The organism is Amycolatopsis sp. PSD-21 (assembly GCF_055561455.1).
Genome location: NZ_CM145712.1, coordinates 4,303,377 through 4,359,348, shown reverse-complemented (window position 1 = coordinate 4,359,348; position 55,972 = coordinate 4,303,377). Strand labels below are relative to the sequence as shown.

Here is a 55,972-nt window from a genome sequence, read left to right as displayed (position 1 = left end):
CCGCGTCCGGCAGCCGCTGGTTCGCCCCGACGAAGCCGATATGCGTCCGCACGTCACGCAGGTCGACCGCGCCCATCCGGTGGCCGAGCACGACGGCCGTCCCCGCGCTGGGGAACCGCTGGGTCGAGGCCACCGAAAGGATCGTGGACTTCCCGGCCCCGTTGCGGCCGAGGACCACCCAGCGCTGGCCGTAGTCCACCCGCCAGCCGACGTCCGACACCAGTGGCACGCGGCCGACATGGACCTCGACCCCGGACAGTTCCACCGCCGGTCCGTCGAGGTTCGGCTGCACGAAGACGGGTTTGGTCACGCGGTTCATGATCGCAGGGCGCGGGCCCGGGGCCCGGCCGGGGTCCGATCATCGGATGACGTCGTAGACCAGCTTCTGGATCCCGTTGCCGTAGGCCTCGCTCTCGACGAGCTTGAGGTTCTGCTTGTCCTTGTCGGTGTCGCTGAACAGCTTCTTGCCCGCACCGAGCAGGACCGGGAACAGCAGCAGGTGGTAGCGGTCGATCAGCCCGGCGTCGGCGAGGTTCCGGTTCAGTTCCGCGCTGCCGTGGATGATGATCGGCCCGCCCTCGGTCTCCTTCAGCTTCGCGACGTCGTCGAGCGAACGCAGGATCGTGGTCTCGCCCCAGTTGCCGACGAGGTCCTCCTCCCGCAGCGTGGTCGAGACGACGTACTTCGGCATCGCGTTGTACTCGGCGAACTCCTCGGTCATACCGGGCCACACCGGCGAGAACGCCTGGTAGCTGACCCGGCCCATCATCATCGCGGTGGCCTCGCCCTGCTCACGCCCCTTGAGCTCGTAGGCCGCTTCGTCGAACTCGATACCGTCGAAGGTCCAGCCGGAGTTGCGGTAGCCCGGCTCCCCGCCGGGGCCTTCGACGACGCCGTCGAGCGAGACGAACGCGGTGGCGATCAGGGTGCGCATCTGGTTTCTCCTTGGTCTTTTCGAACTGCTTTCGACACTGCGTCGTCCGGGGAACGACGGATTCGACACCGCGCCGGAAAAAAGTTTCAGCCTTCGGCGTCGCGGACGAGCAGGGCGATCTGTACCCGGTTCTCGACGCCGAGTTTCGCGAGCATGCTGCTGGTGTGCGCCTTCACCGTCGCGACGGTGATGTCCAGCCTCCGCGCGACGTCGGTGTTGGACAAGCCCTCCGCGATGGCGTTCGCGGTCTCGCGTTCACGGTCGGTCAGGGTGGCCAGCAGGTCGCGGGCGGTCTCCCGGGACGCCCGGCGCGCGTCGGACGAGTGCGGCCCGGTGGCCGCGGCGATCAGCCGGGACGTCGCGGCGGGCGAAAGCGCGGGTTCGCCGGTCGCGACCGTCCGGATCGCCGCGAGGATGCGGGGCGGCGGCGTGTCCTTCAGGAGGAATCCGAGCGCCCCGACACGCAGCGCGCCCAGCACCATCTCGTCCGAGTCGAACGTCGTGAGCACCAGGATCCGGGGCGGTTCCCGCAGCCGGAGGATCTCCTCGGTCGCGCTCAGCCCGTCGCGCCCGGGCATCCGTACGTCCATCAGGACGACGTCGGGCCGCTGCTCCCCCACCACGGTCACCGCCGCGTCGCCGTCGGCGGCCTCGCCGACCACGACGAGGTCGGGCTCGCCGTCGACGATGAGCCGCAGCGCCATCCGCACCAGGTGCTCGTCGTCGACGAGGACGACCCGCACCCGCTCGTTGTCCATTCACTCGCTCCCTTCGCGGACCGGCCACGGCAACCGCGCGATGAGGACGAATCCGCCACCTGGTTCCGCGTGGTGGTCCAGTTCGCCGCCTGCCAGCCCGACCCGCTCGGAGAGGCCCAGCAGTCCGAAACCCGAGGTGGGCGGCCCCGCGACCGCCCGCGCCGCACCGGAATCCCGGATCGTCGCCCGCACGCCGTCCCCGGCTTCGCCCTCGACGGTGACGGCCACTCTCGCCCCCGGCGCGTGTTTGCCCGCGTTCGTCAGGCCTTCCTGAACGACCCGGTAGACGGTTCTCGCGATCGCGTCGGGTGGCTCACCCGGGATCGAGGCCGTCAAAGTGACGTCCAGCCCCAGTGCACGCGCGTCCGCGACCAGTGCCGGCAGGTCCGCGAGCGAAGGCTGCGGTGGCTCCAGCTCTTCGGGGCTCGCTCTCAGCACGCCGAGGACGTCCCGCAGCTCCTCCAGCGCCTGATGGGAGCCGTCGGCGATCCCGCGGGCCAGCTCCGCGACCTGGTCGGCGGGCAGATCCGGACGGTGCCCCAGCACTCCCGCCTGCATCGCGACCAGCGAGACCCGGTGCGCGAGGACGTCGTGCATCTCGCGGGCGATCCGGTGCCGCTCCATGATCCGTGCCTCGGCCGCCCGCGCGGCCTGCTCCCGTTCCGCGCTTTCGACCTGTTGCCGCAGGGAACGCACCTCTTCCCGGCGCGCCCCGATCGCGGCGCCGACCGCCACCACGATGCCCACCAGCAAGGTGGGAAGGCTGATCACCAGCCACAACGGCCCCGGCGCCTCGCGCTGCGGGTAGAGGCCGGCGGTCAGCACCGCCGTGACCACCGACAACACCGCGACGAACGCCGTTTCGGCGGGCCGCCGACGGGTGGCGAGCGAACAGAGCGACAGCAACGCCGCGCCGGCCGCCAGCACCGAAGCCATCGAGGCGAGGGCGACCGCGGTCGTGACCACGACCGGGAAGCGACGGCGCCACAGCAGCGCGACCAGGCAGGCGAGGGCGATCAGCGGATCGCCGGTGATCAGCCAGTCGACCCTCGGTCCCGACGCGCCCACCGGCAGCTGCGACGCCGTGACGAGCCAGAGCAGCACGCCGAGGCCGGCCGCGGCGAGCAGGCGCCAGGCCTCTCCCCACAGCCGGAGGGGCGGCCGCGCGACGGCGTCGGTGATCACCGGCCCATCATGGTCGACCCGCTCGCGGCGGCGCAGCCGGACACAGGACGATCCGGGGCTCGACTTTGGTCGGAGGCCACGCGCGACGCGCTGCCGATGTGCTCCCCGATCGCGCGGGCGAAGCTGGGAGCCGACCGAGGACCAGGAGGTAGGAAGCATGACCAAGGGCGGCTATCTGGGGCTGCAGATCGTCGGGATGGTGGCCATCGCCGTCTTCGCGCAGGCCGCCATCCGCAGCCTTTTCGATCATTCCGCGACCCAGTTGTGGGGCGCGTTCGACTGGGTACCCGGTGACTGGGGCGGCAGGTTGCTCGTGTTCCTGCTGCTCGTGGCCGCGGGAACGGTACTGGCGGGCTGGGCGCATGATCGCGGCAAGCAAGCACCCCGCTAGGAGGACGCCGGTCCGCTAGTATCCGCAGCCGGGCGCTTTCCGTCTACATCGGACGGAACGCGGGGTGTGGTCGACGGCGGGAGAACGCATGGCGGACGGAGTTGGCTCGCTTGCGGGGTGGTCCGCCGATCCCACCGAAGTGACCAGCTACGTGGGCCGCGACGCCGAGACCGGTGAAGCGCGGCGCCTGCTGAACGCGTCGTCGCTGGTCACCCTGACCGGGCCGGGTGGCGTGGGCAAGACGCGGCTGGCGTGGCGCGTCGCCGCGGCCCACCACGAGGCGACCGGCGACGAGGTCGCGTTCGTGTCGCTGGCCGAGCTGCGGGAACCGGCGTTGCTCGTGCCGACCGTGGCGAACGTCCTCGGCTTCGGTGACCGCTCGGCGAAACCGGCCATCGAGGTGGTCGTCGAGGTGCTACAGGCGAGCCGGTTGCTGCTGGTGCTGGACAACTGTGAGCATCTGGTCGACAGCTGCGCCTGGTTCGCCGACACCGTCGTCAGGGCCTGCCCTCAGGTGACCGTGCTGGCCACGAGCAGGCAGTCGCTCGGGGTGGCGGGTGAACGCGTCCTGCCGGTGCCGCCGCTGGCGATCCCGGATCAGGGCGACTCGTTCGAACGCGTGACGAACGACGAGTCCGTGCGGCTGTTCGTGGACCGCGCGACCGCGGTCGCGCCGTCGTTCCGGCTCACCGAGTCCGACACCGAACCGCTGATCCGGCTGTGCCGCAGGCTGGACGGCCTGCCGCTGGCCATCGAGCTGGCGGCCGTCCGAGCGCGGGCGTTGTCCCTGCGCCAGCTGGCCGACCGCCTCGACCGGCAGTTCTCCGTGCTCACGAAGGACCGGCGGGGACGGCCGGAGCGGCACGAGACCATGCGGGCCCTCATCGACTGGAGCCACGACCTGTGCACGGGGCCCGAACGGCTGCTGTGGGCACGCGCGTCCGTGTTCTCCGGCAGCTTCGACCTCGACGCCGCCGAACAGGTCTGTTCCGGCGGCGAACTGCCGCGCGAACGGGTACTCGAAGTCGTCGACGGGCTGCTCGACAAGTCCATCCTGCTGCGCGAGGAATACCCCGGCGGCGTGCGGTACCGCATGCTGGAATCGGTGCGCGAGTACGGCGTCGACCGGCTCAGCGAGACGGGCGGGACGGCGGAGTTCCGGAAACGGCACCGGGACTGGTTCGCCGAACTCGCCTGCCGGTACGCCACCGAATGGCTGGAGACCGATCAGCTCGGCTGGATCGGACGGCTGCGCCGCGAACACGCGAACCTCCGGGTCGCCCTCGACTACTGCACCGGCGATCCCGAGGACGCGATCATCGGGCTGCGGATGCTGCGCGACGTCAAGGAGTTCTGGATCTTCCGCGGGCTGAACACCGAGGGCCGGATGTGGGTCCGCCGTCTCGACGAGGCCGCGCCGCCGGGTGTTCCCGAGCGGGCACACGTGCTGTGGCTCTCCGGTTTCCTGGCCCTGGTGCAAGGAGACCTGCCCGCCCACCGGTGCATGCTGGAGAAGGCGACAGCCGAAGCCGAGACCAGCGGCGACGAACTCGCCGCCGCCTACGTGCTCCACGTCCGCGCCTACGCCGCGCTGATCGGCAACGACATGGCCGAGGCGTCGCGCCTGTTCGGCACGGCCATCGACCTGTTCCGCACCCACGGCGACGAAGGCGCGGACCTCTGGGCGAGCTACAACCACGGGCTGGCCATCTGGCTGAACGGCGACATCGACCGCGGCCGGGCGGTACTGGCGGAAGCCGTCGAGCGCTGTGAGCGGCGGGGTGAGGTCTTCTGGCGGGGCTGGGCACTGTGGTCGCGCGCGGCCGCCGAGTACCTCCAAGGTGATCTCGCGGTGGCGAGCCGCTGTTGTGAGCAGGTCCTCCGCCTGCACGCCCGGGTGGACGACCGGGTCGTCGTCGGGTTCACGCTCACTGTGCTGGCAGGCTGCGCCGCCCGCACCGGACGGCCCAACCGGGCCGCGATCCTGCAGGGCGCCTCGATGAACGTCTGGCGCACGGTGGGCGCCTGGCCGACGCGTTACGAGGCGTTCACCGAACCGCTGCTCGCCGACACCGAGACCGTGACCGCCGCGCTGGGCTGGGAGGTCGCGGTCAAGGAGTTCACCGACGGCGCCGCGATGCCCACCCGGGACGCCATCGCGTACGCCCTCGAAGAACGGTCGCCCGAACCGCGGAACCCGGCCGCGCAGGTGCTCACCAAACGCGAGACCGAGATCGCGCACGTGGTCGCCGAGGGGCTGACGAACCAGGAGATCGCCGACCGGCTCGGCATCGCCCGGCGGACGGTGGACACCCATATCGACCACATCCTCACCAAACTCGGCTACTCCAACCGCGTCCAGGTCGCCACGTGGGTGACCCGGGCCGCGGAATCCGCCTGACGCCTCACGCCACCTTCATCGGGGTCGCCTGCCGTCCCGGTTCGGGCGCGAGCAGCTCCGCGCGCAAGGCGATCCTCAGGTCCAGCCGCGCCTGCGGGTCGTCGAGCCGGGAACCGAACAGGACCCGGAGACGGCGCAGGCGGTTGCGCACCGTCTGCGGGTGGACGCCGAGGTTGTCCGCGATCTCGGGTGCCCCGCCGCGGGCGGAGAGCATGGCGTCGAGGGTTTCGGCGAGTTTGGCGCGCTCGTTCGCGGGCAGGCCGTCGATCGGGGCGAGGCTGCGCTCGACGAGCGCGGTCGTCAGCACCTCGTCGGCGAAGAGCCAGTGCGTGGTCAGGTGGTCCGACCAGCGCACGAGCGGGCCGTCCTCGATCACCTCACGCCGGACCAGCTCCAGGGTCCGGCGTGCCCACCGCAGCGACACGGCGGCCTCGGCGGGCGCCACCGCCGGCCCGACCGCCGCCCGCGCCCCCGCCAGCACACCGCCGATCTCGATGTCGTCCGGCACGAGCAGATGCGGGTACTCGCCGGTCAGGTCGGCCAGCACCTCCGGGCCGAACGAGGCGCGGACCGCACCGGGCTCCGCGGCGACGGCCACCACCCGGGCGGGCGGCACCCAGCCCGCCTCCGCCGCGAGCCCCGCCCACTTCGACGGCGGGCGGCCGCTCAAGATCTCCCTCAGCAGGTCTTGCCGCACTTCGGCGACCGACGGCGTGTGCGCCGCGCGGTAGGCGGCGGTGGACAGCCGGATGAGGACGTCCGCGCAGCGGAGCAGGGCCTCCACCCCGGTGTCCATCAGCGCCGACCCGGCCCCTGGCTGCCGGGACAGCGAGGCCAGCGCGGGCAGGGCGGCCCGGCCCGCCGAGTGGTAGGCGCGAGTGAGCCGTTCCAGTTCCTTGCCCGCCGCGTATTCGGCGACGCCGACCCGGCGGAAGGCGTCCGCACCCGCGGCGATGCCCAGGTTCGTCCCGTCGTGCTCCAGTACCGAGGCGACGAACTCCGTGGCCCGCGCGTCGAACAGTGGCGCGTGCTCCGGCAGCGAGTGCCGGATCCCGTCGACGACCACGCGGGCGATCACGAGGGCGGCGGTACGGGCTGGGGCGTGGGACGCGGTCAGGGTCATCATCGACCTCCGGAGCAGCGGGAATCGTCGGGCCGCCGAGTCTGCTACTCCGGAGTAGCGGGGCACATCGGGTGAATTACGTACTCGCGTCTCTCCGCCGTACGCATCACCCGTTCGTGGTGACTCGCGAGACCGTGTCGCATCACGTCCGTCCCAGAACGTCGGCTGTGTGGATTTCGGGGCGCGACTGGTCCGGTCACGACGGGGTGTGTGGGAATAGGGACGTTCAACGTCCCTATTCCCACACACCCCTCACCCGCAGTAATCCTCATGAGCCCATCGAACAAGCCGAGTGGCACACGGCCGCTCTACTCACAAACGGCTCCGTGCGCGGCGCTGCGGACGACCTTGGCGTACTTGCCGAGCACTCCGCGCGTGTACGCCGGGGGCTTGGGGGTCCAGCCCTCCTTGCGTGCCTCGATGTCGTCGATCTCGACCTCCAGTGTCCGGTTCGCGACGTCGAGGGTGATCGGGTCGCCGTCCCGCACGAACGCGATCGGCCCGGCGTCGACGGCCTCCGGGGCGATGTGGCCGACGCAGAGCCCGGTCGTGCCGCCGCTGAACCGGCCGTCGGTGATGAGCAGGACGTCCTTCCCGAGTCCCGCGCCCTTGATCGCGCCGGTGATGGCGAGCATCTCCCGCATCCCTGGCCCGCCCTTGGGGCCTTCGTAGCGGATGACCACGACGTCCCCGGCGACGATCCGGCCCTCGGCGAGCGCGTCGAGAGCGGCCCTCTCGCCGTCGAACACCCGCGCGGTGCCGGTGAACGTCGATTCGTCGAAGCCCGCCGACTTCACCACCGCGCCTTCGGGCGCCAGCGATCCCTTGAGGATGGTCAGCCCGCCGGTCCTGTGGATCGGGCGGTCGAGCGGGCGGATGATCTCGCCGTCGACCCCGGCCGGGGCGATGCCTTCGAGGTTCTCCGCCATGGTCTTGCCGGTCACGGTGAGCACGTCGCCGTGCATGAGCCCCGCGTCGAGCAGCGCCTTCATCACCACGGGGATGCCGCCGACCTTGTCGACGTCGTTCATCACGTACTTCCCGAACGGCTTGAGGTCGCCGAGGTGCGGGACCTTGTCCCCGATCCGGTTGAAGTCGTCGATGCGCAGATCGACCTCCGCCTCGCGCGCGATCGCGAGCAGGTGGAGGACGGCGTTGGTCGAGCCGCCCAGCGCCATCACGACTGCGATGGCGTTCTCGAATGCCTCCATGGTCATGATCTGCCGCGCGGTGATGCCCTGGCGGAGCATCCCGACGACGGCCTCCCCCGACCGGTGGGCGAACCCGTCACGGCGCCTGTCGACGGCGGGCGGAGCGGCCGACCCGGGCAGCGACATACCGAGCGCCTCGGCGACCGACGCCATCGTGTTGGCGGTGTACATCCCGCCGCAGGCGCCTTCGCCGGGACAGATCGCGCGCTCGATCTTGTCCACCTCGGCGCGGGTGATCTTGCCGGCCAGGCAGGCGCCGACAGCCTCGAACGCGTCGATGATCGTGACGTCCTGGCCGTCCACCTGACCGGGCATGATCGAGCCCGCGTAAAGGAAGACCGACGCGAGATCGAGCCGCGCCGCCGCCATCAGCATGCCCGGCAGGGATTTGTCGCAGCCCGCCAGCAGCACGGAGCCGTCCAGCCGCTCGGCCATCATCACCGTCTCGACCGAATCGGCGATCACCTCGCGGGACACCAGCGAGAAGTGCATTCCCTCGTGGCCCATGGAAATGCCGTCGGACACCGAGATCGTGCCGAACTCCAGCGGGTAGCCGCCGCCGGCGTGCACGCCGTTCTTGACCGCCTTGGCCAGCCGGTCGAGCGACAGGTTGCACGGCGTGATCTCGTTCCACGAGGACGCCACCCCGATCTGCGGTTTGGCGAAGTCGTCGTCGCCCATCCCGACCGCGCGGAGCATGCCGCGGGCCGCCGCACGCTCCAGGCCGTCGGTCACGTCGCGCGAACGAGGTTTCAAATCCGGCTGGTCTTGCGGCATCGGAACACCTTTCTTCGTGGCGGGACACCGCGCACGCTGCCAACCCGGCGCGCCCTGCGCAACTCACCGCTCCGCGGAGCTCGGAGCCGCTGGCTACTGACACGTCGTTCCGATACCTTCGACGGGGAACCCGCACGGACGGAGTCCTGATGTTCGCACTCAAGACCGCTCCCTTCCGGCACAAGGCGGAGGCGATCGCCAAACCGGTCACCCGCTGGAGCATCGGCCACGCCATCCCCCGCGTCGCCCTGCGGGCCGCGGCGCGCCGGGGCGATCTCCAGGGCAGGCTCTCGGTCGAGGCGAGCGGCGGAGCGGATCTGAGCGGACTGTTCGACGAGATCCGCGCGCACGGCGCCATCGCCACCACCCGGGTCGGCCACGTCAGCACCCGGCACTCGGCGTGCAAAGAGGTGCTGACCAGCGACGCGTTCAAGACCGTGCGGTTCGTCCCGGACAACCCGCTGCTCAACCGGCTGATCGCGTGGTCGTCGTCGGGGCTGATCCACCCGATCGAGCCGCCGTCGCTGCTCGCCAGCGAACCGCCCGACCACACGCGCTACCGGAAGCTGGTGACCCGCGTCTTCACCGCCCGCGCCGTCGAGCAACTGCGGGAGCGCACGCAGGCGATCGCCGACGAACTGCTCGACGGCCTCGACCCGGCGGACCCCGTCGACCTCATCGAGCGGTACTGCGGGCTCTTGCCGGTCACCGTGATCAGCCAGATCCTCGGCGTCCCGCCGGAAGAACGCGACAAGGTGCTCGCGTTGGGCGGCGCCGCGGCCCCGAGCCTCGACCTCGGCCTGCCGTGGCGGACCTTCCGGACGGTGGAGGCGACGCTGGCCGAGTTCGACTCGTGGCTCACGCTGCATCTGGAGAAACTGCGGAAGAACCCGGGCGACAACCTGCTCAGCAAGCTGATCGCCGCCCGCGAGGACGGCGTCGGCCTGACCGAGCGGGAACTCAAGGCCACGGCAGGACTGGTGCTGGCGGCCGGCTTCGAGACGACCGTCAACCTCCTCGGCAACGGCATCGCCCTGCTCACCCGGCACCCGGGTGAACTCGCGAAACTGCGGGCGAATCCGGACCTGTGGAGCAACGCCGTCGACGAGATCCTCCGCTACGACCCGCCGGTGCTGCTCACCGGCAGGCTTTCCGCGCGGGACACCGAGATCGGCGGGACCCGGATCGAGCGCGGCGCGATCGTCACCACCGTGCTCGCGGGCGCCAACCGGGACCCGGAGATCTTCGACGACCCCGCCACCTTCGACGTCGAGCGGGCGAACGCGCGGGATCACGTCTCGTTCGGCGCGGGTCGGCACTATTGTCTCGGCGCTTCACTGGCGAGGATGGAAGGCGAGATCGGGCTGCGGTCGATCTTCGAACGCTTCCCCGGCCTGCGGCTGCTCGACGGGGCACGCCGGCGCGAGACCCGGATCCTGCGCGGCTTCGAAACACTCCCCGCCGCGCTCGCGTAAGGGGATCGTTTCGAGTTCACCCTCTCCCCCGCCCCACCACCGGAAGCGCCAGCAGCACCAGTGCTCCGCCGATCCACAGCACACTGACGGTGGTGACGGCGTCGACGGCCAAGCCACCGAAGAGCGCGCCGAGGGCGATGGACAGATTGAACGCCGACACGTACAGCGAGGAAGCCGCCTCGGTCGCTTCCGGTGCGGCGGCGAGGATCCAGGTCTGGAAGGTGACGGGAACGGCGCCGTAGCCCAGCCCCCAGAGGACGAGGATCGCGGCGGCCGAGAAAGTGCTGTTGTCGGTCACGGCGAACACGGCCATGGCCGTCGCGAGGACCACGCCGATCCCCCACACGGTCTGCCGCAGGTACCGGTCGATCAGTGCGCCCGCGAGGAAGTTCCCGCAGATGCCGGCGGCCCCGAAGATCAGCAGCACCACACCGATCATGCCGTCGGCGACGCCGTCTTCCTGAAGGATCGGCCGAACGAAGGTGTAGGCGACGAAGTGACCGGTGACGACCAGGAAGGTCATCGCGATACCCACGCGGACTGCGGCGTGCGAACGGAACACGCGCGGCAGATCCGCGAAGGTGATCGTCTGGTCCGGCTCCACCTTCGGCATCAGGAAGACCATGCAGGCCAAGGAAATCAGGCCGAGGACGCCCACGGCCGCGAAGGCCGTGCGCCAGCCGCCGAGGTCGCCGAGCAGCGTACCGGCGGGCACGCCCAGCACCGAGGCCGTCTCGACCCCGCCGAAGATGACGGCGGTGGCGCGGGCGACGTGGTGTTTCGGTACCAGGCGCAGCGCGATACCGCCTGCGAGCGCCCAGAAACCGCCGACACTGATCCCGATCAGGAAGCGGGCGACGAGAACGAGCGCGAAGCCGGTGGCGAACGCGGAAGCCAGGTTGGCCGCGCCCACGAGACCGACCAGCACCGCCAGCACCAGCCGCCGGTCGGTCTTGCCGATGGCCACGGTCACCAGTGGTGCCGATATCGCGGCGACCAGCCCGGGCACGGTGACCATCAGACCCGCCGTTCCCGGGGAGATGTCGAAGGCCGAGCCGATCGGTGTGAGCAGGCCGACGGGCAACAGTTCGGAGGTCATCAGGGCGAAGATGCCCAGTGTCACGGCCAGGACGGCGAACCAGCCCTTGACCGGTGAGTGGCTCCTGGGCAGGGTTTCGGCGGCGGTCACGAGGTGAGCCTTTCGAGAGCAGGGGCGATGGCCGCGCGCGAGCGGCCATCGCCGTTGGTGTGCGGGGAGCGGCTATTCGGTGCCTGGGGTCTTGCGAGTGGTCACGTTCATCCGGTTCCAGGCGTTGACCGTGAAGATCAGCGCGATGAGCTGGGCGAGCTCCGTGTCCTCGAAGTGCAGAGCCGCCTGGTCGTACACCTCGTCCGAAACCCCTTGTGGCAGCAAGGTCACGGCTTCGGTGAGGGCGAGCGCCGCGCGCTCCTTCGCGGTGTAGAGGCTGGACTCTTCCCAAGCGATCAGCTGATTGACGCGCTCTTCGGTTTCGCCCGCCTTGCGCGCGTCGTTGGTGTGGTAGTCGATGCAGTACGCGCACCTGTTGAGCTGGGACGCGCGAATCTGCACGAGTTCGAGAAGGACCGGATCCAGACCGGCACGGGCCGCGGCGTCCAGGGCCAGCACGGCCTTGAAGACCCGCGGGGCGACGCGGGAGAAATCCATCCGCTCGGGAATGTGAACTTTGGTCATGGCAAGGACATTAGGAGCGCAAGTGGCCCACGGTATGGTGCATTCCCGTGGAGATTTCATGGGTCAATCACCGTCAGTCTGAGGGGTCGTGATGGACCGGGGCAGCGATCTGCATCTGGAGCTCGCCGGCAGCGGGAGCCTGCGGTTCCGGCTGATGCGGGCCTTGCGTGAAGCGATCCGGTCCGAACGGCTCGCGCCCGGCACCCGGCTGCCGCCCTATCGCGCCCTCGCCGCCGACCTGGGCATCGCTCGCAACACCGTCGCCGACGCGTACGCGGAGCTGGCCGAAGAAGGCTGGCTCATCACCCGCCAAGGGTCGGGAACGCGCGTCGCGCATCGCGCCACCCCGCTGGAACCCGGTCGTTCACGAGGTCCGGCGCGCCCGGCTTCACTCCGCGTGCTCCACGACCTGATGCCCAGTTCTCCGGACGCCTCCGCCTTTCCGCGCTCGGCCTGGGCGGCTTCGGCCCGGCGGGCGCTCTCGATCGCTCCCAACGAGGCCTTCGGCGCCGGCGATCCGCGCGGCAGGCCGGAGTTGCGGGCGGCTCTGGTGGAGTATCTGGCGCGGACCCGGGGCGTACGCACGGAACCGGACCGGATCGTGGTCTGCTCCGGATTCGCGCATGGGCTGAGCCTGGTACGCCGGGTCCTGCGCGGCCCGGTCGCCGTGGAGTCGTACGGACTCGAGTTCCACCGCTCGCTGCTCGAAGAGGCCGGGCTGAAAACGGTGCCGTTGACGGTGGACGCCCACGGAGCACGCGTCGAGGAGCTCGACGGCACCGGCGCGGACGCCGTCCTGTTGACCCCCGCCCACCAGTTCCCGATGGGAGGCGCCCTGCTTCCGGAGCGGCGGGCCGCGGTCATCGACTGGGCACGCGCGACCGGCGGCCTGCTCCTCGAGGACGACTACGACGGCGAGTTCCGCTACGACCGCGAGCCGGTCGGCGCCGTACAAGGTCTCGACCCCGATCACGTCGTCTATTTCGGTTCGGCCAGCAAGAGCCTCTCCCCCGCACTCCGGCTGGGCTGGCTGGCCGTGCCCGGCTGGCTGGCGGACGAGATCGTCGCCGCCAAGGGACCGCGGGAGATCTGGTCGGGCGTCGTCGATCAGCTCACCCTCGCCGACTTCCTCACCTGCGGCGCCTACGACCGGCATCTGCGCCGGATGCGGAAGGTCTACCGGCACCGACGCGACCTGCTCACAACCACACTCGCCGAACGCGCCCCGCACATCACGGTCAGCGGAATCGCCGCGGGGCTGCACGCCGTGCTCGAACTGCCCGCCGGTACCGAAGAAGCCGCGCTGCGCGCCGCACGGCGCCAGGGGCTCGCTCTCGACGGCCTCGCCGCGTATCCGCATCCGGACAGTGCGATGCCTCGACGCGAGGGCTTGGTCATCGGGTACGGCACCCCCTCCGAACACGCCTTCGGTGCCGCACTGGACGCTCTTTGCCTCGCCTTGCCCGACCGGTGACGGCCGCGCGTCCACAAAGGACGGCAACGTCAGCTCGCGAGTGATCGACCGACCACGGGCCCGTCTCGACGCGGCCGCAAGCGGGCATTTTTACCGGACCAGCGACGGAAACCGGCCAGTAACCTCACGGCCGTGACGACGGATCGCGAAGGCAAGGAAGCCCCGGAGCTGCCCGCCTTCACCGTCATCGGATGCCTTCTGGGCTTCTTCATGACCGTCCTGGTCCTGATCGGCCCGGCCCTGCTCTGGATCAGCACCCGCTTCGCGCCCGGCGACGACGACCGCCTGGTCGTCATCGCCATGGGCGTCGTGTTCACGCTCGGCGGGCTGGGCACCGTCGGATCGCATCTGCGGCAGAACGCCAAGGCCCGCGAGGCCCACCGCGGGCTCGACCGGTCGGGGGTCCGCGCCAACGCCGAAGTCGTGTCCAGCAAACGGATCTGGGTCGGCGAAGTGAGCACTCCCGCGGACGACGTCGACCTCGTCGTCACCGGTCCTGGGGTTACGCCGTTCAGCGCGCGCGTGCTCACCGAAGACGTCGGCCGCTACGAAACGGGCACGGTGGTACCCGTCGACGTGGACCCGAGGACCCTCCTGTTCCGCCTCGCCGACTGACCTCGTCACGATCATTGCCCGGCAGCATCGTATCGCTTATCGTATATGAAATTCACCCCCCGATGCTGCGAGGTGACCCCCGTGACCACCGCCACCGCCGACCCGACCACCACCACGGTCGCGCGAGATTTCACCGATTTCCGCACGGTGGTGTCGCAATCCTTCGTGCCGCTGCACGTGACGAGCGAGCACCGGGACCACTTCCGCGGCCGTATCCGCTCCTGCGGCGCGGACGACGTCCAGCTGACCGAGGTGACCGCGTCGGCGCACGTGGTCGAGCGGACGCCCGAGCTCATCGCCAGGGCGGACCGGCACTACTACAAGCTGAGCCTGATCCTGTCCGGGACCGGGCTCTTGGTGCAGGACAACCGCGAGGCGATGCTGCGCCCCGGAGACGTGGCGTTGTACGACACGCACCGGCCGTACACCCTGGCGTTCGAAGAGGATTTCCGCACGCTCGTGGTGATGTTCCCGCAGCGGCTCATCGACCTCCCCCGCGACCTGGTCGGCCAGCTGACCGCGGTGCCCATGTCGGGCAAGCGGGGCATGGGCAACGTGGTGGTGCCCTTCCTCGCGCAGCTCGGCAGCAACCTCGACCAGCTCGGCGGGCCGGCGGGTGTCCGGCTCGCGCATACGGCGGTCGATCTGCTCGCCACGCTGTTCGCCAGTGAACTGGACCTCGCCCGCGCGACCGCCGGGCCGCACCACGAGCTGATGCGCCGCGTGCTCGCCTACATCGACGCGAACCTCTCCTCCACCGACCTCGGCCCGGCGCAGATCGCCGCCGAGCACTACATCTCCACCCGGCATCTGCACGGTCTCTTCCACGAACAGGGCACGACGGTCTCGGGCTGGATCCGCACCCGGCGGCTCGAACACTGCCGCCGCGAACTGCTCGACCCCGTGCACAGTTCCCGGCCCGTCGCGGCCATCGCGGCGAAGTGGGGTTTCGTCGACGCGCCGCATTTCAGCCGGGTGTTCAAGACGGAATTCGGCTGCTCGCCGAGCGAACTGCGCCGCGGCTTGACCGTGAGCGACCGGTTGTTGCCGCCCAGCGCGTGACGGCTTCCCCTTCGCGGGCGGCCGCCCCGACGATGACCGCATGCCCGAAGCACCCGAGGAACAGTGGCGCACCTATGACGAGTTCGCCGCCGGAATAGCCACCTACCGCCTGCCGAACGCGGACCTGTCGGGACGCGAGCTCACCGTCACCCTCGACGACGGGAAGACGCTCGCGCTGCGGTTCGAAGACGCTGAAACCGTCACCTGCAACGGCATCAAGGATCCCTACGACGCGGTCGCCGTCCGGGAAGACGTCTTCTTCGTCAATCTCCCACACACCAGCGTCGAAGGGGAAGCCCTCACCGTCGTCTTCTCCACGACGACGCATCGCGCGCTCGCCGTGCGTTCGGTGATCGGCGCCGAAGACGTCGAAGGCGTTCCCCGTGTCTCCCAGACGTTCTGGTCCGGCACGACCGACGCGGGCACGCCGGCCGGCGAGGTGCCAGGTCCCTCGCGCGACCTGATCGGCAAGCGCAACATCTACCGCTACAGCCCCGAACACCTCTACGAGCACGTGTATGTGTCCTCGCAACGTTATGCCTGGCAATGCCTCGAAGGCGTGCAGCGCGGCCACGGGGACATGGACCTGTCGACGGTGTGGAAGTTCCAGGACGGGCTCTACCTGTTCTGTTTCCGCGAATTCCGCATCGCCGTGGCCAGTGTGTGGCTGCACGACCTCGGCTACGCGCTGAAGACCACCGGCGTCTTCCTCGGCCTGACCGGCGACGGCCGGTCGGAACATTCCCGCGCGGGCGGGCACATCTACCCACTCGGCGCCGTCGCCTATCCCGACGCGCAACCGGTCTAAGGAGCCCCAGTGTCCAATCTAGACATCATCGCCGCGCACTACGCCGCGAGCGACCGGGGAGATCTGGCGGGCATGCTGGCCCCGCTCGGTCCCACGACGACGTGGACGGAGGCGGCCGGTTTCCCATACGCCGGAACGTACACCGGCCCGGAAGAGGTGCGCGACAACGTCTTCGGCGCGATCGCGAAGGACTGGGACGGCTACACCTTCACCCTCGACGGCCTTCACGACGCCGGTGACACGGTGATCGGCATCGGGACTTACCACGGCAAGCACCGCGAGACCGGCCGCTCGTTCACCGCCCGCGTCGCGCATGTGTGGAAGTTCGACGGCGGCGAGGTCACGTCGTTCGAGCAGATCGTCGACTCCGTTCCCGTCGCCGAAGCCATGGGGAACCGGTGAAACCCGCGCGGCGCCTCGTCGCCCTCGCCTCGGCCGTCCTGCTCGCCACTGCGGGCTGCGCCGGCTCCGATAGCGGTTCAAGCGGGCCGATCGTGGTCGGATCGGTCAACGCGCTGAGCGGCGCGGCGACGTTCCCCGAGGCCTCCCAGGCGGCCAAGGCGGTCTTCGACGCGGCCAACGCGAGCGGCGGCGTGAACGGCAGGCAGATCCAGTACAAGGCCCTCGACGACAAGGGTGACCCGGCGGCCGCGGCCGCCGCGGCCCGCGAGGTCGTCGGCCGTGACGAGGCGGTGGCGCTCGTCGGCTCGTCCAGCCTCATCGAGTGCGAGATCAACAACAAGTACTACGAGCAGCAGAAGATCCTGTCCATGCAGGGTATCGGCGTCGACCCGGCCTGTTTCTCCAGCCCGAACATCGCCCCGGTCAACGTCGGGCCGTACCACGACATGACGCTGACCCTGCTCTACGGCTCGGAAACGTTGAAGCTGAACGACATCTGCGCGCTGCTGGAGATCGCGGGCAACACGCTGCCGTCGTACCAGGCGGCGATCGACGAATGGTCGGCCATCACCGGCAAGAAGCTCAAGTACCTCGACGCGACCGTGCCCTACGGCGGTTCCGACTACACCTCCTACATCGTCAAGGCGCGCAACGCGGGCTGCAAGGCGATCACGGTCAACCCGGTCGAGCCGGATTCCATCGGACAGCTCAAGGCCGCCGCGGCGCAGGGCTGGAACGACGTCACGTGGCTGCTGCTCACCAGCGTCTACAGCGAGAACTACGCCAAGGCCATCACCAACGCGGGCGCCGGGGTGTACGTGCCCGCCGAGTTCTACCCGTTCACCGACGCGACCAGCCCACAGAACAAGGACTGGCGCGAGCTGATGACCAAGAACAACATCCCGCTGACCTCGTTCAGCCAGGGCGGTTATCTGGCGGCGAAGTACTTCCTCGACGTCATCCGCGGGATCCAGGGTGACATCACCCGCGAGTCGGTGACCAAGGCACTGCGCGAGATGAAGCCGATCACCGATCCGATGGTCGGGACGCCGTACGTCTTCGGCCCCGGCCAGACGCACCACGACAACACCGCGGGCTGGCCCATCAAGCTCGCCTCCGGCACCAACAAATGGGAGCTCGTCGCGAACGACTGGCTGCGGATCCCGAAGAAGTAACGGGAGCCGGGTGCGTGCTGGGTCACGTGGGTCGTGAGTGGCGTTTCGGGTTCTAACCCGAAACGCCACTCACGACCACCGCGCCCCACCACGCACCGCTCCCTCCCTTCACACAGGAGGAAACATGCTGCAGGGAGGGCTGGCAGGCCTGGCCGCCGGCGGACTGTACGCGGTGTTGGCGGTGTGCCTGACGCTGATGTCGCGCCTGGTGCGGGTGGTGAACTTCGCCCAGTCGGCCACCGGGATGTTCGGCTGCTACGTGGCGGTGTTCCTGTCCGTCCACGCGGGACTGCCGACGTGGCTGGCCACGGTGGCGGGAATCCTGCTCGGCGGGCTGCTCAGCGCGCTGCTCGGCTGGATCGTGTCCACCTGGCTCGCCGAGGCGGACACCGGCACCCGCTCGGCGGTGACCGTGGCGGTGCTGCTCCTGCTGATCTCGTTGTCGTTCATCCTGTTCGGCAACAAGCCGCAGCCGTTCCACCCGATCCTGGACGGTCCGGCGGCCACCGTCGGCGGCGTGGTGATCAGCCAGGTCACCGTGGTCACGGTCGCGCTGGCCGTCCTCGTGGCGGTGGCCAGCCGGATCGTGCTGAGCCGGACCCCAGCGGGCGTCCAGCTCAGGGCGCTGTCGGAACGCCCGACGACGGCGGAGCTGCTGGGCATCCCGGCGAAACGGCTCAGCGTCGCGGTCTGGGCGGTCACCGGGGTGGTCAGCACACTGGTGATCTCGATCGTGGCACCGTCGCAGTCCAACGACGCGACGTCCCTGGCGATGCTGGTGGTCCCCGCGGCCGCGGCCGCCCTGCTCGGCGGGTTCCGCCGTCTCGACCTCGCGGTCGCGGGCGGGCTGGGCCTCGGCCTGATCCAGGGCGCGGCCGCACAGGTCGACGGCCTTTCGGTGGTGCGGTACTTCCTGCCGTTCGCAGTGATCGTCGCGCTGCTGCTCTGGTCGCAGCGCAAGGAGGTGTGGGATGCGGCTCGCTGAACGCGGGATACCGTTCGCGGTCGCCATCGTGGCGATCGCCGCGGGCTACGGCCTGAGCGTCGGACTCGACGGGTACTTCGTCTACCTCGGCATGAGCGCCGTCGTCGCCGGGATCTCCCTGCTCGGGCTCGGCGTGGTCACCGGCAGCGCGGGCATGATCTCCCTGTGCCAGCTGACTTTCGGCGCCGTCGGCGCCTGGACCGTGTCGGCGCTGAACGAGGCACAGGCACCCGGCGGGTTCCTCACCTGGCTGGTGCTCGGCGGGCTCGTCGCCGGGGTGGTCGGGGTGCTCGTCGGGCTGCCGGCGCTGCGGCTGCGCGGGATCAATCTCGCCGTCGTCACGCTGGGGCTCGCCGCGGCGGCCGACCTCGCGCTGGTCCAGCTCCAGTTCCCCGGGGTCTCGAGCGGGATCTCGGTCGAGCGGCCGGACGCCTTCTCCGACGACCGGTCCTATTTCCAGCTCGCCGTCGTGGTGCTGGTGCTGTGCTGCCTCGCCGTGTACTTCCTGCGCCGCGGCCGCTGGGGCAGCGCCTGGCAGGCGGTGGCGTTCTCCGAACGCGGCACGGCGGCCGCGGGCACGAGCGTGCGGATGTCGAAGCTGACCGCGTTCGCGGTGAGCGCCACGCTCGGCGGGATCAGCGGCGGCCTGCTCACCGGGCAGGTGGGGCTCGCCTTCCCGGCGAGTTTCACCGCGATCCAGTCGCTGGCGCTGTACGTGCTGGCGATCATGTCGGGCGCGCACCTGATCGACATGGCCGTGTTCGGGGCGGTGCTGTGGGTCGGCGTTCCGGAGCTGCTCAAACGCTGGGGAATCCCGCAGGACTGGGGTTTCGTGGTGTTCGGCGTGCTCGGCGTCCAGGCGCTGGCCGGCGGCGGGAACCTGGGCACCACGGTGCGCCAGGTGTGGTACCGCCGGGCCAAGAAGGAACCGGCGAAACTCGATCTCGCGGCCGGTACCGCGGTCATCGAGCCCAAGGCGCCCGGTCCACCGGTGCTCACCGTCCGCGGGCTGAGCGTGAACTTCGGCCACGTGGCCGCACTGTCCTCAGTGGACATATCGGTCCCGGAACACGGGGTGCTCGGGGTCATCGGGCCGAACGGCGCGGGCAAGTCGACGCTGGTCGACGCGATCAGCGGCTTCCTGCCGAACGCCGAGGGCACCGTCGAACTCGGGGGCGCCCCGCTCACCGGGTCACCGTCGAACCGGGCCCGCGCCGGGTTGCGCCGGACGTTCCAGCAGGACCGCGTCCCGCCGGGGCTGACGGTCGGGGCATACCTCAAGTTCCTCGCCAGGCGGCGGCTCACCGCCGACGAGATCGCCGACGCCCTGGACTTCTTCGGCTGCCCCGCCGCCCGCACGCCACTGTCGCAAGTGGACGTCGGCGCGCGCAGGCTGGTCGAGGTCGTCGGACATCTGCTGGCGCGGCCGCGGGTCCTGCTGCTCGACGAGCCTGCCGCGGGACTTCCGCACGAAGAACACGTCGCGTTCGGGGAACGGCTGCGGCAGGTTCCCGCCCGGTTCGGGGTGTCGGTGCTGCTCATCGAGCACGACCTCGACCTGGTGCGCTCGGTCTGCGACACGATCACCGTCCTCGACTTCGGCCGCGTGCTGGCGTCCGGCCCCCAGGCCGAAGTGCTCGCCGACCCCGCCGTGCTCAAGGCGTACATGGGTGAAACGGAGATGCTGTGAACGCGTTGCGGATAGCGGGGCTAACGGTCACCCGCGGGGCCGGGCCGGTGATCCGGGACGTGGACCTGACGCTGGAGCCGGGCCGGATCACCGCGCTCGTCGGCCCGAACGGCGCCGGGAAGACCAGCCTGCTGGAGGCCGTCTCGGGCGTGGTGCCCGCGTCGGCCGGCACCGTCCACATCGGATCCGACGAGATCACGAAGCACTCGCGGGTCGCCCGCGCGCGACGGGGTCTGGCGCATATCGAGCAGGGACGCGCGGTGTTCGGCGGCCTGACCGTGCTGGAGAACCTGATGCTGACCGCGCGCACCCGCGCGCGGGCCGACGAGCTGTTCGAGCTGTTCCCGGAACTGGAGAAGCGCCGCGATTCACCGGCCGCGCTACTCAGCGGGGGCGAACAGCAGATGGTGGTGCTGGCCCGCGCGTTCGCCGCGCGGCCGTCGTTCCTGCTGATCGACGAGATGTCGCTCGGCCTCGCGCCCGTGGTGTTCACGCGGCTGCTGCCGATGGTGACGCGGTTCGCCGAGGAGGGCGCGGCCATCCTGCTGGTCGAGCAGTTCACGCAGCTCGCGCTCGGCGTGGCGAGCGACGCGCTGGTGGTCTCTTCGGGGCGGGTCACCTATGCGGGTTCCGCACAGGGACTGCTGGACTCCCCCGGCACCCTGCACTCGGCCTACCTGGGCGAATCCTGAAGCGCGTGAAGGCCCCCTTCCCTCGGCTGAGCCGAGGGAAGGGGGCCTTCACGCGCACCTACTAAGAACCCATCCCCGCCCGTTCGAACGCCAAAGTCGGGAGATCAACCGCGTGCGCGCCGCCGTCCGCCACGATCACCGCACCTGTGATGTACGAAGACTCCGAAGATCCCAGGAACCGCACGATCGACGCGATCTCCTCCGGTTCGGCGGGACGGCGCAGCGGGACCTCGGCGGTGACGCGCCGGTAGCCCTCGTCGTGGCCGCCGTCGAAGCCCGCCGCCTCGGCGAACTGGTCCATCTCGCCGTCCGCCATCGGCGTGCGCACCCAGCCGGGGCAGACCGCGTTCGCGCGCACACCCTTCGGCCCGTAGTCGCGCGCGATCGAGCGCGTCAACCCGATCAGCGCGTGCTTCGCGACGGTGTAGCCGGCGACGTTCGGCCCGGCGAACAGTCCCGCCAGCGACGACACGATGACCACCTGGCCGCCGGTCTCGACCAGCGAGGGCAGCGTGGCCCGGCAGAACACGAAGGCGCTGGACAGGTTCGAGCGCAGGGCCAGTTCCCATTCCTCGTCACCGGTGTCGACCACCGAAGACAACCCGTGCCCGCCGGCGTTGGCCACCACGACGTCCAGCCTGCCGAACTTGCCGACGATCTCCGCCGTGGCGTTCTCGGCGGCTTCGCGGTCGCTGGCGTCGCAGGCGACGACGTGCGCGCCGGTTTCGGCGGCCACCTTCTCCAGCGGTTCGAGCCGCCGTCCGAGCACCACCACCTGGGCGCCCTCATCGGCGTACCGGCGGGCGACCGCGGCGCCGATACCGGTACCGCCTCCCGTGATCGCGACAACCTTCTTCACTTGCGGAGTCCTTTCTAAGCGGGAAAACCGGAGCGGGCCGAGACGCCGAAGTCGGCGAGCACGGCCTGGCCGTTGACCGCCCGCGAACGCGCGGACGCGAGGTGGAGCACCTGCCAGGCGACCTCTTCGGGAGCCTGCACCGGGAAGGCCGGATCGTCGAGCACGTCGCCGAGATCGCCGCGCGCCATCGGGGTGTCGACCACCGACGGGCAGACGCAGTTCACCCGGACGCCGGGCAGATCGACAGCGAGCGCCCTGGTCATCGCGACCACGGCGCCCTTCGAAGCGCAGTACGGGACCATGCCGGGCGCGCTGGTGAACGCCGAGTCGCTGGCCAGCAGGACGACCGAGCCTCCCGACGCGGTGAGCCAGGGCGCGGCGTGTTTGGCCAGCAGGAACTGGCCGGTGACGTTGACGGCCATGAGCGCGGCGAAATCCGCCGCCGAGGTTTCGGTGACCGGAGTACCCACCGGCCCGGAGATCCCCGCGCAGCCGACCACGACGTCGAGCCCGCCGAAGCGGCTCGCCACGGCGTCGACCGCGGCGGCCACCGAAGGCTCGTCGGTCACGTCGGCGTGGATCGCCAGCAGGCCGTCGGCCAGCGTGGGCACGGGTGCCCGGTCGAGGGCGCCGACCCGCGCGCCCTCGGCGAGGAAGGCCTGGACGCAGGCAAGGCCGATACCGGACGCCGCGCCGGTCACCAGCACGGCCTTGCCCGCGAGCTCCAGTCCCATGACGTCATCCTCCGGTCCGGACCTTTCACGGAGGTTGGCCGTCAGTGCACCCTTCTTGTCGGCAGCCGCACGACGGCCTTTCCAGTCCCGGCCGGACCGGCAAGACTGCGAACCATGACCAGGCCCCATCCGCTCGACCCGCTGACCGCCGACGAACTCACCGCAGGCCGCGAGATCCTGGCCGCCGAAGGCCTGCTCGCCGCGACCACCCGGTTCCCGGCCGTCCTGCCGGTCGAGCCAGAGAAAGGCGACGCCGCCCCCGACCGCCGTGTCCAGTACACGTTGCTCGACACCGCGACCGGCCGCGCGCGCGACGTGGTCGTCTCGCTGGCGAAGCGCGAAGTGGTCTCCAGCGAGGACTGCGGCCCGGGTCAGCCCGCGTACCTGTTCGAGGAGTACGACCTCGCCGCGTCGATCACCAAGGCGTCCCCCGAATGGCAGGCCGCGATGGAGCGGCGCGGGCTCGGCGACCGGATCGGGCACGCCTTCTGCGCTCCCCTGGCCCCTGGTTTCTTCGGCAGGGCCGACGAGACCGGCCGGGTCATCCGTTCGCTGACGTTCCTGCGCGACGACGCGTCCGACAGCCCGTGGGCACATCCCGTCGAAGGTCTGATCGTCCACATCGACCTGACCGAGCAGCGCGTCATCCGGGTCGAGGACGAGGGCGACGTCCCCGTGCCACCTGAGCACGGCCGCTACGACGGTGTCCCGGCGCGCACCACCCTCAAGCCGATCGAGATCACCCAGCCGGAGGGCCCGAGCTTCACCGTCGACGGCAATGAGGTCACCTGGGAGGGCTGGAAACTCCGCGTCGGCTTCAACGCCCGCGAGGGTTTGACCCTGCACCAGATCTCGTTCCAAGACCGCTCGGTGCTCCACCGGGCCTCGGTGCCGGAGATGGTGGTGCCCTATGGTGACACCGCGCCCGGCCGGTTCTGGATCAGCTACTTCGACGCGGGCGAATACCTGCTCGGTAAGAACGGCAACGACCTGCGGCTGGGTTGCGACTGCCTCGGCGTCATCCACTACTTCCCCGCGTTCGTCGCCGACGACCACGGCCAGCCGGTCGAGATCCCGCGCGCGATCTGCATGCACGAGGAGGACTACGGGATCCTCTGGAAGCACACGGATCTGGACGGCCGCGCCGAGGTCCGCCGGTCGCGCCGGCTGGTGATCTCGTCGATCTCCACCATCGGCAACTACGACTACGGCTTCTTCTGGTACCTCTACCTCGACGGCACCGTGGAACTGGAGGCGAAGGCCACCGGCGTCGTGTTCGCCGGCGCCGCGCACCCCGGCACGGACCACCCGCACGCCAACGAGATCGCGCCCGGCCTGTTCGCGCCGGTGCACCAGCACCTGTTCTGCGCGCGGCTGGACGTGGCCGTCGACGGCGAGCGCAACTCGCTCGTCGAGGTCGACGTCGAACGGATCCCCATGGGCGAGCAGAACCCGTACGGGAACGCGTTCACCTGGAAGGAGACCCCGCTGCGGACCGAGCAGGAGGCGCGGCGATTCGCGGATCCGTCCAAAGCGCGGGTCTGGGAGATCCGCAGCGCGGAGCGGACCAACCGGCTCGGCAAACCCACGGCGTACCAGCTCGTGCCCCGGCCGTCCGCGACCCTGATGGCACAGCCGGAATCGACCGTCCACCAGCGGGCGACGTTCGCCACCCGTCACCTGTGGGCGACGCCGTACCGCGCGGGCGAACGTTTCCCGGCGGGCGATCGCCCGAACGCGCATCCGGGCGGCGCGGGTCTCCCCGCCTGGACCGCCGCCGACCGCGACCTCGTCGACACCGATCTCGTGCTGTGGCACGTGTTCGGCCCGACCCATGTCCCGCGTCCGGAGGACTGGCCGGTCATGCCGGTCGACTACTCCGGTTTCTCCCTGCGCCCCTATGGCTTCCTGGACCGAAACCCGGCCCTCGACCTGCCTTCCGGCGCCACCGCCGATCACTGTTCCGCCCACGAGCACTAGGACCGCACCGATGCCCGAACTGACCCTGTCCGACACGTCCACCTGGCTGCCGCTGGACGGTCTCGCCCCTGGTTTCGACGCGAACAAGGCGCCCACGGTCGGCGACCTGCACGGCCGCACCTTCGAACTCGCCTGCGAAGACGGCACCACGTTCACCGCCGCCTTCTCCGGCACCCGGATCGAATGGACCTACCACGGCACGGGCACCGACCGCTGCGAGACGTTCCTGGTCGACGACGATCTGTACTACGTCCAGTTCCACCCGCAGGCCCGGCGGGACGAGGCGTTCACCCTGCTGCTGGACCTGCGCCGCGGCCGGGCGCTGCTGGTACTGAGCAAGATCGGCGACACGTCGCCCCGCGTCACACAGTCCTTCGTGGCCGCCACGATCGGCGGTATCGAGCCGTCCGGGGAATCGCTCGCCCCGACCACGTCGCTGGTCGGTCGCCGGGTGCTGTGGGTGTACAGCACCGAGCACGCCTACGAGCACGTGTACCTCAGCCCGCACTGGTACACGTGGCAGTGCCTGGCGGGCCCGGAGCGAGGACTCGCGGACACCGACGAGAACTCGGTCTACGAGCTGCGGCCGGGAATCTACGTCTTCGCCTGGCGGGAGAAGGTGATCCCGTGCGCTTCGGTGACCGTCGCCGACCACCGTGACGCGAAACGGCTGCGCTCGCACGGTGTCCTTTTCGGACTGGACGCCACCGGGAGCACTCCGACCCACTTCACCTTCGGCGCGCACGGCAGGCTACTGAGCACCACCGTGCACCCCGAGGCCTACGACCCGGCCGGGAGCTGAGCCTTGACCGCCGACATCGTCCTCACCAACGCCACGGTGTACACAGTGGACGGTCACCGGCCCTGGGCGTCGTCGCTGGCGATCAAGGACGGGAAGGTGCTGTCGCTGGAGGACATCGAACGCGGCCCGAGCACCGAGGTCGTCGACCTCGAAGGCGCGTTCGTGATGCCCGGTCTGGTCGACGTGCACAACCACCACGCCCTGGCCGGACGCGCGGCCCTGTTCGAGCTGAACTTCGGCGCCGACGCGGGGCTGGAGGACATCCTGGCGGCCGTCCGCTCGAGGGCCGCGGGGCTCGGACCGGACGAATGGGTCGTGGGTGGCGCTTGGGCGTCCACTTTGGTCGCCACCCTTTCGCGAGCCTCAGCCCGGCACGCGCTCGACGAGGCCGCGGGCGGGCGTCCGGTCATGCTTTCCGACGACAGCAGGCACAACCGCTGGGTGAGCAGCCGGGCCTTGGAACTGGCGGGCGTCACCGCCTCGACGCCCGATCCGGCCGGTGGGGAGATCGTCCGCGACCCCTCGACCGGGGAGCCGGTCGGCGTCCTGCTCGAAGCGGCGGGCGTCGCCGTCGAGCGGGCCCTCAGCGAGACACGGACTCTCACCGCGGAGCAGCACGTCGCGGCGTCGCGGCACGCCATCGGCACGCTGCACTCGTACGGCATCACCGCGTTCCAGGACGCCGGTGTCTCCGCGGACATCCTGGGCGCCCTCAAGGCGCTCGACGACGCGGGCGAGCTGCACGCCTGGGTGGTTTCGTCGCTGCTGATCAACGACCCGATCTTCGGTTTCGACCCGATCGGGGCACCGTTGCTGGAGGTCGCCGGTCAGTACCGGAGCGAGCATCACCGGCCGGACTTCGTGAAGATCTTCCTCGACGGGGTGCCGCCGACGCGCACCGCCGCCTTCCTGGAGCCGTACCTGCCGGACGCCGCGCACGGGGCCTGTCACCACGGCGCCACCACCATGCCGGGTGAGGAACTCGTGGGCTGGTTGCGCACGGCGGCCGCGGCGGGGCTCTCGGCCAAGGTGCACTGCACCGGGGATGCGTCGGTGCGCGCGACGCTCGACGCCGTCGAGAAGGTGCGCGCCGAGGGCTTCACGGAGGCGCGTTTCCAGGTCGCGCACGGCCAGTTCGTGCATCCCGACGACCTCCCGCGCTTCGCCGCGCTGGGTGTCGCCGCGGACATCTCGCCGTTCCTGTGGGTCCCCGGCGTCATCCCGGCGGCCATCGCCGAGGTCCTGCCCGGCGAGCGGGCCGGGCGGATGCAGCCGAATCGGTCGCTGCTCGACGAGGGCGCGCTGGTCGCGGGTGGTTCGGACTGGCCGGTCAGCGAGTCCCCGAACGCTTGGGAAGGCATCCACGGCCTGGTCACCCGCCAGGACCCGACCGGTACGTTCCCCGGCGCGCTGTGGCCGGAGCAGGCGATCACCCTGGCCGAGGCCATCGAGGTCTTCACCTTGGCCGCCGCCCGCGCGATGGGCCTGGGCGACGTCACCGGCTCGCTGGACCCCGGGAAGTCCGCGGATTTCGTCGTACTGGACCGCGATCCGTTCGAAACCGACCCGTCGGCGCTCGTCAAGACAAAGGTGACGCAAACGTGGTTCGCCGGGCACCGCGTGTATCACCGCGTCTGATCTCCTACACTGGTAGAAGAACCAGTGCGGGAGGTCTGCCGATGCCGAAGATCATCGACCACGACGAGCGGCGTAGCCATATCGTCGACGTCACCTGGGATTTGATCACCCAGGGCGGGATCGAGGCCGCCACCATGCGCGAGATCGCGGCGGCCGCCGGCTTCGCCAACGGCGCGCTCAAGCTGTACTTCCCGAGCAAGGAAGACATCATCCAGGCCACCTACGAACGCGCGCTCGGCATGATGCGCGAGTACGTGGAACTGGACGAGCTACGCGGGCTGACCGCGCTCCGCGAGCTGTGCGTCTCGTCGATGCCGATCGACGAGGACCGCATCGCCGCGGGGCGCGTCCTGCTCACCTTCTGGCAGCTTTCGCTGACCAACCCGAAACTGCAGGACAAGTACCTGGAGCACATCCGCTCCTGGCGAGGCCTGCTGCACCGGTACCTCACCGAGGGCCGGGAGGACGGCGACATCGTCACCGAGACCCCCGACGAGCAACTGGTCGACGAGGTCGTGCTGATCAACGCCGGGGCGAACGTGATGAGCCTCGTCGCCGGGGAGTTCTCGACGGTCGCCCTGCAGCGGCAGCACCTCGAATCCTTCTTCGAGCGCCTCACCCGCCCCTGACACCACGTACTACCGCATTTCGTCCTCTGAATGCGGTAGTACGTGGTGCGAACGGCCGCATCCAGAGGACTAAACGCGGCGGGTCGCCGACCTCGCGGGCGTGACTCGCGTGATCAAAGACGACACTCGCGTGTTTGGAGGCGTAACTCGCGTGATCGGAGGCGTAACTCGCGAGTTGCGGCTCCGATCACGCAAGTCCGGCATATGGGCACCGCTGACCGCATCCGGAGGACTAAACGCTGCGGTCGAAGGTCCGGGTCAGGAAGCTCGCCACGTGCCGGTGCGAGCGCGGCGAGGCCGGGAGATCCGTGTACAGGCCGTAGAAGCCGTGGATCTGCCCCGAGTAGCGCGTCAACTCGACCTGGGTGCCCGCGTCGGTCAGCCGCCGCGCGAACTCCTCCCCCTCATCGCGCAGGACGTCGTACTCGGCCGTGAGCACCAGCGCCGGCGGGAGCCCGGTCAGGTCGACGGCGCGCAGTGGCAGCAGGTACGGATCGTTCAGGTGCGCCGGATCCGGCACGTACTGCTCGAAGAAGAACCGCATCGCCCCGGCGGTCATGCCGAAGCCCTCCGCGAAGTCCACATAGGACCGGAAGCCGTCGTCCGGGTGACCGAAGACCGGGCAGATCAGCACCTGCGCGGCGATCGGCGGGCCACCCCGGTCACGGGACATCATCGAGACCACCGTCGACAGGTTGCCGCCCGCGCTTTCCCCGCCGACCGCGATCCGCGTCCCGTCCACCGAAGGCCCCGCGCCGCCCGCGGCGAGCCAGTCGACGACGGCGTAGCAGTCGTCCGGGGCCGCCGGGTACGGATGCTCGGGCGCGAGCCGGTAGTCGACCGCGACGACGGCGACCTTCGCCGCGTTGCACACCGCGCGCGACGCGACCTCGTTCTCGTCGATCGAGCCGATCGTCCACCCGCCGCCGTGGATCCAGACGAACGCGGGCACCGGCTCCGCTGCCTCGGGCAGATAGATCCGCACCCGCACCCCGGAGGGCAGGACGTGCTCGGACACCGAGGCGACCTCTTCGACCGACTCGGGGCGTCGCCAGGAAGCGGCGAAAGCGGCTCGCAGCTCGGGAGCGGTCAGAGGTCCGGCCGGCGCCTCCGAGGGGGCGCTGCGGGCCAGGAGTTCCTTGACCGCGGGATCGAGGGTCACGGTCACACCGCTTCCGCGACCAGCACCCGCGGGCTGCCCGGCAGCGCGAGCCGGTCGGTGACCCGCCAGCCCGCCCCGCTCAGCCACTCGCGAACCTCGGCCTCCGGGTAGACGACCGTCCCGTCGATCACCAGGTACTCCCCCGCGTGCAGCGCGTCGATCGGCCGCTGCACCGCGTCGTCGTCGAGGAAGAAGTCGAGCAGCAGCAACGTCGCCCCGGGCGCGGCGGCGGCGCGGGCGTTGCGCAGGATCTCCGCGTTCTGCTTCGCGTCGAAACGGTGGACGACGTGGTTGACCATCACGAGGTCGAACTCGCCGTCGGGTCGGGCGGTGGGCGTCTCCGCGCCGACGACGGTCGTCCGGTCCGCGAGCCCGGCCTCGGCCGCCGCGGTGGTGACCGACTCGGTGAAACCCGGGTCGAAGACGAACGTGGTGCGCAGTCCGCCGTTGGCCTTCATGGCTTCGACCGCGAACGCGCTCGAAAGGCCGCCCAGGTCCAGCAGCTTTCGATAGGAGCCGAAGTCGAACGCGCCGGCCAGCATCTTGGCGTGCAGGGCGTTGTACGTCATGACTCCCGACATGAACGTGCCCCAGCGCGCGTCGTCCATCTCCAGCTTGCCCGGTTCGCCGCTGTCGGCCGTGTGGCCGAACTGAAGCCAGTGCGGATAGCTGATCGTGTCGAGGAACGTCAGGAACGGTGCCAGATCGAGGTCTCCGCCGCCGAAGTACTCCGCGGCGTCCGGGGCCAGCTCGTACCGTCCGTCCACACGGGACAGAAGACCTAGCGATGACATGGCGTCACCGAGAATGCGGGTGATCTTCTCCGGTTTGCCGGTGGTTCCCGCCAGTTCCGCCGCCGTCAGCGGTCCGTCGGCGAGCGCGGTGAACAGACCGATCCGGCTCGCCGCGAAGAGTTGTTTGGCCGCCATGTAGCCCACGGCGATGTCCACGATCCGCTCGGGACCGGCGGTCTTGGTCGACCCGCTCACGGGTGCCTCCTCAGCTCGTTTCGGTCGAGAGTCTACAGGTGTAGACAAAAGAATCCAGTGCGAATTTTCGCCCACTGCCAGGGAAAACCCGCCGGATATCAACTTCCTACATTCGTAGAATATACCCATTGACAGCGCACTCCCCCAGTGTCAACATGCGTAGAACTACCCCCGCCGGAGGTCCGTTCCCCGGCAGTGCGGCCCGCTCCGGGCGGGCTCGGGAAAGGGGATTCATGACCCTGCTCGAATTACGAGAACTCACCGTCGGCGTCATCGCCGACGAGACCGAACGCGAGCTGGTACGCGAACTTTCGTTCGATCTCGACCAAGGCCGGACACTCTGCGTGGTCGGCGAATCCGGCAGCGGTAAAACGGTGACGGCCTTGTCGATCATCCGGTTGCTGGAGTTCGTCGCGCCCGTGTTCACGCGCGGCGGGATCGCCGTCGACGGGGTGGACGTCACGCGGCTTTCCGCCGACGAGATGCGCGCGTACCGCGGCCCGCGGATCGGCATGATCTTCCAGGAGGCCCTGGATTCCCTGAACCCGAGCCAGCGGGTCGGCAAACAGCTGATCGAGGCCTACCGCAAGCCCGGCTCCCTGCCACGCCAGGCCACGCGCAAAGGCACGCCGCTGCATCGCGAGGCCGAGGCTAAGGCTCGCGGCCTGCTGAAGGAGGTCGGCCTCACCGACACCGACCGGGTGCTTTCCCTTTATCCGCACCAGATGTCGGGCGGGATGCAGCAGCGCGTGATGATCGCGCTGGCACTGATGGCCGACCCGAGCCTGCTGATCGCCGACGAGCCGACCACCGCGCTGGACGTCACCACGCAGGCGGAGATCCTCACCCTGTTCGACCGGGTCCGCCGCGACCACGGCACCGCGTGCGTGTTCATCACGCACGACATGGGTGTCGCCGCGCAGGTGGCGGACCGGATCGCGGTGATGTACCGCGGCGAACTCGTCGAGCTCGGGTCCACAGAGGACATTCTGTACGCGCCGAAGCATCCCTACACCAAGGCTCTGCTCGACTGCGTTCCGCAGCTCGGGGTCAGCAGGCGCGACGGTTTCCCCACCATCTCCGAGGCACTGCTGGAAGCCGCGATGAACGGTGAATCGGCGGTCGCCACCGAGACCAGGTCGTTGAGCCGCGCGAAGACCGGAGACATCGGCGAGGGCACCGCGCTCGTCATCGACTCCGTGTCCAAAGTGTACGGACGTCGCGGCCGGTTCTCGCTGAGCCGTGAGCCCGAGGTGCACGCGGTCAAGGACGTCTCACTGGAGATCGCTCCCGGCGAGTTCTTCGGCCTGGTCGGGGAATCCGGTTCGGGCAAGTCCACGCTCGGCCGGCTGGTGAGCGCGCTGGAGCCGCTTACCTCGGGCACCATCTCCTTCGGTGAGCACCGGTGCACCCCGTCCGGGCTCGACGGCGACGAGCGCGCGTTCCGCCGCCGCTCGCAGCTCATCTTCCAGGACCCGCAGAGCTCGCTCGATCCACGCCACACCGCCGCCCGGATCATCGCCGAACCACTGCGGGAGCTCACCGGTCTCCGCGGCGCCGAGCTCGACCGCCGCGTCGCCGAACTCATCGACGAGGTCGGCCTCCCCTCCGACACCGCGAAGAAGCTGCCCTCGCAGCTCTCCGGCGGGCAACGGCAGCGTGTGTCGATCGCCCGCGCGATCGCGGCCGAACCCGACCTCATCGTCGCCGACGAGCCCACCTCCGCGCTCGACGTCTCGGTGCAGGGCCAGGTGATGAACCTGCTGCTGGAACTGCGGCGCACCCGCGCGCTCAGCTTCCTGTTCATCACGCACAACCTCAGCCTGGTGCTCTCGGTCGCCGACCGCGTCGGCGTGATGTACCGGGGCGAACTGATCGAGATCGGCGAGCCGGACGAGATCCGGCTCCGCGCCCGGCACGAGTACACCCGCCGTCTCCTCGCGGCGAACCCCGAAATTGGAGTGCGGAACCCATGAGACGAACCCTGACCAAGGCCGCGCTCGGCCTGGCGACCGTCCTGCTGCTCACCTCGTGCATGGGAGGTCAGGCGGGCGGTGGGGCCGCCGACGGGCCGCCGGTCCGGGGCGGCAACCTGAAGGTCGCCGTGCCCACCGATCCGCAGTCGCTCGACATGGTCGCCAACCCCGGCCAGGTGACCGCGCATATCGGCAACATGATGTACGAGAAGCTCTTCGAGGTTGACCGCGGTTTCACCGCCCGGCCCATGCTCGTCGAGGACTACACCACCAGCCCGGACCGGCTCACCTACACCTTCAAGCTCCGTCAGGGCGTCACCTTCCACGACGGCAACGCGCTGACGTCCGAAGACGTGGTCGCGAGCCTGAAGCGGTGGCAGCAGGTGCACCGCACCGGCCAGCTGGTCACCCCGGACATCGAGGCGATCACGCCGGCCGATCCGGCGACCGTGACCATCAAACTCAAGAAGCCGCGCTACCCGCTGATCAACGAACTCGCCGGCGCGGGCACGGAGATCTACGAGGCGAAGAACCTCACCGGCGTAGCGCCGACCGGATTCGCCCAGGACAAGGCGATCGGGACCGGGCCGTACAAGCTCAAGAGCTGGGACATCGGCCGTGAACTGGTGCTGGAGCGGTACGACGGCTACAAGTCCCGGTCCGAAGAGGACTGGGGCGGGCAGGCGGGCGCCAAGCACGCGTACCTGGACACCGTGACCTACAAGGTGGTCTCCGACCAGGACGCGCTGATCAACGGCCTCCAAACCGGCCAGTGGGACCACATCATGCCCACGAACGACCAGTACGAGCCGCTTCGCAACAACCCGGCCGTGGTCGTGCACAACCTCCCCGGCGGCAACGACAACGTGGTGATCCCGAACTTCAACACCGGGTCGAAGTTCGCCGACCCCCGGGCCCGCGAGGCGCTGAACCTGCTGCTCGACAAGCCGGCGATCAACGCGGCCACCGGCGGCAGCAAGGACCTCACCCTCGAAACCGGGGCCTTCGCCTCGCCGGACAACAAGCAGTTCTATTCGACCGCGGGCGAAGAGGTCTACAAGGCGCACGACCCCGAGAAGGCCAGGCGGCTGCTGGCCGAGGCCGGGATCACCGCCGGTGCCACGATCCGCATCGTCACCACGAACTCGTACCCGGAGTTCGGCAAGTGGGCCGTGCTGATCCAGGACAGCCTGTCGAAGATCGGCATCAACACCAAGATCGACACCTTCGACTTCGCCACCATGCTCGGGACACTGACCAAGGAACCCGGCGGCTGGGACATCACCACGCTGTTCTTCGACTCGGCGCTGACCTCGCCCGCGCAGATGCCCGCGCTCACCCTGGGCACGCTGAACGGTTCGTCGTCGCCCGAACTGGACGCGCTCATGGCGGAGTTCAACGCCTCGACCACCCCCGAGCAGGCGAAAGCGGTGGTGGACAAGCTCCAGGCGTTCACCTGGAAGCAGTTGTCGGTGATCACGCTGAGCCAGTCGAAGCTGTACGCGGCCTACTCCCCCAAGCTCAAGGGCTACGGCGACTTCTACCGCGTCTTCTGGAACACCTGGCTGGCGTCATGACCGGTCTGTTGCTGCGGAGGCTGCGCGACCTGGTGATCATCCTGGTGATCGTCGGGACGATGATGTTCTTCGTCATCCGCCTGATCCCCGGCGACCCGGCGCAGGCGATCCTCGGCCCGACCGCGCGACCGTCCGATGTGGACGCCCTGCGGGAGAGCATGGGGCTGAACGGGACACTCTGGGAGCAGTACCTCAGCTGGGCCGGGAACGTGCTGCAAGGCGACTTCGGTACGTCGATCACCTATCACGCGCCGGTGCTCGGCGTGGTCGCCGACCACATTCTGCCGACGCTGACCCTCGCCGTGCTCTCGACGGTGATCAGCTTCTTCCTCTCGGTCGCGATCACCTCGTGGCAGGCGGTGTCGCCGCGCAATCCGGTGGCACGGGCGCTCGACCGGCTCTCCGCGCTCGGGATGGCGATGCCGGACTTCTGGATCTCGCTGATGCTCGTGCTCGTGTTCTCGGTGACGCTGCGCTGGTTCCCGTCCAGCGGCTACGAGAACCTGTTCACCGACCCGGCGACGGCGGTGCCCGCGCTGGTGCTGCCGCTGACCGTGCTGGTCATCGGGCAGACCGCGTTGTTCGTGCTCACCCTGCGGGAAAGCCTGCTCGGGGAGCTGCCGCTGGCGTATCTGCGCACCGCTCGGGTCAAGGGGCTGTCGGAACGGCAGGTCATGACCAAGCACGTCCTGCCGAACGCGCTGATGCCGCTGATCACCCAGCTGGGCAGCAACTTCGCCATGCTGGTCGGCGGGATCGTGATCATCGAGTCCATCTTCGTCGTGCCGGGGCTCGGCCATCTGCTGATGGGCGCGGTGTCCACTCGCGACTTCCCGCTGATCCAGGGTGTGACGTTGTTCGTCGCGGTGCTGTTCGTGCTGGTCAACCTGCTGGTGGACCTCTCGTACGCGCTGCTCGACCCGAAGGTGCGTGTCTCGTGAGCGTGGCTCTCGTGGAAAAGACGTCGCCGGTGCGCGAACCGCGTCCCGCAGGCCGCGCGGCGCGGATGTTCCGGCGGAACCGGATGCTGGTGATCACCACGGCGGTGCTGGCGGTGATCGTCCTGACCGTGATCGTGCTGCCGTTCTTCCTGCCCAGCGTCAGCGCGACCGACCCGGTGAACCGGCTGCTGCCGCCCTCGGCCGCGCACCCGCTCGGCACGGACTCGTTCGGCCGGGACGTGCTCGCCCGGCTGGTCTCCGGCGGCCGCGCGTCGCTCGGGCTGTCCGCCTTGATCACGCTGTGCGCCGCCTTCACCGGCCTGGTGATCGGACTGATCAGCGGGTTCTTCCGCGCCGCCGACGCGGTGCTGATGCGCGTGATGGACGCCTGGATGTCGTTCCCGGCGATCATCCTCGCGATGGCGCTGGCGATCTCGCTCGGCGCGAGCATCTGGACCGAGCTGATCGCGCTGACCGTGATCTTCACGCCGTTCACCGCCCGCGTCATCCGCAGCCGGGTGCTCGGCATCGCCGGTCGCGCCTACATCGGTGCCGCCCGGGTCTCGGGGATGAGCCGGTGGAAGATCCTCGTCGTGCACGTGTTCCCGAACGTGCTGCCGCTCGCGCTGGTGCAGGTGGTGATCCTGTCCGCGGCCGCGATGCTCGTGGACGGGGCGATGAGCTTCCTCGGGCTCGGTATCGCTCCCCCGACCCCGACCTGGGGCAACATGATCGCCGAAGGCCGGTCGTACCTGGTGCAGGCGCCCTGGCTGGTGATCGCGCCCGGCGTGACGATCATGGTCTGCGTGTTCCTGCTGAACCTCATCGGATCGTCGCTGCGGATCGCCGTCGACGCCCGCGCGCGGACGCTGAGCGAGATGCAGCGCCTGCGCACCCGACGCCCCTCCGGCAGCTGAGAAAGGATCCCGTTGTCTGCCACTACTTCCCTGGCCGTGCGCCGGTTCGCTCCCGAGATCGTGTCGGGACCGCCTGTGCTGCTGGTGCACGGATTCGCTTCCGACGGACACACCGACTGGATCACCACGGGGTGGCCTGCCGCGCTCACCGCCGCGGGCCGCGAGGTGCTCATACCGGACCTTCCCGCGCACGGCTCCAGCCCGGCCCCGTCGGGATCGCTGGGTGCCGTCGCGATCACTTCCGAGCTGAGCCGGCTGGTTTCGGATCTGTCCGAAGTGGACGTCGTCGGCTATTCCCTGGGAGCCCGGCTGGCTTGGGAGCTGCCCGCGCAGGCGCCGGTCCGGCGGCTCGTACTCGCCGGCGTGAGCCCCTTCGAGCCGTTCGGTGCCGTCGACGTCGCGGCCGCGCTGGCCTTCGCCGGTGGCGGCAAGGCGCCGTCGGATCCGCTGACGGGGATGATCGCGCATATGATCACCGCGCCGGGGCGGAATCCGGCCGCGCTCGCGCGATGCATCGAAGACCTGCGGGCGGAGCCTTTCGCCCCGGTTTCCGGTGCCGTCTCCGTGCCGACCCGCTTCGTGGCGGGTGTGGAGGACCCGGTGAGCCAGGGCATCGAGACGTTGGTGGAGCTGGTGCCGGGATCCTCGCTGGTGCGGGTACCCGGGGACCACGGCGGGGCACTGCGGAGCCCGGAGTTCAAGGCCGCGGTGCTGGAGTTCCTCGGTTAGGTGACCACGGCTTCGGTGGCGTCGCGAAAGCCACTTTCGGGACACCAGAGGTCCCGAAAGTGGCTTTCGCGACACGCCACCCGGGGGGTCAGAAGGTTCCGTCCGCGGCCACTTCCCGGTCCAGCCACAGGTCCTCCAGCGCCGCCCGCACCTCCGCACCCCGGGCGGCGGCCAGCGCGACGGCACCCAAGTTGTCTTCCAGCTGCGCGAGACGGCTCACGCCGAACAGCACGTTCGCCACCGGCTCGTACGCGAGACAGAACGCCAGCGCCAACTGCGATGGACTCACCCAGAAGTCCCCGGCGACAGCGGCGACGCGTGTGGCGACGGCGCGGATCGACTCCCGGATACCACCCGGGTCCGCACCGATCTTCCGCGAAGGGGTCTTGCCGAGCAGGACCCCGCCCTCGAACACGTCCGACGCCTGCAAGGCCAGCAGCCCGGCCTCGAAATGCCTGCCGTAGAAGGAACCCTCGGCCATCGAACGGCGAACGACGCTGTACTTCAGCTGAGCGAAACGGGGAGCCGGAAGACCTTCGCGCGCGGCGAATTCCAGGGCGAGGTCGAGGTCCGCGGCCTGCCAGTTGTTCACGCCCCAGACGTCGAAGCGGCCGAGCCGGATCTGTTCCGCCACCTCGGTGACGATCCGCGGGATGTCCGGGCGCTCGAAGTAGTCGCCGACGACGACAGCTTCCGCGCGGTCGACGCCGACACGGTCGAACGAGGTCGCGAGCTGCTCGGCGAACCCGGTGTTCGGGTAGTCCCAAAGCCAGAGCTTCCCGCACAGCTGGTATTCGTCGCGTTCGATTCCGGCGGCGCGCACGGCTTCCCCGAAGAGAAGATCCGTGCGCGACTGCTCGGAATGGGGCCCCATGTCGTAGTGGGCGACGTCGAAAAGCGTGATCCCGGAATCGATCGCGGACCGGAGCAGGCGCACCGCGTCCTCGAAGTCCATGCGGTCCCAGGTGTTCCAGGATCCCAGGCTCAGCGCCGAGGTGGCGAAGCCGAGGCCGTTCTGCTTCTCGTTCACGAGATTTCCTTTCGCTGGCAACGGAAACCAGTTTTAGTCTACGATCGTAGAATGAACAAGAGACTTGTCATGGTGACCGGCGGTGCCAGTGGCATCGGCCGCGGAGTCGCCGAAGCCTTCCAGTCCGCGGGCGATCGTGTAGTCATCGCCGACGTGGACGTCCGCGCGGCGCACGACCTGGCCGGAGAACTCGGCGCGGAGCACGTCGAACTCGACATCTCCGACCCCGGCTCGGTCGACGCGGCGCTGGGGCTGATCACCGACCGATTCGGCCCGGTGGAGGTCCTGGTAAACAACGCGGGTCTCGCCGGGGGTGGCGGGCCGTTGGTGGGTTTGGACATCGGCGTCTTCGATCTGTGCATGCGGGTGAACTTCCGCGGCACCTTCCTGATGACCCGCGCGGTCGGCGCGCACATGCTGGCGGCCGGCACCAGAGGCGCCATCGTGAACATCACCTCCATCGGCGCCCGCCAGCCGACACCGGGGCTCGGCCACTACGAAGCCACCAAGGCGGCCGTCGAGGCGCTCACCCGCTCCGCCGCGCTCGAACTGGCGCCGCACGGAATCCGCGTCAACGCCGTCGCACCGGGCCCGGTGCTCACCCCGATGACCGCCGGTTTCGCCTCGGACACCGCCGCCCGCGCGGCATGGGAAGCGAGGATCCCCCTGGGAACCATCGCTTCCGTCGCCGACGTGGTGCCGTCAGTCCTGTTCCTCGCCTCCGCCGACGCCGGCCATCTCACCGGGGTGAGCCTCCAGGTCGACGGCGGGCAGCTGCTCACCTGAGTACACGACGCGGCCGCCGGACACGGTGAGCTCGACACCGACGTCCGGCAGGTCCGCGAATGCGACCTCAAGCGGGTTCGCGGCCAGCACACAGAAGTCCGCCACGCGGCCCACGGTCAGCGATCCCTTCCAGCCGGCCCCACCGTCCTGCTCCGCGCCCGCGGTCGTGTAGCAGCGCAGGAACCGGGCCATCAGCTCGGCGTCCACTTCGGACGCGTCCAGCATCCGGGCGGCCGCCGCGATGTGCACCCGCCAGTCAGGAGTCACCACCGGCGCGTCACTGCTCAAGGTCAGCGGAACCCCCGAGTCCAGCATTTCCGCCAGCGGCCAGGCGCGAGCACCGACCTCGGCACCGAGCGCGTCCGCCAGCATTCCCCGCATCGCCACGGCGATCGCGGGCTGCGTGGTCAGACCGACGCGCGCCGAAGCCATGCGCGCGAGCTGATCCGCCGTCACCAGATCGCCGTGCACCAGGTGGTCTCCGCGGCGAAGCGAGCCGAGCGCGGCCTCGATGCTGCGATCCCCTGTGGCATGCACGGCCACCGTCATCCCGGCGTCGTGGGCGAGACGGATCATCGCGGTGAGGTTGCCCGCGCGATCCGGATCGTCGGCGCCATCGACGAGCAGCGCACCGTGCGAGCCGTCGGCGTAGCAATGGTGCGTCCACGCGGACCGCATCGGCGGGATGCCGTCGGCGAAGACCTTCACACCGGGCACGGTGAGCCACAACGGATTCGCGGCCGGAGCCGGAGTCGCGAGCCCACGCCGGAAGTCCTCGAGCGAACTCGCACCGTCGAGCAGACCGAACAGCCGCAACGCGGTCACCCTTGCTCGCAGAAGGCCTTCCGAAGCCAACGTCGCGTACTCCTCCAGGACCTCGGCACTGAAACAGCCTGTCTCGCCAGGACCCAGACCAGGTTCGGTGTAACTCGTGATGCCCAGTGACGCGCACAGCTCGCCCGCACGCAGGATGGCCGCCCGTCGTTCGGCCGCGGTGCGCACGGTTTTCTCTTCTCCCCCGGTGAATCCGGCGCCGCCGATGAGCGTGTCCGGCCACCGCGCGCCGAGCCAGGTCGCGTGGAGATGCGAATCGTTGATCCCGGGCAGGACGGTTCTCCCCGCCAGGTCGATCACCTCGGTCTCCGAGCCGATGTGGTCCAGCGCGACATCGCCGAGAGCCACGATCCTGTCGTCACGCACGGCCATCGCCCGAACGACGGTGCCCGCCGGGTCGAAGGTGAGCACAGGGCCGCCGCGAACCACGAGCGAAGCGGGGCGAATATGGTGCGACGGCATGGTTTCCTCCAGGATCTGGACTTTTTCTCCTACGACTGTAGACTAAAAAGATGGTCAACAGAACCGAAGCGGCGGTGCTCACCGAACACGGCTCCGCGCTGACTTTGCGGGAACTCCCGCTTCCCGAGGAGCCGGAACCGGGCGCCGCGCTGGTCCGGATCACCTGCACCACCCTGTGCGGCACCGACGTGCACCTCTGGTCCGGCCAGATGACCTTCCCCGGCATGCTCCCGATGGTGCTGGGCCACGAAATGGTCGGCGAGGTGGTGGCCGTCGGTCCGGGCACCACCGACACGCTCGGCCGCGAGATCGCCGAGGGCGACCGCATCGGCTGGTCCGAGTCGACCTGCGGAAAGTGTTACGGCTGCACGATCCTGCGCGAGCCGGTCGCCTGCGAGAAGCGCGGATACGGCTTCCTTCAGCGTTCCGACGTCTTCCCGTACGCCACCGGCGGCCTCGTGCGGTACTGCTACGTGACTCCTGGCGCGGCGAAGCTGCTCCTGCCCGACGACGTCAAGGACACTTGGGCGTCCATGTCGGGCTGTGCGGGCAAAACCGTGTTGCGAGCCGTCTCGCGCTCGGACGGGATCCGTCCCGGTGCGACCGTCGTGATCCAGGGCGCGGGCGCGCTGGGCGTGTTCGCCACCGCGGTCGCGCGGATCTCCGGCGCGGGTGACGTGATCACCATCGGCGGACCGGCCGACCGGCTGAAGACAGCCGAGCGTTTCGGGGCCACGGCGACGATCCCGGTCGGCGGCAGCGTCGAAGACCGCGTCGAGCGGGTCAAGGAACTCACCGGCGGCCGGGGCGCCGACCACGTCTTCGACTTCGCCGGCGGGCCGACCATCGGCGAGGAGGCCGTCGCCTTCGCCGCCCAGCGCGGGACGATCGCGATCGTCGGTTCCACCGGTCCCGCGCCTTCCCCCGTGGCACTGGGCACCGTGATGGGCAAGGAACTCACGGTCGTCGGATCCCTCAACGGCGACATCGCCGACTACCACCGCTCGGTGGACTTCTTCCGCACGTTCGCCGATCGTCTGCCGTGGGACGAACTCTTCAGCCCGCCCGTCGGTCTTTCCCGAGCTTCGCGGAGCGTCGAGTCGATGTCCCGGCTCGGCGAACTCAAAGCCGTCATCGATCCCCGTCTCCCCTAGGAGAATCCATGACCATCCCCCAGCGCCGGATCGGCCGCGACGGCCCGCTCACCGGCGTGCTCTCGCTCGGCTCCTGGCACACCTACGACCGGATGGACTTCCGCGAGGCGGTCGACCTCGTCCGCACGGCGGTCGATTCCGGTATCACGCTCTTCGACGTCGGCGTCTACGGTTTCCCCGGCGCCGCACCGGTCTTCACCGACGTGTTGTTCTCCGCGATGGTCCGCGCGGCCGGGCTGCGCAGGGAGGACTACCTGTTCTCGGCCAAGCTCTGGCTGGAGGGGTATCCGGAGCACGATCTCCGCGGCCAGCTGGACAACGCGCTCTTCCGCGCGGGCGTCGACCGCGCCGATCTGGTGGTGCTGGGCGATCTCCGGAACGACGACACCGATCTGCACCGGCTGGTGCTCGATCTGAACGAACTCCGCGAAGCCGGGCTCATCCGGCAGTGGGGCGTCAACAACTGGTCCGCGACCACGATCCGGGCACTGCACGATTTCGCCGCCGCCGAGAACGTGCCCGGGCCCGCGATCGCGCAGCTCAAGTACAGCGTCGCGCGACGCTCCATTCCGGACGGTGAACCCTTCGGTAAGGTCTTCGGCGAGCTCGGGGTGACGCTCCAGTCGTCGGACATCTTCGAAGGCGGGATCCTGCTGGGCAAGAACAGCGGCGCGCGCCAGGTCGGCCGCGACCCCGGCGACATCCGCGAACGCATCGCCGCCTCCGCGCCGGAACTGGCCAAGATCGCGGCCGGGCTGGACGCGACACCGGCGCAGCTGTGTCTCGCCTTCACCCTCACCCACCCGGCCAACACGACCACCCTCTTCGGCGCGACGAGCACCCGGCAGCTCAAGGACAACCTGGGCGCCGTCGACCTCGTCGAGCGCGTGGGCGCGGAACAGCTCCGCGAGCTCGTCGAGCCGTACTGGGCCGACCGGGGCGTCGTCGACCCGGAGGGACCGTGACGGCCTTCGATCCCGAACTCGCCGAAGCACTGGCCGGGCTGCCTTCCGGGCCGACGCTGGACGCCGGATCGCTGGCGGAGATCCGGCGGGCGCTGGCCGACGGGAACCTGAGTTGTGCCGAGGCGATCGGCGACCGGGATCTCGTCTGGGAAGATCACGAAGTCCCCGGCACCGAGGTGGTCGTCACGGTCGTCAAGCCGAGGGACGCCGAGGACGCACCGGGGTTCTACAACATCCACGGCGGCGGGATGGTGCTGGACGACCGGTTCGCCGACCTGCCCAGAATGGTCGCCCTCGTCGAGGAGTTCGGCTTCGTCGCGGTGACGGTGGACTATCGGCTCGCCCCCGAACATCCGCATCCGGCGCCGATCGAAGACTGCTACGCGGGCTTGACCTGGATGGTCGAGCACGCGAGCGAACTCGGCTTCGACCCTGGCCGGTTGATCGTGGGCGGCGGCAGCGCGGGAGGCGGGCTCAGCGCGGGGATCGCCTTGCTGGCCAGGGATCGCGGCGGACCGGCGCTGGCCGGTCAGCTCCTGCTGTGCCCGATGATCGACAGCGGCAACGACTCCGCTTCCACGGTGGAATTCGCCGAGCGCGGGGTGTGGGGCCGGGCCGCCAACGAATTCGGCTGGCGTTCCCTCCTGAATGGACAGACCTCGCCGTACGCCGTTCCGGCGACCGCGACCGATCTCGCCGGACTCCCGCCCGCCTTCATCGAGGTCGGCGCGGCCGAGATCTTCCGCGACGAGGACGTCGAGTACGCGCGGCGGCTCTGGCAGGCCGGCGTGCCCACGGAACTGCACGTCTGGGTGGGCGCGTACCACGGTTTCGACCGGATCGCCCCGGACAGCGAGGTGACCCGGGCCGCGCTCGCCGCCCGGGCCTCCTGGCTGCGCCGCGTCATCGGCCGAGCATGAACCGGGCGGCCTGCTCGCCGACCAGCACCGCCGGCGCGTTGGTGTTGCCCGTGGTCACCCGCGGCAGCACCGACGCGTCGGCGATCCGTAGCCCGCTGATCCCGTGCACGGCGAGTTCCGGATCGACCACGGAGTCGGCGTCCGTGCCCATCCGGCAGGTCCCGACCTGGTGGTGGTAGGTGATCGCGGTCCGCCGGACGTACTCGCGGACGTCGGCGTCCGGCCCCGGATACAGCTCACGGGCGCCCCAGTCGCCAGCCAGCGCCGGCGCGCGGCCGATCTCCCGGCACTGCTCCACCGACGCGACCAGGCTTTCGAAATCGGCCGGATCCTTCAGCGCGGCGAGGTCGATCAGCGGTTCGTCGAGCGGGCTCGGCCCCGAAAGCCGGAGGCTGCCCCGGCTGCGCGGCGTGACCATGCCCGCCATCAGCGAGAACCCGGTCTCCGGGCCGGTCATCCACGACTCGTACATCGGCACGCTGAAGTGGATCGGCTGGGTGTCGGGCACCGCCAGGCCGGGGCGGCTGCGCCAGAACAGATGGGTCTGCGTGACCGAGCGGCCGGGCGCGGGCGGATCGACCTGGCGGCGATCGGTCGCGAAGATGACCGGCGACAGCAGATGGTCGTGCAGGTTCTTCCCGACGCCCGGCAGTTCCGCGACGACCTCGATGCCGTTCACTTCCAGCTCGTCGACCGGGCCGACCCCGCTGCGCAGCAGGATCGCCGGGGACGCCAGCGCGCCGGCGGCGAGCACGACCTCGTCGGCGAAGACCTTGCGCAGTTCGCCGTCGATCTCGGCCAGCACGCCGGTCACCTTGTCGCCCTCGAAGAGCAACCGGTGGACCAGCGCTCCCGTGTGGACGGTCATCCGTTCGGCCACGGGCTGCCCGTAGGCGAGCCAGGTGTTGAGGCGTTTGCCGTCGCGTGTGGTGACGCGCTGCACCGACACACCGTCGAGCTCGCCGCCGTTGTAGTCCGGATTGAACGGCAGGCCGATCTGCCCAGCGGCGTCCACAATGGACTGCTGGATCGGGTGCAACGGCTCGTTCGGCACGACGTCGAGCAGATCCTTTTCGATCCGTTCGTAGACCGGGCGCACGTCGTCCCACCGCCAGCCGGGCAGGTCCCAGCCGTCGTAGTCGGCAGGCGCGCCGCGCACCCAGATCATCGCGTTGAGGGAATGCGATCCGCCGAGGACCTTGCCGCGCGGCAGGTGAAGCCGCCGGTTCGCCGCGTGCGGCTGCGGCACGGTGTAGTAGTCCCAGTCCTCCGGGCCGTGCCACAGCTCCCCGGCCCGCGAAGGGTCGTGAATGGCCGGATTGGTGTCCGGCCCGCCCGCTTCGAGCAGCGTGACCCACGCCCCGGAATCGGCCAGTCTCCTGGCGACCACCGAACCGGCCGAACCCGCTCCCACCACGATGACGTCCATGTCCCCCACCCTCGCAAGGCGCGGCGGCGTCCGGCGGATTCGGTTCGCTGGCCGACAATCGGCGTGCCCTGGCGGGCAAGACCGGGGACCTCGTGGCGCCCGATACTCGATCACACACCGGTCGAGGAGGAGCTAGCCATGGCCACACGCCTGTTCATCGACGGACAGTGGACCGCCGCGGGAGGCGGGTCATTGCCGACGTACGATCCGGCCACCGGCCAGGTGATCGAGGAGGTCGGCACCGCGTCGGCCGCCGACGTCGACGCCGCCGTCGGTGCCGCGCGGAAGGCGCTGAACGACCCCGCCTGGGCGGGGCTGCTGCCGGTCCAGCGGGCCGCGCTGCTGTTCAAGCTGGCGTCGCTGGTCGACGAGCGTCACGAGGAACTGGCCGCGCTGGAGACACGTGACCAGGGCCAGCCGATCGGCATCTCGCGCCAGGTCAGCGTCACCGGCGCGGCCGAGCACCTCCGGTACTTCGCGGGCTGGGTGACCAAGATCCAGGGCACCACCAACCCGGTGTCCTTCCCGGACACGCTGCACTACACCCGCCGCGAGCCGGTCGGAGTGAACGCGCTGATCACGCCGTGGAACTTCCCGCTGATGATCCTGGTGTGGAAGCTCGCGCCCGCACTGGCCACCGGCAACACCGTGGTGATCAAGCCCAGCGAGGTGACGCCGCTGACCAGCATCCGCCTGGTGGAGCTGGTGCAGGAGGCCGGGTTCCCGCCGGGCGTGGTCAACCTGGTCACCGGCGACGGCGCCGTGGGCGCGCTCCTGAGCAGGCACGACGACGTCGACCATCTGTCCTACACCGGGTCCACCGCGGTCGGGAAGCTGATCACGGCCGCCAGCGCGGAATCGAACCTCAAACGCCTCACCCTCGAACTCGGCGGCAAGGCGCCCAGCATCATTTCCGGCGACGCGGACATCGACGCCGCCGTCGCGGGGAACCTCGCGGGCGCCACCCTGAACAGCGGGCAGGTCTGTGCCGCGTACACCCGGTTCTTCGTGGACCGCAAGCGTGAACAGGAGTTCGTCGCGAAACTGGCCGCCGGGCTCGAAGGCCTCAAGCTCGGGCCGGGGCTGGACGAATCCACCCAGCTCGGCCCCCTCGTGTCCGCGAAACACCGCGAGCACGTGGACTTCCTCGTCTCGACAGGCAACGAGCAGGGCGCGGAACTGGTCACCGGCGGCAAGCCCGTCGATCGCGAGGGCTACTTCTACTCCCCGACCCTGTTCGCCGGTGTCGCCGACGACATGACGATCATGCGCGAGGAGATCTTCGGCCCGGTGCTCGCCGTCACCGCCTACGACGACCCGGACGAACTGCTCGCCCGCGCGAACGACACCGAATACGGGCTCGCGGCCACCGTGTGGACGCGCGATCTGGGTGTGGCGCAACGGTTCGCCAACGGCATCCGGGCGGGCGCGGTGTTCGTCAACATGCCGCCGATCCCCGACATGGCCGCGCCTTGGGGCGGCTACAAGGCTTCCGGCTGGGGCCGGGAGATGGGGCCGTGGGCGATCGACGCCTACACCGAGATCAAATCCGTTTGGCTGCACTACTCGTGACCGCGGGCGACGCGGTGAACGGGACCGCGAAGAGCAAGTCGCAGATCGCCTACCACTGGATCAAGGCGCGCATCGACGACGGCACCTTCTCCCCCGGCTACCGCCTCGTGTTCGGGCAGATCGCGCAGGAACTCGGTGTCAGCACCGTGCCGGTGCGTGAGGCGGTCCGGCGGCTGGAGGCCGAGGGCCTGGTGACCTACGAGCACAACATCGGCGCGCAGGTCGCGATGGCGGACGAGAGCGATTACCAGCACACCATGCAGACGCTCGCGCTGGTCGAGGGCTACGCCGCCGCGCTGGCGGCGCCGTCCTTGCCCGGCGAGGCGCTCGAGGAGGCCAAGGGGCTCAACGCGGAACTGACGGCGTGTCTCGACAACTTCGAGCCGTCGCGGTTCACCGCGCTGAACCGCGACTTCCACCGCGTCCTGTTCGGCACGTGCCCCAATCCGCAGGTGCTCGATCTGGTCAACCGCGGCTGGAACCGGCTGGCCGGACTGCGCACGTCGACGTTCAGCTTCGTCCCCGGCCGCGCGCACGAATCCGTGCGGGAGCACCAGAAGATCCTCGACCTGTTCGACCGGAACGCGCCCGCCGGGGAGATCGAACTGGCCGTGCGGGAGCATCGGCTGACCACTTTGGAGACGTTCCTGGCCTGGCGGCATCCTTAGCCCGCGCCCGGGGCCCTGGCGACCGTGTCGCGAAAGCCACTTTCGCGACGTCTGATGTCCCGAAAGTGGCTTTCGCGACACCGCCGCCCGAACCCAGACCGGGCCGGGCCGAGGAGCTAGGGCACCCTCGACTTGATCCGCAACGCCACTCAGGACCACGAGCCTCAGGCCAGGACGGTCTCCGGCGGCGGAAAAGCGTAGAAGCGCACGGAAAGCTCCTTCTCGCCCGCCACCGGACGACGACGGCGCCGGCAGTACCGCGCGATCAGCTCGCGGTACTCCGCGTCCAGCTCACGGAACTCGGTCTCGGTCAGACGTGTCGAGGTGCGCTGGGCCGTCGCCCACGGGCCGAAGTCGTCACGGTGCGCCGCGGCCCAGGACAGCAGGGCGACCTCGTTCGCGTACTTCTCGTCGAGGAACGCCACGACCCGCTCCCGCTCCGCGCCGTCGTAGTCCTCCGACCGCGGCTCCCGCAGATCTTGCGGGATCGCGATCCAGTTCCCCTTCCGATCGCGCCGGACGAAACCGTTGTCGCGCAAAGTGTTCAGGCATTCGGTGACTTCGGCGCGCGCCAGGCCCGTCCGGCGCGCGACCGTCTCCGTGTCGCCGGGTAGCTCACGCGTCATCCACTGGTATCGCGGATCGTCTCGCAGCTCGATGTCCCGCAAGGTGACCGATCGCCGTGGCAGCGCGTCGCTCAACAGCCGCCGTGCGGCGAAGGCCAGCACCACGGCGACCGGGATCTCGACGAAGACGGCGAGCGCGACATTGGTCCACCGTTCGGCCGACGTCCAGCCGAGCACGACGTCGAACCACGCGTCACAGCACAGCATCGCGGCAGTCGCCGACAGGAGCGGCACGGCCGTCCGGCGGCGGCGCATCCCCAGCCACGCTCCGACCGCGAAGCAGAGCAGAAGTGCGACGTCGAATCCGACCCAGGCCGCGCGCCACTGGCCGGTGTCGTACCGGTCGGGCAGGGTGTGCGCGAGGTAGACGGTCCAGGGCACGAGCAGGACCGCCGCGCCGGCGAGCACCGTCAGGAGTAGCCGTCGGATCATGATCACGACGCTAGAAGCGGGCGGACGCCGGGGCATCCGGGATTCTCCCTGGTCCGGGCTCAGGGTCCGCCGACCGGACCAACTTCGGCGAAACCCCGCGCGGCGCCGGATCCGCCTGACCAGAATCGGTCCATGCGATCGAAGACGCTCGCTCTCGCCGCGATCCTCGCCTGCACGGCCGGGCTCACCGGTCCGGCCTCGGCTTCGACCGCGGGACCACGGCTGGAAAACGCGCGTCCCTGCGCGCACGACGCGCGGTTCACCTGTTCGACGTTGACCGTGCCGCTCGACCATCGCGGCCGGACACCGGGCACGCTCGACCTCCAGGTCGCCACCGCGAACAACGCGAACGCGGCCAAGGGAGTGCTGCTGTTCCTCACGGGCGGCCCGGGGCAGCCCGGGGTGCCGTTCGGCACCAAGCTCCTCGACCGGATGCCGGCGGTGTTCGCCGACCACCGGCTGGTGATGATCGACCAGCGGGGCACCGGCGCGAACGCCCTCGACTGCCCGGATCTGCAGGCCCAGGTGGGCAGTTCCGACATCGAGCCGCCCACCCGCGAAGCGGTCACGCGCTGTGCCGCGATCCTCAGCGGCGAGGCCGGCTTCTACGGCACCGACGCGACGGTCGCCGACCTCGATCTGCTCCGCCGGGCGCTGGGCGCGCGGAAGATGGTGGTGGACGGGGTTTCCTACGGTTCGTTCACCGCGGCGCGGTACGCCATCGCGCATCCCGGCAACGTCTCGAAACTGATCCTCGACTCGGCGCTCCCCCACCACGCGACGGCCGAACAGTCGTTGTACCTCCAAGCGCTGAAGGCGACCGCGCGCGTCCTGCGTGACGCCTGCGCCAAGCCACCGGCCTGTGCTTCCGATCCGGCGGAGGACCTCGCGTGGCTGGCCCGGAACCGGGACACCGCGGCCGGTGTCGCGCTGTTCGACATGATCGTCACCTACGAATTCGCCGATCCGAGCTATCGGGACCCGTCGGCGCTCGGCACGGATCTGATCACCGCGCTGCGGACCGCGCGCGGCGGGAACACCGCGAAACTCGACTCGCTGCTGCGGGATCTCGCGTCCGGCGGCGACCCGCTCACGTCGTTCAGTTCGGGCCTGCACGCGGCGACACTGTGCGCGGACATGCGTTTCCCTTGGGGTGACGCCGGAACGCCGGATTTCGCCCGCGAACCGCTACTGCAACTGACCGAGAAGCGACTGACCGGCCGGGACACGTGGCCGTTCAGCCCGGCTGTCGCGACCGGGGTCGGGTTCGTCCGGACCTGCCTCCCGTGGCCGGTCGTCCCGCCGAACTCGAATCCCGGCGGGCGGCTTCCGGACGTCCCGGTGTTGCTGCTCAACGGCGACCGCGACCTGTCGACACCGATGGAGTGGGCATACGAGGAGGCGAAGGCGGCGCCGCGGGGCGAAGTCGTGATCGTCGAAGGCGCGGCGCATTCCATCCAGAACCGGGAACCGGGCGAGGCCGGGCGGAAAGCGGTGGCGGAGTTCCTCGCCAGGTGAGCGGACCGCCCCGCCGACGCGGACTTGAGTCTCCACCCACTGGAGCCTTTACCGTCCCTTCCATGACGATCACCGTTCTCGACACCTACCCCGCTATGCGAGCCATCCTGCGCGCGCCGCGGGCGGACCGCGCCGCGATGCTCAAGGCGATGGCCGGACCCGCCGCCGGGATGTACCGCTACTTCCCCGGCGAGGTGGACCTGGTCGCGATGCACGCGATGAGTTCCGGGTTCCCGCTCGACCGCGACGAGGAGCGCTGCCTGGAGGCACTCGAAGCCCTCCACGAAGCGGACGCCTGGAACCGGATCCAGCGGGCGCTCGACGACGCCCTCACCGCCCAGCTCGCCGCGACGCCCGGGCTGACGGTCCCGGACATCACCGTCCTCACCGTGCTGGGTGACCCCGGTGACGAGCACTTCATGGGCTCGAATCTGGGGATGACGGCGAACGGCAGCGTGTCCGGCTACATCCACCTCAACTTCTGGCCGTATCCGGAGAACCTGGCGCGGCTGGAGGCCACGGCGGTCCACGAGCTGAACCACAACCTGCGCTACAGCCCCGGCGGGGTGATCTGGGATCCGGCGACGGTCACCGTCGGCGAGCAGATCGTGTCCGAGGGTCTGGCCGACGCGTTCGCCCGCCAGTTGTACGGCGACGAACTCGGTTACGCCCGCATCGGGGTGCCTCATCTGCACGACGACGCCGTGTTCGCGAAGGTCGTCTCCGGGCTGGAGATCACCGGCATGCACAACTTCACGGCGTGGGTGCACGGTGACGAGACCGCCGCCCGCTACGGCGGCACACCCGTCGGCCTGCCGACCGGCGCCGGGTACGCGGCGGGCAACCGGCTCGTCGACGCCTATCTGGCCGCGACGGGCCGGACGGCCGCGGAGGCCCTGCTGGTGGACCGCCGCGACGTCATCGACACCGCCCTCGGCTAGGACTCGCGGCGCCTCGACCGGATCGTGAGCGCCACCAGCGCACCCCCGGCGAGGAGCAGGAACAGACCGGAGACCAGCAGGCCCCGGACCTCGCTGCCGGTCGAGGCCAGCGGACCGCTGTCGGACGGCCCGCCGCCCGGCGCGGGAGCGCCCGGCTGTCCGGTCGTGGTGGTCACCGTGACCCCGGGCCCCGGGGTCGTGGTCGACGTACTGCTGGTCGTGGTCGGCGCGGTGCTGCTCGAACTCGACGACGAGGTGGAGCTGCTGCTCGTCGGGCTCGAAGACGTCGCGCTGCTGGACGAACTGGACGACGCCGAGCTGGTGCTCGTCTGGCTCGACGACGTGGCCGAGGTGGGCGCCGTCGACGTCGAAGTGACCGACGTGGAGGTGGCCGAAGTCGGGCTGGTCGACGTGGCGCTGGTCGTGGTCGAGCTGCTGCTGCTCGTGGTGCTGCTGGTCGTGGTGCTGCTGGTCGTGGTGCTGCTGCTCGTGGTGGTCGAACTGCTGCTCGTCGGCGAACTGCTCGTCGTGGCCGAGCTCGACGAAGACGAAGACGACGTGGAGCTGCTCGGCGTGGTGGTCGGTGTGCTGCCGCATTCGGGCAGGTCGCCGTTGAACGGGTAGGCGTGGAACTCCTGCCCGCCACCGCCCGTCGCCTCGGAGGTGTGCACCAGCGAGCCCGTGGTGAAGAAGCGGCCGTTCATCCCGGAGGCGGTCACGGTCGCGGTGCTTCCCGGCTCGCCGATCAGCACACTCCCCTGGAACTGGGCGCCACCGGCGATCTTCACGCTGGTGGCGTCCGGGAAGTTCCACAGCAGCCGCTCGCGCAGCTTGTTCAGCGGATCCTGGTCGTTGAGGTCGCCGGTGTAGGTGTTGATCGTCCGGGCGGCTCCCACCATGTTGACCAGGATCGTCGCCCCGGCCGGGATGCCCTCGAATTCGATCCCCTGCATGCCCCCGGTGGCGCCGGTCAGGTCGAAGTCCACGGTGAACACCTGCAGCGCGGATTTCCCGTCCCCGGTGAACAGGGTGCGATATCCCTGGTTGACCGCCGTACCCGTGGCCGGACGCGGCGTGGTGCCCTCGCGTGCGTAGCACTTGCTGGCCACCCGGAGATCCTCGCGCAGGCCCACATAAGGTTTCGCCGCGTCAGGATCCTTTTCGAGCTTGCCGGTCACCGTCCCGGTGACGGTTCCCGCGTGCCGGACGACGCCGCCGTCCGCGAGCAGACGTTGGTCCGCCGCGACACTGACGTTCCCTCCGGTGGTCAGGAAGTCTGCGCCGTCCGGTGGCGGGACGCGGGACCCGACACCCGCGATGCCGACGTTGTAGACGGAAGACGCGCCCGCTCGTTTCGCCATGTCGAAATCACCGAGGACGACCACCCGCCCTTCGGCTTCCGCCGCGGCTTCCCGTACCTGGAATTCGCCGCCGACATAGACGTTGATGCCGTTGTCCCGGCCCGCGTAATCCTTGTTGTTCACGGGCGGGTATTCGGTCGGACAGGCCGGTCCGACGCAGGGTCCCAGTCCGCCCGGTAAAGGGGCGGCGACCGCGCCGTCGGTGACCACGAGCGCCGCCACGCACACCGCGGCGGCGGCACCGGCGGAAAGAGAGGCGAATCGCCTTGCACGCATGCGGCGATTCTTGTGCCCATCGACCGTGCGAACACAATCGGAATCCGGAATTACCCCCGACCGGGCGAGGCGGGTGACCCACCCCGTTCTTGGAATTCCGGTGTTGTCCGGACAAGTGAATTCCACGTGGGACCGCGGATCCGAGGGGGTGCTGTGACGAATCCCTGACCTGGCGGGTACTGGACCTGCGCACGCTTGAGGCATCTGCTTGACTGCTGTCGTGTCATCCGATCGTGAGACCTCCGTCGAAGCGGAGTTCTCGCGGGTGGTCGGCCGGTTCGCCGGCCCGGCCAGAGGTGCCGGGCTGCTGGTGATCAGCGTTTTCGGGGTGCTCGCCACGCCGTCCGGGGCGCTCCCGCTCGCGTTCGGGCTGCTCGCGCTGGCCCTGGTCACCGCCGTGGCCGAGCACCTCGTGGGGAAGACCGGCCGGGGCAGGCCGGTGGCGTTCGCGCTGACGCTGGTCCGCGCCGCGGCGATCTGCGGCACCCAGTTCCTGACCGCGCCCGAACCGGCCGAGCTGAACCAGTGGGCGCTCAACGTCCTCACCATCACCGCGATCACCCTCCAATGGGAATGGCCGCCGAAGATCACCGTGCCCGCCATCGCCTGCCTGCTGGCGATCGAGGTGATCCCCCTCGGTTTCGAGGACGGTTCGTGGGTGGTGGTGCGCGTGCTGATCGAGGCCACCCTCGCGCGGGTCGCCTTCCTCCTGTTGTCGCGGACGACCCGCCGGATCGACGATCTGCGCGAGCGCCAGGCCCGGCTGACCCGCGAGGAATCCCTTGCCGTGCAACGACGGCTGCAGGAACGCGAGTATCTGGCCGTCCTGCACGACACGGCCGCGGCCACGTTTCTCACGGTGGCCCAGCGCGGCGAAACGACCGAGCCGGCCGAGGTCGCCGGATACGCTCGCCGCGATCTCGCGATCCTCACCGGCGAATCCGGTCCCGGCAGCGTGGTCGATCTCGAAACGTCGTTGCGCGGCGTGCTCGCGCAGAGCCCGGTGAAGGTCGAGGCGCGCTGGTCTCCGATCGCGCCGATCCCGGCGTCCGCGGCGCTCGCGATGGTCCGCGCCGTGCGTGAGGCGCTGGTGAACGTCGATCGCCACGCCGGTGTCGGCGAGGCCAGCCTGACGGTGGAAGACGGCGTTCGCGTGACCGTCCGGGACGAAGGCCGCGGTTTCGACCCGGCGAAGACCCCGGCCCAGCGGCGCGGTGTCCGTGGCTCGCTCGTCGAACGCATGGCCGCGGCGGGTGGCAGGGCCGAGGTGACCTCCGCGCCCGGCGCGGGGACCACGGTGGAACTGGTGTGGCCCGCATGAACGAGACCTCGGACCGGGTGCTCGGCGGCTGCCGGATCGCGGTACTGCTCGCGACGGCGGCGATCCAGCTCGGGCTCAGCCTGACCCGGCTGGACGACACCCCCGGCAAGATCGCGTTCGCCGCGCTCGCCGGCGTACTCGTCGTCGCGGCGTGGTGGGTGCTGCGCTGGAAGCCGGTCCCCTGGCCGGTCGCGCTCGCGGGCTCGATCGTGGTCATCGCCGCGTCCGCCGTCGCCATCTGGACCCTGCCCCCGGACCGGCTCCTCGGCGACGCGGACTGGGCGTCCGGTCTCGCGGGCTGGCATCTGCTGGTGCTGCTGCTGGACCGTCCCGCGGTCGCGATGGCCGCGCTAGTCCTCCAGATGACGCTCACCTTCGTCCGGCAGTTCGGCGCCGTGCCCACCGATCGCGGCGAGATCGGCAGCGTGGTGATCGCCGGGCTCAGCGTGCTCACCTTCCAGGCCGCGACCTTGGCGCTGATCAGGGTCGTCAACCGGCGGGCGGGCGAAGCCGCCGAGGCCTCGGCCGAACGCGACCGGCAGGCGCACCGCAAAGCGCTCGCCCAGCAGCGGGAGGCCGACCAGCGGAGCCGGTTCGCCGGGCAACTCGGCGCCACCCTGCCGCTGCTGGCCGGACTCGCCGACCGCACCCTGGACCCGCGTGACGACGCCGTCCGGCAGCGTTGCGCGCTCGCCGCCACCCAGCTACGACGGCTGTTCGCGGAGAACGACGACGTCCCCGACCCGCTGCTGCACGAGGTCTCGGCCTGCGTCGATCTCGCCGAGCGGCGGGGTTTGACGGTGACGCTGGCGGTCAGCGGCGAGGCGGCGCCCGTCCCCACCTCCGTCCGCCGCGAACTGACCGGTCCGCTGATGACCGCGCTGGCCGCCGCGCGGACTCAGGCCAGGGTCAGCGTCCTGCGCGCGGACGACGAGATCCGCGTCGCGGCGATCACGGACGGTGAACCCGGGCGGACGGCGAACGGATCGGGCGCCGTCGACGTCGAATGGCACGCACTGGGAGAACGATCGTGGATGGAGGCGAAATGGCGTTCGCGACCGAATTGACCGCGGTGGTCGTCGACGACCATCCGGCCGTACGGGCCGGGGTCGTGCACTGGCTGTCGTCGGGCACACCGCCGGTGACCGTCGTGGCCGAGGGCGAGGACGTGCGGGCCGCGTGGATCGGTGAGGGCGCCGGGGCCGACGTCGTCATCCTCGACCTGCACCTGAACAGCACGACCCCGGCGATGGGCGATCTGCGACGGCTCACCGAGGCAGGCCGCCGCGTCGTCGTCTACTCGATGCGGGCCGACGACGAGACGGTCCTGCAGTGTCTCGAACTGGGCGCGCTCAGCTTCATCACCAAATCCGAAGGCGCGGAACACATCCTCGAAGCCGTGCGCGCGGCGGCGGCCGACCGGTCGTACACGCCGCCGTCGCTGGCGGGCGCGATGGCCGGGGACCGCTCCGAGCGGCGTCCCGCCCTCTCCGCGCGCGAGACCGAGGTGCTCATCGAGTGGTTCCAGTCCGAGTCGAAGGACTTCGTCGCGCACCGGCTGGGGATCTCGCCGAACACGGTCAACTCGCATCTCGAGCGGATCCGGGTCAAGTACGCCCAGATGGGCAGGGACGCGCCGACCAAGGCCGCGCTCGTCGCGAGGGCGATCCAAGACGGGCTGATCGGCGTAAGCGATTTGTGATCGGTCGTGGTGCGAACGGACCACTCGGATCCCCTCCGGTTGCGACTACGTTGCGTGACGAGCACGCCGGAGTTCGTCCGGCGGGAGTCCGAGGAGATCCATGAAGTCCGCCCGTACCACCTTGATCGCCACCGGCTGCGCCGCCGCGCTGCTGCTCTCCGCCTGTGGCGAGGAAGCGGGCGGGAAGACCGTCCGGGCCGACGGCACCATGGCGCCCGGCAGCGAACTCAAGGTCGGCGAACGCGCCGTCGTCCCGTTCAGCGACGCGGGCAAGTCCGGCACCATCGCGATCACCGTCAAGTCGGTCGAGATCGGTCCCAAGGAGGATCTCGCCGACTTCAAGAACAAGGGTGAGGGAATACTCCCGGTCTACGTCCGGATGGTCGTCGAGAACGTCGGCGGCACGGACCTGGCCGACACTTCGGTGTCGGTGCGCGCCGTGAACCCGGACGGCAAGGGCACCAAGGTACTCATGGCCAACGCCACGTCGGCCTGCAAAGGCGAGGACGCGCCGGAGAGCTTCACCACCCGGGGCGCGACCTACGAGACCTGCAAGACCCAAGGCGTCAAGGACGGCGATGAAGTCGGCGGCGTGACGTTCGGGGACGGCGAATATCAGGACGACCCCATCACCTGGAAGAAGTGAACTCGCACCCATTAGGCCGATAAGCGTAACCGATTCGTGACCTCCCCTGGTGCGAATGGACCACACCGATGTACTCCATCATCAACTACGGTGCGTGGCGAGAACGCCGGAGCAGGATTCGGCGGGGAGTCCGAGGAGATTCATGAAGTTCGACCGCATCGCCCTGTCCGCCACCGGCTGCGCCGCCGTGCTGCTCCTTTCCGCCTGCGGCGGCAAGGAAGAGAGCGGCAGCCCCGCTCCCGCGCCGTCGCCCGCACCGACGTCGGCTCCCGCGTCCTCGCCGGCGACCAGCGGAACCGTCCCGGTCTCGAACGCGGACGCCACCGCGCCCGGCACCGAACTCAAGGTCGGCGAACGCGCCGTCGTCCCGTTCAAGTACGGCAACGACAAGTCCGGCACCATCGCGATCACCGTCAAGGCGATCGAGCTCGGCCCGAAGGAAGACCTCGCCTCCTACGGCGAGAAGGCCAAGGGCATGACTCCGGTGTACATCCGGATGACGGTGGAGAACGTCGGCGGCACGGACCTCACCTACAGCACGGTGCGGATGCGCGCGGTCGGGCCGAACAACAAGAGCACCGGCGTGATCATCACCGGCGAGACCCCGAACTGCCAGTCCGAGTCGGCGAAGAAGGACTTCAAGACCGCCGGCGCGACCTACGAGACCTGTGAGCTGCAGGCCATCAGGGACGGTGGCGAGGTCGGCGGCGCGGAGTTCAACGACGGTGACGGGTACAAGGACGACCCGATCATCTGGAAGAAGTAGCCAGTAGCGCGTGAAGGCCCCCTTCCCTCGGGATGGGGGCCTTCACGCGCTTCAAGCGGGAGTACAGCTACGACCCGGGACTCTCGAAAGCTTCGACGGCCTGCTTGTGGCTCCACGGACGTTGCGAAAGCCACTTTCGCAACGTTGAAGGTTGCGAAAGTGGCTTTCGCAACTCACCCCGCCGCGCTTCTATTGAGCCCTAAGGCGCAACTCGCGTGATTGAAGACGTAACTCACGTGCTTGGAGGCGTAACTCGGGTGTGCGGCGCCTGATCACGCGAGTTACGTGTCTGATCACGCGAGTTACGCCTTCAATCACGCGAGATCGCCCCCGGGGTTTGGGTCAACGCTCGGGGACGGGGCGCTTACGCGGGTTGCTCAGCCGCCGCACGGCGTTCGCACAGGCGAGGGACTCCAGCAGCGGGACGGTTCGCTCCCAGCCCAGGCAGGCGTCGGTGATGCTCAGGTCGGGCCGGGGCGGCACGGAACCGACGTCCTGCCTGCCGTCGGAGAGGTACGACTCGATCATCACCCCGGCCAGCGCGTCGTTGCCCGCCGAGATCTGGTCCGCCAGGTCGGCGACGACCACGGGCTGCCGGTTGTGGTCCTTGCCGCTGTTGCCGTGCGAGGCGTCGACGACGAGCCGGTGCGGCAGGCCGGCGGCAGTCAGCGCGTCGAGGGCGTCCGCGACGGCGTGCGCGTGATGGTTGGGTTTCGGCCCACCGCGCAGGACGAGGTGCGCGTCCGGGTTCCCGGCGC

52 protein-coding genes (2 of these 52 only partly in view) are annotated in these 55,972 nt (G+C 69.8%); 34 read left to right on the top strand and 18 right to left on the bottom strand.

Translation table 11 applies throughout. The features are described 5' to 3' along the window. The 4 genes from ACZ1DY_RS20525 to ACZ1DY_RS20510 form a co-directional block, all read right to left on the bottom strand. A protein-coding gene (locus ACZ1DY_RS20525; RefSeq protein WP_257487158.1) for an ABC transporter ATP-binding protein crosses the window boundary here: on the bottom strand, window positions 1-319 show its 5' end (the start). 515 nt of this gene lie to the left of the window's left edge; 319 of the gene's 834 nt are visible here — the first part of the coding sequence; the start codon lies at window positions 317-319; its stop codon lies off the left edge, out of view. A gap of 39 nt (window positions 320-358) precedes the next feature. Then, window positions 359-934 (bottom strand): dihydrofolate reductase family protein, encoded by a 576-nt coding sequence (locus tag ACZ1DY_RS20520; protein WP_465485398.1) that lies wholly within the window; start codon window positions 932-934, stop codon window positions 359-361. An 86-nt stretch (window positions 935-1,020) separates the two neighbouring features. Next, window positions 1,021-1,692 carry a response regulator gene (locus ACZ1DY_RS20515; protein ID WP_465485397.1) on the bottom strand — a complete coding sequence of 224 codons (672 nt, stop codon included), beginning with the start codon at window positions 1,690-1,692 and terminating at the stop codon, window positions 1,021-1,023. Beyond that, complete coding sequence (locus ACZ1DY_RS20510; RefSeq protein WP_465485396.1) at window positions 1,693-2,877, bottom strand: sensor histidine kinase; 1,185 nt, start codon at window positions 2,875-2,877, stop codon at window positions 1,693-1,695. Window positions 2,878-3,034: 157 nt separating this feature from the next. Between ACZ1DY_RS20510 and ACZ1DY_RS20505 the strand changes: the two genes are divergently transcribed. Both ACZ1DY_RS20505 and ACZ1DY_RS20500 read left to right on the top strand, forming a co-directional pair. Next, window positions 3,035-3,268, top strand: a complete 234-nt coding sequence (locus tag ACZ1DY_RS20505) for a hypothetical protein (protein ID WP_192744574.1) — start codon at window positions 3,035-3,037, stop codon at window positions 3,266-3,268. 88 nt (window positions 3,269-3,356) lie between these two features. After that, window positions 3,357-5,669 (top strand): ATP-binding protein, encoded by a 2,313-nt coding sequence (locus ACZ1DY_RS20500; RefSeq protein ID WP_465485395.1) that lies wholly within the window; start codon window positions 3,357-3,359, stop codon window positions 5,667-5,669. Window positions 5,670-5,673: 4 nt separating this feature from the next. Here ACZ1DY_RS20500 and ACZ1DY_RS20495 read toward each other — a convergent pair whose 3' ends face one another. After that, a complete protein-coding gene (locus ACZ1DY_RS20495; protein WP_465485394.1) occupies window positions 5,674-6,795 on the bottom strand; it encodes a helix-turn-helix domain-containing protein in 1,122 nt (373 codons plus the stop codon). 305 nt (window positions 6,796-7,100) lie between these two features. Then, window positions 7,101-8,780 (bottom strand): dihydroxy-acid dehydratase, encoded by a 1,680-nt coding sequence (ilvD, locus tag ACZ1DY_RS20490; protein WP_465485393.1) that lies wholly within the window; start codon window positions 8,778-8,780, stop codon window positions 7,101-7,103. A gap of 149 nt (window positions 8,781-8,929) precedes the next feature. On the opposite strand from ilvD, the gene ACZ1DY_RS20485 reads away from it, so the two are divergent. Beyond that, window positions 8,930-10,255: a cytochrome P450 gene (locus tag ACZ1DY_RS20485; protein WP_257487164.1), complete on the top strand. Its 1,326-nt coding sequence runs from the start codon at window positions 8,930-8,932 to the stop codon at window positions 10,253-10,255. Between the two features lie 16 nt (window positions 10,256-10,271). Here ACZ1DY_RS20485 and ACZ1DY_RS20480 read toward each other — a convergent pair whose 3' ends face one another. Next, the gene (locus ACZ1DY_RS20480; protein ID WP_465485392.1) at window positions 10,272-11,444 is read right to left on the bottom strand and encodes an MFS transporter; all 1,173 of its coding nucleotides are present in this window, start codon (window positions 11,442-11,444) and stop codon (window positions 10,272-10,274) included. A 72-nt stretch (window positions 11,445-11,516) separates the two neighbouring features. Next, window positions 11,517-11,969, bottom strand: a complete 453-nt coding sequence (locus ACZ1DY_RS20475) for a carboxymuconolactone decarboxylase family protein (RefSeq protein ID WP_257487166.1) — start codon at window positions 11,967-11,969, stop codon at window positions 11,517-11,519. A gap of 91 nt (window positions 11,970-12,060) precedes the next feature. Here ACZ1DY_RS20475 and pdxR point away from each other — a divergent pair, with 91 nt between their 5' ends. From pdxR to ACZ1DY_RS20430, 9 genes are all read left to right on the top strand, one after another. Then, window positions 12,061-13,443 carry a MocR-like pyridoxine biosynthesis transcription factor PdxR gene (gene pdxR, locus ACZ1DY_RS20470; RefSeq protein WP_257487167.1) on the top strand — a complete coding sequence of 461 codons (1,383 nt, stop codon included), beginning with the start codon at window positions 12,061-12,063 and terminating at the stop codon, window positions 13,441-13,443. A 132-nt stretch (window positions 13,444-13,575) separates the two neighbouring features. Then, window positions 13,576-14,058: a hypothetical protein gene (locus ACZ1DY_RS20465; protein WP_257487168.1), complete on the top strand. Its 483-nt coding sequence runs from the start codon at window positions 13,576-13,578 to the stop codon at window positions 14,056-14,058. Between the two features lie 81 nt (window positions 14,059-14,139). Beyond that, window positions 14,140-15,120, top strand: a complete 981-nt coding sequence (locus ACZ1DY_RS20460; RefSeq protein ID WP_192744582.1) for an AraC-like ligand-binding domain-containing protein — start codon at window positions 14,140-14,142, stop codon at window positions 15,118-15,120. Window positions 15,121-15,160: 40 nt separating this feature from the next. Continuing rightward, on the top strand, window positions 15,161-15,928 hold the full coding sequence (locus ACZ1DY_RS20455) for a MoaF C-terminal domain-containing protein (protein ID WP_126732178.1): 768 nt from the start codon (window positions 15,161-15,163) through the stop codon (window positions 15,926-15,928). 9 nt (window positions 15,929-15,937) lie between these two features. After that, window positions 15,938-16,330, top strand: a complete 393-nt coding sequence (locus tag ACZ1DY_RS20450) for a nuclear transport factor 2 family protein (RefSeq protein WP_257487170.1) — start codon at window positions 15,938-15,940, stop codon at window positions 16,328-16,330. Further along, the gene (locus ACZ1DY_RS20445; protein ID WP_126732180.1) at window positions 16,327-17,505 is read left to right on the top strand and encodes an ABC transporter substrate-binding protein; all 1,179 of its coding nucleotides are present in this window, start codon (window positions 16,327-16,329) and stop codon (window positions 17,503-17,505) included. The genes ACZ1DY_RS20450 and ACZ1DY_RS20445 overlap by 4 nt, the downstream gene beginning before the upstream one ends. Window positions 17,506-17,629: 124 nt before the next feature. Further along, window positions 17,630-18,490 carry an ABC transporter permease subunit gene (locus tag ACZ1DY_RS20440; RefSeq protein ID WP_465485391.1) on the top strand — a complete coding sequence of 287 codons (861 nt, stop codon included), beginning with the start codon at window positions 17,630-17,632 and terminating at the stop codon, window positions 18,488-18,490. Next, window positions 18,477-20,180, top strand: a complete 1,704-nt coding sequence (locus ACZ1DY_RS20435) for a branched-chain amino acid ABC transporter ATP-binding protein/permease (RefSeq protein ID WP_465485390.1) — start codon at window positions 18,477-18,479, stop codon at window positions 20,178-20,180. The genes ACZ1DY_RS20440 and ACZ1DY_RS20435 overlap by 14 nt, the downstream gene beginning before the upstream one ends. Further along, a complete protein-coding gene (locus ACZ1DY_RS20430) occupies window positions 20,177-20,872 on the top strand; it encodes an ABC transporter ATP-binding protein (protein WP_465485389.1) in 696 nt (231 codons plus the stop codon). Before ACZ1DY_RS20435 ends, ACZ1DY_RS20430 begins: the two co-directional genes overlap by 4 nt. Window positions 20,873-20,933: 61 nt before the next feature. Here ACZ1DY_RS20430 and ACZ1DY_RS20425 read toward each other — a convergent pair whose 3' ends face one another. Beyond that, window positions 20,934-21,731 carry an SDR family NAD(P)-dependent oxidoreductase gene (locus ACZ1DY_RS20425; RefSeq protein WP_192744589.1) on the bottom strand — a complete coding sequence of 266 codons (798 nt, stop codon included), beginning with the start codon at window positions 21,729-21,731 and terminating at the stop codon, window positions 20,934-20,936. A 14-nt stretch (window positions 21,732-21,745) separates the two neighbouring features. Further along, window positions 21,746-22,465, bottom strand: a complete 720-nt coding sequence (locus ACZ1DY_RS20420) for an SDR family NAD(P)-dependent oxidoreductase (protein WP_465485388.1) — start codon at window positions 22,463-22,465, stop codon at window positions 21,746-21,748. A gap of 114 nt (window positions 22,466-22,579) precedes the next feature. Here ACZ1DY_RS20420 and ACZ1DY_RS20415 point away from each other — a divergent pair, with 114 nt between their 5' ends. Genes ACZ1DY_RS20415 through ACZ1DY_RS20400 form a run of 4 tightly spaced genes read left to right on the top strand, consistent with a single transcriptional unit; the run spans window position 22,580 to window position 27,514 of the window. Next, a complete protein-coding gene (locus tag ACZ1DY_RS20415; protein WP_465485387.1) occupies window positions 22,580-24,445 on the top strand; it encodes a primary-amine oxidase in 1,866 nt (621 codons plus the stop codon). Window positions 24,446-24,455: 10 nt separating this feature from the next. Then, a complete protein-coding gene (locus ACZ1DY_RS20410) occupies window positions 24,456-25,247 on the top strand; it encodes a molybdenum cofactor biosynthesis F family protein (protein ID WP_465485386.1) in 792 nt (263 codons plus the stop codon). 3 nt (window positions 25,248-25,250) lie between these two features. Next, window positions 25,251-26,885 carry an amidohydrolase gene (locus ACZ1DY_RS20405; protein WP_465485385.1) on the top strand — a complete coding sequence of 545 codons (1,635 nt, stop codon included), beginning with the start codon at window positions 25,251-25,253 and terminating at the stop codon, window positions 26,883-26,885. Between the two features lie 41 nt (window positions 26,886-26,926). Next, window positions 26,927-27,514 carry a TetR/AcrR family transcriptional regulator gene (locus ACZ1DY_RS20400; protein WP_126732189.1) on the top strand — a complete coding sequence of 196 codons (588 nt, stop codon included), beginning with the start codon at window positions 26,927-26,929 and terminating at the stop codon, window positions 27,512-27,514. 232 nt (window positions 27,515-27,746) lie between these two features. Here the strand turns inward: ACZ1DY_RS20400 and ACZ1DY_RS20395 are convergent, their stop codons facing one another. Together ACZ1DY_RS20395 and ACZ1DY_RS20390 are read right to left on the bottom strand one after the other, a co-directional pair. Next, the gene (locus tag ACZ1DY_RS20395) at window positions 27,747-28,682 is read right to left on the bottom strand and encodes an alpha/beta hydrolase (RefSeq protein WP_465485384.1); all 936 of its coding nucleotides are present in this window, start codon (window positions 28,680-28,682) and stop codon (window positions 27,747-27,749) included. Then, window positions 28,679-29,665: a methyltransferase gene (locus ACZ1DY_RS20390; protein WP_465485383.1), complete on the bottom strand. Its 987-nt coding sequence runs from the start codon at window positions 29,663-29,665 to the stop codon at window positions 28,679-28,681. Before ACZ1DY_RS20390 ends, ACZ1DY_RS20395 begins: the two co-directional genes overlap by 4 nt. Window positions 29,666-29,898: 233 nt before the next feature. On the opposite strand from ACZ1DY_RS20390, the gene ACZ1DY_RS20385 reads away from it, so the two are divergent. From ACZ1DY_RS20385 to ACZ1DY_RS20365, 5 genes are all read left to right on the top strand, one after another. Beyond that, window positions 29,899-31,641 carry a dipeptide ABC transporter ATP-binding protein gene (locus ACZ1DY_RS20385; RefSeq protein WP_465485382.1) on the top strand — a complete coding sequence of 581 codons (1,743 nt, stop codon included), beginning with the start codon at window positions 29,899-29,901 and terminating at the stop codon, window positions 31,639-31,641. Next, window positions 31,638-33,218, top strand: a complete 1,581-nt coding sequence (locus tag ACZ1DY_RS20380) for an ABC transporter substrate-binding protein (protein ID WP_465485381.1) — start codon at window positions 31,638-31,640, stop codon at window positions 33,216-33,218. Before ACZ1DY_RS20385 ends, ACZ1DY_RS20380 begins: the two co-directional genes overlap by 4 nt. Further along, window positions 33,215-34,159 carry an ABC transporter permease gene (locus ACZ1DY_RS20375; RefSeq protein WP_465485380.1) on the top strand — a complete coding sequence of 315 codons (945 nt, stop codon included), beginning with the start codon at window positions 33,215-33,217 and terminating at the stop codon, window positions 34,157-34,159. The genes ACZ1DY_RS20380 and ACZ1DY_RS20375 overlap by 4 nt, the downstream gene beginning before the upstream one ends. Beyond that, window positions 34,156-35,076, top strand: a complete 921-nt coding sequence (locus ACZ1DY_RS20370) for an ABC transporter permease (protein WP_126732194.1) — start codon at window positions 34,156-34,158, stop codon at window positions 35,074-35,076. The genes ACZ1DY_RS20375 and ACZ1DY_RS20370 overlap by 4 nt, the downstream gene beginning before the upstream one ends. A gap of 75 nt (window positions 35,077-35,151) precedes the next feature. Then, window positions 35,152-35,805, top strand: a complete 654-nt coding sequence (locus tag ACZ1DY_RS20365) for an alpha/beta fold hydrolase (protein ID WP_465485693.1) — start codon at window positions 35,152-35,154, stop codon at window positions 35,803-35,805. Window positions 35,806-35,893: 88 nt separating this feature from the next. On the opposite strand, the gene ACZ1DY_RS20360 is transcribed toward ACZ1DY_RS20365, so the two are convergent. Then, entirely contained in the window at window positions 35,894-36,835 is a 942-nt protein-coding gene (locus ACZ1DY_RS20360) for an aldo/keto reductase (RefSeq protein ID WP_465485379.1), read from the bottom strand. 69 nt (window positions 36,836-36,904) lie between these two features. Here ACZ1DY_RS20360 and ACZ1DY_RS20355 point away from each other — a divergent pair, with 69 nt between their 5' ends. Then, the gene (locus ACZ1DY_RS20355) at window positions 36,905-37,621 is read left to right on the top strand and encodes an SDR family NAD(P)-dependent oxidoreductase (protein WP_126732274.1); all 717 of its coding nucleotides are present in this window, start codon (window positions 36,905-36,907) and stop codon (window positions 37,619-37,621) included. Here the strand turns inward: ACZ1DY_RS20355 and ACZ1DY_RS20350 are convergent. Continuing rightward, window positions 37,538-38,917 carry an amidohydrolase gene (locus ACZ1DY_RS20350; protein ID WP_465485378.1) on the bottom strand — a complete coding sequence of 460 codons (1,380 nt, stop codon included), beginning with the start codon at window positions 38,915-38,917 and terminating at the stop codon, window positions 37,538-37,540. The two genes, ACZ1DY_RS20355 and ACZ1DY_RS20350, sit on opposite strands and share 84 nt — an antisense overlap. A 50-nt stretch (window positions 38,918-38,967) precedes the next feature. On the opposite strand from ACZ1DY_RS20350, the gene ACZ1DY_RS20345 reads away from it, so the two are divergent. Genes ACZ1DY_RS20345 through ACZ1DY_RS20335 form a run of 3 tightly spaced genes read left to right on the top strand, consistent with a single transcriptional unit; the run spans window position 38,968 to window position 41,956 of the window. Then, a complete protein-coding gene (locus ACZ1DY_RS20345; protein ID WP_465485377.1) occupies window positions 38,968-40,071 on the top strand; it encodes a zinc-binding dehydrogenase in 1,104 nt (367 codons plus the stop codon). Window positions 40,072-40,079: 8 nt separating this feature from the next. After that, window positions 40,080-41,036, top strand: a complete 957-nt coding sequence (locus ACZ1DY_RS20340) for an aldo/keto reductase (RefSeq protein WP_465485376.1) — start codon at window positions 40,080-40,082, stop codon at window positions 41,034-41,036. Then, entirely contained in the window at window positions 41,033-41,956 is a 924-nt protein-coding gene (locus ACZ1DY_RS20335; protein WP_465485375.1) for an alpha/beta hydrolase, read from the top strand. The genes ACZ1DY_RS20340 and ACZ1DY_RS20335 overlap by 4 nt, the downstream gene beginning before the upstream one ends. Here the strand turns inward: ACZ1DY_RS20335 and ACZ1DY_RS20330 are convergent. Beyond that, a complete protein-coding gene (locus ACZ1DY_RS20330; protein ID WP_465485374.1) occupies window positions 41,940-43,385 on the bottom strand; it encodes a GMC family oxidoreductase in 1,446 nt (481 codons plus the stop codon). The two genes, ACZ1DY_RS20335 and ACZ1DY_RS20330, sit on opposite strands and share 17 nt — an antisense overlap. Window positions 43,386-43,523: 138 nt before the next feature. On the opposite strand from ACZ1DY_RS20330, the gene ACZ1DY_RS20325 reads away from it, so the two are divergent. Next, window positions 43,524-44,957, top strand: coding sequence for an aldehyde dehydrogenase family protein (locus ACZ1DY_RS20325; protein ID WP_126732200.1), 1,434 nt, complete (start codon window positions 43,524-43,526; stop codon window positions 44,955-44,957). After that, window positions 44,954-45,625, top strand: coding sequence for a GntR family transcriptional regulator (locus tag ACZ1DY_RS20320; protein WP_465485692.1), 672 nt, complete (start codon window positions 44,954-44,956; stop codon window positions 45,623-45,625). The genes ACZ1DY_RS20325 and ACZ1DY_RS20320 overlap by 4 nt, the downstream gene beginning before the upstream one ends. A gap of 164 nt (window positions 45,626-45,789) precedes the next feature. On the opposite strand, the gene ACZ1DY_RS20315 is transcribed toward ACZ1DY_RS20320, so the two are convergent. After that, the gene (locus ACZ1DY_RS20315) at window positions 45,790-46,683 is read right to left on the bottom strand and encodes a helix-turn-helix domain-containing protein (protein ID WP_465485373.1); all 894 of its coding nucleotides are present in this window, start codon (window positions 46,681-46,683) and stop codon (window positions 45,790-45,792) included. 132 nt (window positions 46,684-46,815) lie between these two features. Between ACZ1DY_RS20315 and ACZ1DY_RS20310 the strand changes: the two genes are divergently transcribed. Together ACZ1DY_RS20310 and ACZ1DY_RS20305 are read left to right on the top strand one after the other, a co-directional pair. After that, the gene (locus ACZ1DY_RS20310) at window positions 46,816-48,201 is read left to right on the top strand and encodes an alpha/beta fold hydrolase (RefSeq protein ID WP_465485372.1); all 1,386 of its coding nucleotides are present in this window, start codon (window positions 46,816-46,818) and stop codon (window positions 48,199-48,201) included. 62 nt (window positions 48,202-48,263) lie between these two features. After that, window positions 48,264-49,142, top strand: coding sequence for a DUF2268 domain-containing putative Zn-dependent protease (locus ACZ1DY_RS20305; RefSeq protein WP_465485371.1), 879 nt, complete (start codon window positions 48,264-48,266; stop codon window positions 49,140-49,142). Here the strand turns inward: ACZ1DY_RS20305 and ACZ1DY_RS20300 are convergent. Beyond that, window positions 49,139-50,779 carry a choice-of-anchor A family protein gene (locus ACZ1DY_RS20300; RefSeq protein ID WP_465485370.1) on the bottom strand — a complete coding sequence of 547 codons (1,641 nt, stop codon included), beginning with the start codon at window positions 50,777-50,779 and terminating at the stop codon, window positions 49,139-49,141. The genes ACZ1DY_RS20305 and ACZ1DY_RS20300 overlap by 4 nt on opposite strands. Before the next feature lie 220 nt (window positions 50,780-50,999). Between ACZ1DY_RS20300 and ACZ1DY_RS20295 the strand changes: the two genes are divergently transcribed. From ACZ1DY_RS20295 to ACZ1DY_RS20275, 5 genes are all read left to right on the top strand, one after another. After that, window positions 51,000-52,100 (top strand): sensor histidine kinase, encoded by a 1,101-nt coding sequence (locus ACZ1DY_RS20295; RefSeq protein WP_257487196.1) that lies wholly within the window; start codon window positions 51,000-51,002, stop codon window positions 52,098-52,100. Then, window positions 52,097-53,167 (top strand): histidine kinase, encoded by a 1,071-nt coding sequence (locus tag ACZ1DY_RS20290; protein WP_465485369.1) that lies wholly within the window; start codon window positions 52,097-52,099, stop codon window positions 53,165-53,167. Before ACZ1DY_RS20295 ends, ACZ1DY_RS20290 begins: the two co-directional genes overlap by 4 nt. Then, on the top strand, window positions 53,146-53,802 hold the full coding sequence (locus ACZ1DY_RS20285) for a response regulator transcription factor (RefSeq protein WP_126732207.1): 657 nt from the start codon (window positions 53,146-53,148) through the stop codon (window positions 53,800-53,802). Before ACZ1DY_RS20290 ends, ACZ1DY_RS20285 begins: the two co-directional genes overlap by 22 nt. Window positions 53,803-53,902: 100 nt before the next feature. Beyond that, on the top strand, window positions 53,903-54,448 hold the full coding sequence (locus tag ACZ1DY_RS20280) for a hypothetical protein (protein WP_465485368.1): 546 nt from the start codon (window positions 53,903-53,905) through the stop codon (window positions 54,446-54,448). A 142-nt stretch (window positions 54,449-54,590) separates the two neighbouring features. Next, window positions 54,591-55,214: a hypothetical protein gene (locus ACZ1DY_RS20275; RefSeq protein ID WP_257487199.1), complete on the top strand. Its 624-nt coding sequence runs from the start codon at window positions 54,591-54,593 to the stop codon at window positions 55,212-55,214. Window positions 55,215-55,556: 342 nt separating this feature from the next. Here the strand turns inward: ACZ1DY_RS20275 and ACZ1DY_RS20270 are convergent, their stop codons facing one another. After that, window positions 55,557-55,972 carry the 3' portion of a 3-deoxy-7-phosphoheptulonate synthase gene (locus ACZ1DY_RS20270; protein ID WP_465485367.1) on the bottom strand. It continues 628 nt past the right edge of the window, so only the last 416 of its 1,044 coding nucleotides appear in the window; the start codon falls outside the window, past its right edge; its stop codon occupies window positions 55,557-55,559.

Excerpts from the sequence above, each read along its gene's own strand:
- ACZ1DY_RS20520 (WP_465485398.1), bottom strand. The coding sequence starts at position 934 with ATGCGCACCCTGATCGCCACCGCGTTCGTCTCGCTCGACGGCGTCGTC.
- ACZ1DY_RS20515 (WP_465485397.1), bottom strand. The coding sequence starts at position 1,692 with ATGGACAACGAGCGGGTGCGGGTCGTCCTCGTCGACGACGAGCACCTG.
- ACZ1DY_RS20505 (WP_192744574.1), top strand. The coding sequence starts at position 3,035 with ATGACCAAGGGCGGCTATCTGGGGCTGCAGATCGTCGGGATGGTGGCC.
- ACZ1DY_RS20500 (WP_465485395.1), top strand. The coding sequence starts at position 3,357 with ATGGCGGACGGAGTTGGCTCGCTTGCGGGGTGGTCCGCCGATCCCACC.
- ACZ1DY_RS20495 (WP_465485394.1), bottom strand. The coding sequence starts at position 6,795 with ATGATGACCCTGACCGCGTCCCACGCCCCAGCCCGTACCGCCGCCCTC.
- ilvD (WP_465485393.1), bottom strand. The coding sequence starts at position 8,780 with ATGCCGCAAGACCAGCCGGATTTGAAACCTCGTTCGCGCGACGTGACC.
- ACZ1DY_RS20485 (WP_257487164.1), top strand. The coding sequence starts at position 8,930 with ATGTTCGCACTCAAGACCGCTCCCTTCCGGCACAAGGCGGAGGCGATC.
- ACZ1DY_RS20475 (WP_257487166.1), bottom strand. The coding sequence starts at position 11,969 with ATGACCAAAGTTCACATTCCCGAGCGGATGGATTTCTCCCGCGTCGCC.
- pdxR (WP_257487167.1), top strand. The coding sequence starts at position 12,061 with ATGGACCGGGGCAGCGATCTGCATCTGGAGCTCGCCGGCAGCGGGAGC.
- ACZ1DY_RS20455 (WP_126732178.1), top strand. The coding sequence starts at position 15,161 with ATGCCCGAAGCACCCGAGGAACAGTGGCGCACCTATGACGAGTTCGCC.
- ACZ1DY_RS20440 (WP_465485391.1), top strand. The coding sequence starts at position 17,630 with ATGCTGCAGGGAGGGCTGGCAGGCCTGGCCGCCGGCGGACTGTACGCG.
- ACZ1DY_RS20435 (WP_465485390.1), top strand. The coding sequence starts at position 18,477 with ATGCGGCTCGCTGAACGCGGGATACCGTTCGCGGTCGCCATCGTGGCG.
- ACZ1DY_RS20420 (WP_465485388.1), bottom strand. The coding sequence starts at position 22,465 with ATGGGACTGGAGCTCGCGGGCAAGGCCGTGCTGGTGACCGGCGCGGCG.
- ACZ1DY_RS20415 (WP_465485387.1), top strand. The coding sequence starts at position 22,580 with ATGACCAGGCCCCATCCGCTCGACCCGCTGACCGCCGACGAACTCACC.
- ACZ1DY_RS20410 (WP_465485386.1), top strand. The coding sequence starts at position 24,456 with ATGCCCGAACTGACCCTGTCCGACACGTCCACCTGGCTGCCGCTGGAC.
- ACZ1DY_RS20400 (WP_126732189.1), top strand. The coding sequence starts at position 26,927 with ATGCCGAAGATCATCGACCACGACGAGCGGCGTAGCCATATCGTCGAC.
- ACZ1DY_RS20385 (WP_465485382.1), top strand. The coding sequence starts at position 29,899 with ATGACCCTGCTCGAATTACGAGAACTCACCGTCGGCGTCATCGCCGAC.
- ACZ1DY_RS20380 (WP_465485381.1), top strand. The coding sequence starts at position 31,638 with ATGAGACGAACCCTGACCAAGGCCGCGCTCGGCCTGGCGACCGTCCTG.
- ACZ1DY_RS20375 (WP_465485380.1), top strand. The coding sequence starts at position 33,215 with ATGACCGGTCTGTTGCTGCGGAGGCTGCGCGACCTGGTGATCATCCTG.
- ACZ1DY_RS20355 (WP_126732274.1), top strand. The coding sequence starts at position 36,905 with ATGGTGACCGGCGGTGCCAGTGGCATCGGCCGCGGAGTCGCCGAAGCC.
- ACZ1DY_RS20350 (WP_465485378.1), bottom strand. The coding sequence starts at position 38,917 with ATGCCGTCGCACCATATTCGCCCCGCTTCGCTCGTGGTTCGCGGCGGC.
- ACZ1DY_RS20345 (WP_465485377.1), top strand. The coding sequence starts at position 38,968 with ATGGTCAACAGAACCGAAGCGGCGGTGCTCACCGAACACGGCTCCGCG.
- ACZ1DY_RS20340 (WP_465485376.1), top strand. The coding sequence starts at position 40,080 with ATGACCATCCCCCAGCGCCGGATCGGCCGCGACGGCCCGCTCACCGGC.
- ACZ1DY_RS20330 (WP_465485374.1), bottom strand. The coding sequence starts at position 43,385 with ATGGACGTCATCGTGGTGGGAGCGGGTTCGGCCGGTTCGGTGGTCGCC.
- ACZ1DY_RS20325 (WP_126732200.1), top strand. The coding sequence starts at position 43,524 with ATGGCCACACGCCTGTTCATCGACGGACAGTGGACCGCCGCGGGAGGC.
- ACZ1DY_RS20315 (WP_465485373.1), bottom strand. The coding sequence starts at position 46,683 with ATGATCCGACGGCTACTCCTGACGGTGCTCGCCGGCGCGGCGGTCCTG.
- ACZ1DY_RS20310 (WP_465485372.1), top strand. The coding sequence starts at position 46,816 with ATGCGATCGAAGACGCTCGCTCTCGCCGCGATCCTCGCCTGCACGGCC.
- ACZ1DY_RS20305 (WP_465485371.1), top strand. The coding sequence starts at position 48,264 with ATGACGATCACCGTTCTCGACACCTACCCCGCTATGCGAGCCATCCTG.
- ACZ1DY_RS20300 (WP_465485370.1), bottom strand. The coding sequence starts at position 50,779 with ATGCGTGCAAGGCGATTCGCCTCTCTTTCCGCCGGTGCCGCCGCCGCG.
- ACZ1DY_RS20290 (WP_465485369.1), top strand. The coding sequence starts at position 52,097 with ATGAACGAGACCTCGGACCGGGTGCTCGGCGGCTGCCGGATCGCGGTA.
- ACZ1DY_RS20285 (WP_126732207.1), top strand. The coding sequence starts at position 53,146 with ATGGCGTTCGCGACCGAATTGACCGCGGTGGTCGTCGACGACCATCCG.
- ACZ1DY_RS20280 (WP_465485368.1), top strand. The coding sequence starts at position 53,903 with ATGAAGTCCGCCCGTACCACCTTGATCGCCACCGGCTGCGCCGCCGCG.
- ACZ1DY_RS20275 (WP_257487199.1), top strand. The coding sequence starts at position 54,591 with ATGAAGTTCGACCGCATCGCCCTGTCCGCCACCGGCTGCGCCGCCGTG.